The following is a 57,671-nucleotide window of genomic DNA, read 5'->3' on the forward strand; positions in this document are numbered from 1 at the left end:
CTCAATGGTTAGAGATGGTGTAATGTGGGAAGAAAAAGCGGCTTAATGTTTGAGTTGACACCATAGTCGTTTGTTAGGCGTACAACTGAACGTATGCGGCTTTGCCGCCAACGCTTGCCTACCAAACCGCTGAATTAAAATAATAAAATAACGATAAAACAACCTAGTACAGAAAGCTAGATGTAACTGCATAGTTGGATAAAAGCACGATCTGATAAGAGCGAGAAATTTGATTTTGTGACGGAGCTTAAAACGACCTAGCAAAACAACCTTTCTGCGAAATGCCACAAATGAAGCTTCTTTTTGATTCTGTAGGGAACAGCCGCATAACTTTTAAATAAGGGGCGATAACGCGTAGGGCATAATAGCGAAGCGGCCCTGCGTGTTAGCGTCCCAACGAGCGACAGCGAGTGACTTTATTTTTTTGTTATACACCAGATAGCCAACCATAAAACGCGATACCACCACACAGAAAACTGAACAAAAAATACGGCAACAAATTTACCCGCATGATTTGTGAAGATGGTTCGTTTCCAAAATACTCTTTGCGCTTGCCAAGCACTGGCCCTGCCATATAAAAAACGATGCTGACTAAGAACCAGCAATAAAACGCCCCTTGCGTAAGTGATACTGAACCGGACACTATGAGGAAAACCATAAGCAATGTTGCTAATACAGCGACAAGAGCAACACCAAGTTTATATCCGTTGCTTGGCTTTTTGTTGGTAATAAAATCCATATTATCTATCAATTACAGTGGTGTATAACTTTCCAATAACGGGCGCAGGTACGTGGGGCATAATGGCGAAGCCGCCCCGCGTGTATGCGTCCCAGCGAACGTAGTGAGTGTGTTGATTGGGTTGTTATACCCGTGCCTAATCATATATGCCAGGCGTTAAAACTTGCATTAACTTCTCAGGGTTTTCAACAGATGTAAAACCAAACTGCGAGTACAATCCGTGTGCGTCACTTGTTGCTAGCATAAACCTACGGAGACCTTGCAGATCTGGATGGGATGATATGTTTTCCATAAGTTGTTTACTTATCCCTTGACCACGATACTTTTCTATTACAAAAACGTCGCTTAGATATGCAAATGTAGCTTTGTCCGAAATAACTCTAGCAAAACCGACTTGGCGTCCATCGTTAGCATAGGCTCCAAATACAAGGGAATTGTCTATGGATTTTTGTAATGTTGAGAGCGGAATGTTTTTTGCCCAATAGGAGTTAGCCACGAAGGAGTGGATTAATTCGATGTCTAAGTCATCGTGGCTTGTACTTATATTAATTCCTTTCATGATAGCGATCCTTCAGAGGGTATAACTTTTAAATAAGGGGCGCATACGCGTGGGCTACAATGCGAAGCAGCCCACGTGTATGCGTCCCAGCGAACGAAGTGAGTGACTTAATTTTTTTGTTAGGTGCGTGCTTGTTCATAACACTCTAGCATGTAATATGCACTCTCTTGCTGTTCGTGACTTAACATTTCTGTTTCTGAAATAGAGCGAACCAAACAATATTCCTGCTCCTTTTTAATACTACCTCGATTTAAGACTTTCATGAATTCTCTGAAATTTTTGTTTTGAAATGAACTTAAAGACGGCAATCCGATAGACAGCAATTTCGAATCTAGAGCAGCTTGATCTGTTTTGCGCATATGAGATGAAATTTCTATCGCGTCATTTGCGGCTAGGCGAACTGACGTCAGAGAGCCCTTCATTAAACTCTCTTTAGATAGATAATCGAAAGCTTCATTAGTCTTAAAAACTAGCGCGACGAATTCAGCGAGAATTTCCTTTTCTGTTTTCATGAAGCACCTAACGCCCAAATAATGGGCTAAAAATAGTGGGCTAAAATGGAGCGAAGCGAACAGCCCGCTGTTTTTAGTCCTGTTAATTTGCTTGTTATACGGCGTTTACATCACAAGTTCGAACAAGGGAATTGAACCCTCCGTACACCATTCGCTTAGCATCAAAACCTGAATTAGATGAATTAATCAAATCAACCACCCTTGAATCTGAACTAACCTTCTCGTTTGCCAAATCACGTGTCTCACGAGAATCAAATACTACCCATCCAAATACGACGATTTCATTATCCGTTGCCGCTACGACATCAGTGAACGAGCGGGTACCTTCAAGGCTCATATCGTCACCGACATACTCGAAGTAATCAAGTGCACCATGTTCTTTCCAAATCTGTGCAACTGACTCAGCAAGCCGCTTGTATTCATTTAGATGATTTCGAGAAAGGGGAAACACGAATCCGTCAATGTAATTAGCCATACTTACTCCAATAGAGGTGACTGAACAGAGCTTCAGCCATATAACTTTCCAATAACGGGCGCAGACATGTGGGGCATAATGGCGAAGCCGCCCCGCGTGTATGCGTCCCAGCGAACGAAGTGAGTGCGTTAATTGGTTTGTTATAAGCCATTGCTAATGATTACCATCCGAGCCGGCACCACTGCTATCTCTGGGGCCACCTCCAAACTCAGAATGCTTTTTAATTGGGAGATCTTGGCTTTTGTGAAATTGCCAAAGAGCAATTGCAGCTATATAGGGAATTAACCATACAAGAAAGATTTGCGCAATTTTTTGCACATTATCTAAGTCATCCCTTTTCGCCAAGAAAACTGATACGGCTAGGCTTATTGCAATGTAAATTGCTAGTGCAGCGTATATCATAAAAAGAGAGCCCATCTCATCAATTCCTTTGGCTTATAACTTTAAGCTAAGGGGCGCTGGCACGTGGGGCATAATGGCGAAGCCGCCCCGCGTGTAAGCGTCCCAGTGACCGTAGGGAACGGCTTGAGCGTTTTGTTAGCTTTCATCTTTTACCATTTTACCGCGCTGTTGATAAGCGCTTTCTGTGATGCTGAAATAAAGGGAAGTATTCTTGATTTGCAGGGCCCGCCTTTTAGCTATCCACTCTCTAAAGTTGTGTTTTTCTTCAATTCTGGACCAACTTATGAAAATTGGTTTACGCCAAAAAAGGAAAAATGAACGTTTTACCAGTAAGCCTTCTTTGAAGCAGTGTATAGCCATGGAGTTCCAATAGTCTTTCTCGGTCGAATATTTATAAGAAGAGCAATTTTTCCAAAAAAAGACCATTTCTATTGAGTTGGGCTTACCGTGTGGTTTGGGTATATTTTCACTTACAGCGACATACTCGCTCCAAAGTGGGTGAGTATTTTCTCTATAGCTTAAATAGCTAAACAATAGTAACAGCGTTGAAATAATTAAGATGGCAAACATGATGAAAGCTAACGCCCACATAAGGGGCAGTAACACGTGGGCTAAAATCCGAGCGAAGCGACAGAGCCCACGTGTTACTGTCCCAGCGAGCCTGCGAGCGGCTTAATGTGATTGTTATGTTTTTACTCGTATTTGGCCATTTCATTTAGCAACTCTTCTTTTAGGTCTTGCGGCTCAATATACCAAAAGGTCCACTCTTGATTCGGAAAGACAGCAACTTTCATGTTATCTTGCTCAAATAGCGGAAGCCAATAATCAAGTAATTCTTCTAGGCTAATTTCTATTGCGGTGTGGCCCGGAAAATTCTCATCTGTGATTTTCTGGGCATACTCGTAATGTGGCCATAATGGAAAATATTCAAAGTCTTCAGGTGCGACTGGGACGAGCCAGCCTTCCTCACTTTTGACACCCCATAGTTGCTGCCAGTCCGCGACTTTACTGATGAAGTGAGCGTATCTATCAAAGCTATCTAATGCCAAAACAGCTTCATACTGCTTTTCATTCATCTTATAGGGCACTGAACTCTCCCTGTAAACATAACGCCCTAATAATAGGCAAAAAATTGTTGGCTAAAATGTTGAGGAACGAAAACAGCCAACTGTTTTTTGTCCTTATTAATTAGCTTGTTATAAGGTATTTTAATCCGGTCTGTATTCATAGTTTTTTCTTTCTTCAACGGATATTACATTCTTAACCATGTCTTTTTCGCAAGCGCCATACTTTAGGAAGTTTTCACGACCTTGTCGGATTGATAATCCGTGATTTGCTCCGGAAGGCTCATCCAATTCCCAGCCTGTGCCTTCATCTTCCCAGAAGCAAATTGGACAGATTAAGTAATTACCACTTTCAGCAATACTAATGTATTCACAACATTCACATTTCACCCGAGGCGTAGGATCTTCTGGCGAATACCATTTAGGCTTCGGTTTAAATAAATTACGGATTACTCGGAACATCCTTATGCCTTATAACTTTTAAATAAGGGGCGCAGGCACGCAGGGCATAATGGCGAAGCCGCCCCGCGTGTATGCGTCCCAGCCCGCGCAGCGGGCGAGCTTGATTTTTTTGTTATACACAAGGCTACTCCTTAATAAGTTTAAGCACTTCACTGTTTTCGGAGTCGAAGACAGATAGCGATGTGTCATTTAACTTGATTGTGACGAATACATATTTGTCTTTGTAGCCATTGTACATTTCCCCAACCCACTCAGCTTCTGTTGATTGAACAATATTTTTGATGATTGTGAGGCCAGAGTTTTGTTTATGAGTCTGGTGTTCTTTAACACTTGCTACACCAGTTGTTAAATTGAATTCGATTAGAGCTGGTTTTGTTGCATGCTTCCAAACGCCTTCTATTGTTGATGAAGCAAATGCACTTATCGTTACTAAATAGGTGCCTATGAAAACAGAAAATAGAAGAGACGTTTTGGTTTTATTCACTTTAATTTTCCTGATTTTGCGCATTGTGTATAACAATTTAATAGTGCGCAAATTGCGCGTTTTTCTTCCGAGCATGTGCTCGTTTTTATCCATAGTGCCATCATTCAGAGTTTACTGAAAGTCAAAGAGTACAGAGGTTACGCTTAATAAGGGCTAATTACGTAAAGGACAAAAACGCGCGATTGGGTCGTTTTCCTGAATATAGGGGAAAGGCAGCTACAACCGTATATGTAGACAGGCATCTAACTCTCAACAATGACAATATTTTGGGCAGAAACTAGCACATTGGGTCCATTAAGTAATAGATAACCAACTTCCGCTTTACATACATTGCGGTAGTCCCCTTAGCTTAGCCTTGCATGACCAGTTTTAGCGTAATGTAGCCCGAGGTATTTATTCGGCTTTGCCGCTGCAAATGCAAAAATTTAACGTTTAGATTGGAAGTGATACTCGTCCAGAATTTACTTTGCTATGTTCGAACTTATTTGTTAAGTATAAAGCTCCTCCAAAGCCATCACCGCGATTAGACTTTGGCTTCGTACTCACTAATAGGCCCGTAAAATGGATATAGCACCTATGAAAATGAGATTTTTGAAAAAAATTCTCTTATCGAATGAAAATAAAAAATCTGACGACCATCAGCCTCCCTACGCCAGCTCTACAAGCTGCTGACAGAGATTCTCACTTTGAATGACGATTGCCACGTGGGATGAGATAAGGCCCGCTAAAAAAGAGATTTACAGTACCCGTAGTTTTGGAAATAGAGTTACTAAGCAAGATGAATTGAGAGCGGCGCTAGCGACCCATGCTGAAATAGCCACCAAAAAACTACGCGCTCAACATTCTCTCGCTCATAGCGCCACCTTCTTTGCGGCAAATTCGCCTCATGATGATGGCAGATATGTAAAGCGGTCGGCGCTTTCCAGCTTTGCTGTGCCTACCAATGATACTCGACACGTTATTCACGCAGCGTCTGATACGCTAAATAAACTCTTTGTTCCAGGCGTGCGTTATTACAAAGTGGGGGTGGGTCTGTTGGACATTTGCGACGAGAAACATCGCCAAGGCGATTTGTTTACGCCCAGTACGGACAACTCGGCATTAATGGCAGTTCTTGACAATACGAACGCTAGGTATGGCAAAAACACGATGCATTTTGGCGCTAGGGGCTTTCAACAAAGCTTTGCCATGAAAAGAGACTTTTTGACGAAAAGAGCCACTACCCGATGGGAAGAGATCCCAAGAATTAAATGTTGAGACGTGGGATAGCTTCTGTTCCGTGTTTCTACAGTTGCTTGCTTTGCCTGCTGATAACTTAAGACTTTTGAGCAAAATACGCCATGATTTCAGCCTTGGTCATTTTTTTTGTTTTATTAGAAAAGCAATAGTAGTCTGGGCGTTGATCGCTGAAGTACTGCATATCCATTTCTAACCCATCTAGTGCTTGAAATATACCAACAGGAATATTGTACTCGCCGGTCTCATTGAGCCTATAAAACAGATGGGAACCACAGTTGCCACAAAAACCGCGAGAAGCCCAATCTGACGACCGGTGAATGCTTACGTTATTACCAGTAGAGGTTGTGTCTTCGAATTTAACCTGCGTACCGCATTGTAATGCGAACAGCGCCGAACCGCCCCACTGTCTGCAAGAATCACAATGGCAAACAGTGAATTTAGGATTAATATTCTCCGCCATTACGGTAATAGCCCCGCACAGGCAACTTCCTTGCGCACTTATCATTTACATACCACCTTATTTATTAAACGACGTAAAGTCCTCACCCAGTTTACGCATTTTTTATGACAATTTATGCAGGCTTTCGCCTAAACATTACATCGCCTTTTACGTGAGATAGGCTTAGCTCTCCCACCACATCATAGTTATCGTCGTTAAAAAAGGGCTTATGTTTAGCTACTGTAACAAACACTGCTACCCCTTCACTTTTAGCATCTTCTTCCACTACGCTGTCAATAGCACCTAATAGTGTATGTCCTAGTCCATGGTGTTGATAATCTGGGTGAACGGCAATGAAACTTAGCATATGAAAGTTAACTGCGGGGACCAATGCTCGCACTTTTTCTTCTTTTTCTAACATTTGCTTGGTGCCAAAAAGACCAGCGGTAAGTAGCATACGTAAACGCCAATGCCAATAACGGCCAGAACCAAAAGCAGCGTCTGGCGCAGTGAGGCATGCAACCGCGAGTAATCGCTCGCCATCGAACAACCCTACTATAGGCTGCTCTGCCACCCAAAAAGCGTTCAATTCTTCTCTGATAGCAGAGCGCAACCGACTCTCATAACCTTCTTTTTCGGCTTGAAATATGTCGCTAAAAAGTGGGTCGTCTACGTACGCATTAAATAAAATTGATGCAGCAACTTTCAAATCATCAACACCAAGGTAAATTGCTTTGATAGCCTTAAGAGATGGTACTAGTGACTCCACTACTTCATCTACTATGGCTTCGTTAGCCCCTTGTGCATTCGTCACTTGGCCTTCGGTTAGCGTATCGTTTGTCATGGGGCTACCCTCATTAATCTTCGGATTTATAGCCACAGAAAGCAAAAAGTGACCAATTTATGGTCACTTTACGGTAAAAACACTGAAATGTTAAATTAATGTTACCTTAATTTATTAGGTGATATGCGCTATCACCCCAGCCCACAAGGCCGCTATCTTTAAATACAATCGGGGTACATTCATCTTTTGTTGTTATACCATCACCCATGGTTCTTTGAGTACGGTAAAACAAAACACGATAGGTACCGTCTTGCTTTTCATAAAGCTCGTTGAAATCAGCTACACCCATTTTTCTTAATACGCTTTCATAGCTCATTCCTGTTTCAAGGTTCGAGATATGCTTGCGGTTATTGTACTCTCGATCTTCTACATCAGTACCGTAATGGCTATCACTTCCCCCACCTACAGATACCACGCAACCGGTAAGTAAAAATGATGATGCTAATGCGAGTGGTAAAATAATTGATTTCATGTGATTTCCTCTGATTTTTATCGTTTATAGTCTTTTATAGGCAAGAGTGTAATCAAGAATGAGACCAACTATTCAAGCAATTGATTTAAAAGTACTTATTTAAAATTAACGGTTATTAATTTTATAAAATGTGGTTTATTAAATTAATAAGTGGTCAGTTTGACACAAATTATTGGTTAAAAACCCTAGCGAAATCAGGCTGAAGTGGATAAGCTGAACGTCTTGTAATTTATTGGTCAATGAAATGTCACTGCAAAATAATAATAATCTGCAGAAATTAATGATTGTATGTCAGCAAATGGTGCAAAAAGGAACATCGCCTTCTGTTGCGCTGCTTAGAGCAAAAGCGCCTTTCAAAGCATCGGTAACAGAGGCTATTGAAGCTATTAAACAATTTAATGCTGCGAATGGCGCAAGTGACCCCGCATCTAACGGGAAGGAAGTGGAAACAATTGCATCGCTTTCAAAACGCGTTGCGGTACTTGAGCAGCAAATGACCGCGTTACAAAAACAGCTAGAAGCATCTATTGAGTAACCAATATAGCCACGTAATAGAGAATATGAAGTTACTTACCTTCAGCGCCTTCTCGTTGTCCACACCTTATATTGTCGTTTTTTTCAATGCACCAATACGCAAAGTTTAAGGCGAATTTCGTAAAGGATTACTCAGGCCGTAAGGTGGCAATAAATGCAGGAAGGTTTGGCGAAATGACTTTTTTAGGTGGCCTTCCAACTTGTTCTAACATCACTTCTCCAGTGCTATTTAACACACTTAGCACAAAATCATCTTCATCGGTTAATGCAAAAAAGAGTGTGGGCTCTTGTTTCAGTCTTTTTTTCATTAACAGGTGCCCAATTAAGTTTTGTTGAAGCCGCTCAAAGTCTTCTTCATTCCAAACTTGCAATAACTCACAAAGCCCATGCTCAGCAACTACCGGTAAATTATTACTGAAAAATTGAGTAAAGAACTGACAAAAATCAGCGTTAAGCGTAATGTCCAATGCCTCTTCAACATTCTTAAAACTTAGCGCGGAATGCTGACTGTCGCTCTGGCACTTGGGCTCCCACGGTACCAATTCTCCTTCATCTCCCTGCTTTAAATAGCAAGGTGAGGGCCATTGACTATCATAAGGTATAGTCAACAGACTACCACTGCGCTCGTAGTGGGAAGTGAAAGCACCGATAAGTTGGGTTAATTCATTACTAATTGTTAAGGCCATTATGGGGTTACACCAATATTTTTGAGGTACACTATAGGTATAAGGTGCCAAGTTCAAGTAAGACGGCACATCTAAAACGGTTAGAATATATAGGTAAATATGACTTCGAAGGTAAACGATAAAATTTCTATTTCTGCGCCCAACGATCTTTCATTGGGGAAGCAGGTTGAATATGAATTTCATTACAACCCCGACCTACTTCAGGGCGTACCCCGTAGCTTAAGCCGAGATACGTTATCGTTGGATGCTGAAGCCCTGCCCTTTACAGGTATTGATACATGGACCGGGTATGAACTGTCTTGGCTCAACAAAAAGGGAAAGCCTAACGTAGCCTTGCTTGAATGTAATGTACCTATCACCTCTACAAATCTCATAGAGTCGAAGTCATTTAAGCTGTATTTAAACAGCTTCAATCAAACCGCTTTTGAAAGCCCTGAAGACGTTCGCGCCACACTGGCATCTGACCTGTCAAAATGTGCGGGTGAACCCGTGATGGTCAGCTTAACGCTTCCAAATCAATTCAATACACTAACATTTAAAGAGTTTGAAGGTGTACTGCTTGATGAGCTTGATATCGCTGTGGAAACTTACGAACCGGACACATCGCTGTTAAAAGTAACGGACGAGAAAAAGGCTGAAACTTTGGTTTCCCACTTACTTAAATCGAATTGCCTTATTACCAGTCAGCCTGATTGGGCAAGTGTGCAAATTCGTTATGAAGGGAGACGCATAGATCACGAAGGCTTACTAAAATATTTAATTAGCTTCAGACAGCACAATGAATTTCATGAACAGTGTGTAGAGCGTATTTACTGTGACATTATGCAACACTGCCAACCTGAAAAGTTGACAGTATGCGCGCGTTACACAAGACGTGGAGGGCTCGACATAAACCCTTTCCGCTCTAATTTTGAAACGCCCTATGCAAATAAAAGGCAAGCTCGTCAGTAATTTAGCTAACAGGTTAATAACAAAATCACTAAATGTGCAGGATGACTTCACCTAAGGTTGAGTAAACAAAAATTATGGACGCCAAACAGCTTCAAACCTACAAGCAACACAATACGTTACTTTCACAATTTATCGTTCGCTTGTCTGCCTTTTATGAAGGTTTTTCCGACAAAATTGATAGTGAACTACAAATATTGAGAGGGCATTTGTCCGGCACGCCAAACTTTACGCTTGCCACGGTCAGCATCAATAAGCTTAATAGCGCGCTTCAACACCAAGAACTGACATTAAAAAAATACAGTATTGAAACCGTCGCCTTGTTAGAAAGTGCAACTAAGCGTCTTCAAAAAGTAGTGTTTGAAGATGAAGTGCTTCAAAAACGAGCCACACAGCAATTGATAACCCTGAATCAGCCGGTTGGGGATATTTTTAGTATTTACAAGTTGTTCCAGCAAGCTATTGAGTTGCATCATGCGGCGTTAGCAAGTAGCGCAGCAAGCGAGCCTGCTGTGGGAAATAGTAAAGACGAGGCAGCTGTAGCAGATGGCGCTAAAGACACCAAGATAAACCCTCTTTATAAGTCTATTTTAGAGGAACTAAATCAGCTTATCGCCAGCTATGCCCAGCGCCAACCTGACGATAGTCAGTTAGTTGATATACAGAAAAAGTTAACTGAAGGCATGTCGGAAGACCAGTTACTAAAGAGCTGCGTAGTTATTCTTCGAATGATAGTGCAAGACGCTATGGCAGAAGCCAGCTTAACCGGTAAGGTCATTCAAAGCCTGCATAACTCCCTAGGTAAAATGGGAGGAGATGTTCAGCTAAGCATGGAAAATAGCCGCACTCAGTTTGAGCAAAGACAGGTTGGTAATGCGCAGCTTCAGTCCCATATCGAGAGTATTGAAGAAGCGGTGTCACACAGCGAGTCTCTAGAATCACTTAAAGAACACACGCAATTCTGTGTCCAGAATATTGCCAGCACGTTAAATGAACAAGCGCAATTAGATTCTCAGGGCCAAGAGTCATTAATGGGGTTACTAGGCTCAATGCAAAGCAGAATTGAGCAGCTTCAAAAGCAAACGATAACCTACAAGAAGAAGCTGGCTGAACAAATGATGCTTAGTCAAACCGACCCCCTAACCCGCTTACCTAACCGCCAAGCGTACAATGAGAAGTTGTCGAAGGCGGTTCAGTCTTGGCAGGATAATGGCGATGATTTAGCGGTGGCCGTCATCGATATAGACCACTTTAAGTCAATAAACGACCGATTCGGTCATGCTGCCGGTGATAAAACACTTCAAGTGGTAGGAAAAAACCTAAAGCAACAGTTAACAGAAAACACCTTTATGGCGCGCTGGGGCGGTGAAGAATTTGTTTTGCTTCTACCCGGTATGAATAAGCAAAAAGTCACCAGCCTGCTGGAAACCATGAGAACTAAGCTGGCCTCTTTACCCTTCAAATTCAAACAAGAAAAAGTCACTATAACCGCATCTTTTGGCGCGTCATTTTTCAAAAAGGGGGACACCCCAGACGCCGTTTTTGAACGGGCTGATAACTTACTATACCAGGCCAAAAATAGCGGTCGAAATCGCGTTATCACTGACAGAGACGAATAAGTATGAAGAAAGTGCAGTTAAATCCTGTTGGTTGGATGAGTCAGTTATCGCAGATTGAAGTGGCTCAGTTGCAAGATACGACAAATAGCGCACTTTACGGCATGTTTCGAAACTGTTGTTTAGCGGTACTAAATAGTGGTGTTGATGAAGATGATTACGAAGTGCTTTTTGAGCCTTACGAAAATTTCGATATCAAGCTGGTTCGTAGAGAGCGTGGCGTCAAAATTGAATTAGTGAACCCACCCGAAGTGGCTTTTGTAGATGACACCTTGGTTACCGGAGTGCATGAGCATATTTTTGCAGTACTTCGCGACCTGCTTTATATGGGCAACAAGTATGCGTTTACCCACAAAAGTGCGCCAGTCGATAGTGTAAACATTACCGATATGGTGTTTGACATGTTGCGCCATGCAAAGGCACTTGAAGGAAACGACGGCCTTAATACCGTGGTGTGCTGGGGTGGTCACTCTATTAATCAAACTGAGTATAAATATACAAAGGAAGTGGGATACCAGCTAGGGCTTAGAGAAATGAATATTTGCACAGGCTGTGGACCAGGTGCAATGAAGGGGCCCATGAAAGGGGCTACCATTGGGCATGCTAAACAACGGTATAAAGCAGGCCGTTATATTGGCATTTCTGAGCCTAGTATTATCGCAGCGGAGCCTCCCAACGCGATTGTTAATGAACTAATCATCATGCCTGATATTGAGAAACGCCTTGAAGCCTTTGTTCGCCTAGCTCATGGTATTGTGATTTTTCCAGGCGGAGTGGGCACTGCCGAAGAGTTGCTTTATTTGCTTGGTATATTAATGAATGAACGAAATGCCCAGCAGCCCTTCCCTGTGATCCTTACCGGTCCAGCTGGATCTGAGGCGTACTTTGAGGCCATTGATGAATTCATCGGTGCAACGATAGGGAAAGAAGCACAGAGTAAATACCAGATTATCGTTGACGATCCTGAAGAGGTTGCTCGTGTGATGCGCACGGGACTCGGGAGAGTTAAAAAGTACCGAGAAGCAATGGGCGATGCCTATAGCTTCAACTGGTCACTAAAAATAGAAGAAGATTTTCAACGTCCGTTTATTCCCACACATCAAACTATGTCAGACTTAGCATTGCATCATGATCAGGATAATGCCTCACTAGCTATAGCGCTAAGGCAAGCATTCTCGGGTATTGTGGCGGGCAACGTAAAGGCTGAAGGTATAAGACACATTAAACAGCACGGACCATTTAGACTGACAGGTGATGCCAAGTTAATGGAGCGGGTCGATACACTATTAGAATCTTTTGTTTCTCAGCAAAGAATGAAGCTTCCTGGCACTGCATACACGCCTTGCTACACAATTGAGAAATAACTAGACGCATTTCCTTACGTTTAACACTTACCGTCGATGAACTTTTTACGGTACACTGTAGACTTAAGTAGTTATTCAAACAAAGGAACTGCGATATTACAGTTTGTAACCTGTACACATGTTGTAAATTGTTTATTTTAGCGCAGAAAAACGAAAAGTTAGGGTTATGAACTCCAAGGTAATTCGACTCATTTTTGCTGGCATCGCATTGTATGCGGCTTTTGTATTTCTAGTGATTTCAGTTTATCCCGATAAACCTGAAAATATGGACTGGAAAGACCGCGAAGAGTATAACCGCGTACAAATTACCAAATTAAAGTTGGGTAGCACGCGAGAAGAGGTGTTGGCCTTGCTTGGTTCGCCTGATATTACCGAAGCCAAACGACAGAATGATAATGCTATTCAAGTGATGTTTTACCGCACCCAGCACGTTCGTGCTGATGGTTTAACCACACAAGATGAATGTACGCCATTATTGTTTGAAAACGAGAAGCTCATTGCGTGGGGCGACGGGGCGTATTCAAGTTACCAGCAAAGCTAACCAAATGGAGCTCAATGATGCTTCTGAGCTTTCGGACGTCCTGCTTTCTCTACCTGCACTTTCCTCGACGCCTCAAGATATCGTTAATACCTGTCTTCATCGAGCTAAGCTTACCCTTTCATTTGTCCAAGCTCACCCCGCCATTCCTTTAGCACTTCAAACATGCACGAGTGATATCGACACCCTCACGCGTCATATGTTGAACCTAGCACTGTATGGCAAACTTAATAACTATAACGACCATTTTTTACAACATATTATTGCGGCCCACTTAGCTACGTATTATTTGGCAGCTTCTAATCTGGCTTCTTCTAATTTGGCCAAGGCATCAAAAAATGAGTCAATCAGTCAAAAAAAAGCGCTGCTTACGTTCATCAACGAGCATCACCTCACGCTGTGGCGACAAATTATTGCGTTGCAAAAAGTGCTTTTCACCTCACAGTCAATAAAGCATGTTGGTGAAGTTAAATTAACGTCACTTCAACGCCTATGCCTTGTAGCAAGTGTGTTTTCTTACTGCACTGAAAGTCACTCAAGGTCAAGTCTTCTGGCGTTTATCGCTCAGCGTATACCCATGATGCAGCGGACTTTCTTACACCCTATCGCATCACTTATTTCAATACCTTTGCCTGGGGCTAGCGTTTACGTAAAAGCCCACCCCGCTATTGTGATTGATATACAAAAACATCACGCGCTTGTGCATTCACCCAGTAGAAAAGAGGATGAGAAAATACTATGGGTTAAGCGCAATACACTTTTGGCGCCTAAAAACCTTTATCTGAGTTTTGAAGATTTCACTGGTCAATATCAAGCATGTGAGAATGCCCGAAGCGTGAAAGGAGAGCAGTCTTTTTTACCCGCAACCTTCCCTGTTCAACGTCCACCTTCAGCCCTTCTAGAGATTATTGATGAATTGCAAAAAGCGGATGTGGATGTACCTAATTTATGTCAAAAGGTAGAAAAGGTGCCCAGCTTCCAGCAGTTCTTGCTTTTTACTGCTAGCCTAGACAATCGCCTTAAACTCCCCGTAACGAGCCTCAAACAAGCGATACTAACTTATGGTTTGGAAAGAGTGGGCGATATGCTGGTACAACATGCACTTATAGAGCGCTTAACCCAACATCAATATCCACTGCTTGCCATAAGCAAACAATTTACCTCCCTGGCGTGTGGCATTGCTGCGCAGTTAACATCAATAACAAAAACGAAGTTTACTCCTCAATCTGCCGCCCTAGTGACCACCTTTTTGTGTGCCCCCTTATTCACGCTACCTGGATTAAAAGTGGCGACTAAACTACCTGTTAGCCAAAAAGACTACTTTCAGATAGGTAAAGCCTTCAAGGTTAAAGGCGTTTCTTCATGGCATGCTATTTCAGGAGAACTGGCGGAAAATTGGCACCAGAGTGCGACATGGCGAGCGATAATTCACCAATCAGGTCGGCGGCACGCAGAGGTGGCTGCTTCTTTGCAAAAGGAACATGCCATTTTACAACTGTCTTTTGGCCTCGCCAGAGAGTACTTATTCCCGTTGAATGCGCGAGATGCAGCCACTGACAATACCTTCGATACCTTAGTAAAGAGCGTAGCATTAAAAAATGAAGATATTCGCTGCGTAATGGAAAGACTAGGCGAATATCTGTTTTGCCCACTTAATTTGCACGAGTAAAATTAATCTTTACGAATGGCTATAACTTAGCCCCGCTATCGTATAAAATACGCCGCTTAGCGCCGCTTCAAATAACTACCCCTAATTTTCAAAATAATAATAAGATGAGGCGGTCATCTTTGGCGCGTTTCGCTCGCTAAGCTAAAATGTAGTAAACCTAACGATTTTGACAATAGAATTATCAGAGGATCCTTCCACATGACTCAGCAACACATTACAGTCATTCGCGGTGACGGCATTGGCCCAGACATTATTGATGCAACCACTAAAATTTTAGATAAAGTTGGCTGTGATTTTGCCTATGACTACGCAGATGCAGGCTTAGTTGCCCTTGAAGAGCATGGTGAACTTCTGCCACAAGCAACACTTGACCTTATCGCTAAAAATAAAGTGGCACTTAAAGGCCCACTAACTACACCAGTTGGCGAAGGTTTCACATCCATTAACGTTAGCTTACGTAAGCAATTCAAACTTTACGCAAACTTACGCCCTGTGATCTCCTTCAAAGGCACTAAAGCTCGTTACGAAGATATCGATATCATTACCGTGCGCGAGAATACTCAAGGTATGTATTCAGGCCTTGGTCAAGTGGTTTCAGAAGACGGTAACGAAGCTGAAGCGATGAGTAAAATTACTCGTGACGGCGCTGAAAAAATCGTTACCTTCGCTTACGAATTGGCGCGTCGCGAAGGCCGCAAGAAGGTTACCGCAGTACACAAAGCTAATATTTTGAAGTCGACTTCAGGTTTGTTTTTGAAAGTGGCTCGTGAAGTGGGTGAACGTTACCCAGATATCGAGTCTACAGAAATGATCGTTGATAACACCTGTATGCAGTTAGTCATGAACCCACATCAGTTCGACGTGATTGTTACGACTAACCTATTCGGTGATATCCTTTCTGACCTATGTGCTGGACTTGTTGGCGGTCTTGGTATGGCTCCTGGCGCTAACATCGGTGAAGACTGTGCTATTTTCGAAGCTGTTCACGGCTCCGCTCCTGATATTGCAGGTAAAAACTTAGCTAACCCAACATCAGTTATTCTTGCTGCGGCTCAAATGCTTGAATACTTGAATATGGGTGATAAAGCTGAAAAAATTCGTAGCGCATTAAAAGACGTTATTGAAACTGGTGACCGCACTACTCGCGACCTTGGTGGTGAAGCCGGCACTAATGAATTTACTCAAGCGTTGATTGACCGCCTTTAAGGTTAAAAATACGTCATTAATAAAGCGGGCTTCAAGCCCGCTTTTTTGTATCTGTCTCTTACTGCATACATTCTTCCCTCTCCCCCTCCCCGCACAAAAAAAGAAAAAACGCCCTAATTTACTGTTGGCCGTTTAACAAAACTGTCCTAAAACTGGTCTTTTCATATTTCACCCTGTGGGTAACATCAACACGGTACAAATGGTGTACACCCCAAACAAGGAATGACAATGAAAAAACAATTAACAAGCTTACTGGTTCTATCTGCGCTATATATTTACACACCAGCCATATCGGCCGCCCCCCTTGATAATGATGCTTCATCATCAATGGTAAGTGTTGGTATCGCGACAAAAATCGACCTTAATGACGCGAGTATTGAAGAGCTTCAAACTTTGCCTGGCGTGGGTATCTCTAAGGCAAAAGCTATTATTGCTTATCGACAAGATGTTGGGCCATTTTTAGAAGTAGCCCAAATAACCGAAGTAAAAGGGATTGGTGAAAAGATGCTCTCTAAACTGCAAGGCTATGTTGTGGTAAAAGACTGAATAGGACACTCGGTGTTACTCAGTTTGAAAGACACGTACAAAAAAGCGCGCCATAAGCGCGCTTTTAAATAGCCATAATCTTAGAGATTAAGGCTAGAGATATACTCTTTAAATTCTTGACCTAACCCTGGGTGTCTAAGCGCGTACTCTACGTTAGCTTTCATGTAACCTAGTTTACTACCACAGTCATGGCTCTTACCTTTCATGTAGTAAGCATCAACCTGTTCAACCTTCATTAATGCATCAATAGCATCAGTAAGTTGAATTTCATCGCCGGCACCAGGAGGAGTGAATTCAAGCAAGTCCCAAATCTTCTCAGATAGTACGTAGCGACCTACAACAGCTAAATCGGACGGTGCTTCATCAAGCGACGGCTTTTCTACCATTTTGTGTATTTTAGCAGACTCACCCGGCTCTATCGCTGCGCCATCAAGGTCTGCAATACCAAATTTGGTCACATCTTCTTGTGGAACTTGTTCTACCATTACTTGGCTGACACGAGTGGTATTAAACTTAGCAACCATGTCTGCAAGGTTATCTTTTTTCGGATCGCTTGCCGCATCATCAATGATCACATCAGGTAATACTACCGCAAAAGGTGCATCGCCAATTATAGGACGAGCACACAATACAGCGTGTCCTAGACCGTTCGCAACACCTTGACGGATATGCATGATAGTGACATCTTTCGGACAAATTGACTGTACTTCTTCAAGTATCTGACGCTTAACACGCTTTTCCAATGTGGCTTCAAGCTCAAAAGATGTATCAAAATGGTTTTCGATACTGTTCTTACTCGCGTGGGTTACCAAAATGATTTCTTTTATTCCTGCTGCGACACATTCCTTCACGACATATTGAATAAGAGGCTTATCTACCACTGGAAGCATTTCCTTAGGAATTGCTTTTGTAGCAGGAAGCATTCGGGTACCTAGGCCCGCTACTGGAATAACGGCTTTCTTTACTTGACTCATAATTTAATGTCCTTGTACTGATAATCCTCAACCTAAAATGAAGTATGCAATCCACATTCCATACTCACAACTTCATTTTGGCTCGAAACGGTTACGCGTTTATAAAACTTAAAGTTCACTTCATAATGATTTCTATTATAAAAAATAAAAAGCTTCATCATGAAGCACATATTTCAATTCATATCACATATAACTGGTGCTAATCAGCGCAACATCATTGAAAAATAATGTTTTTGAAATAAAAGGATTTGGCTAATCAACGCCCCTTTTTAATTCAGCGTTATGCACCAAAAAATATCACCTGCACATCTTTAGTGAAACCTTACATTCATTAAGCAGTGCTTTTAAAATTCCAACTAAAACCATTGCATAAACAACGTAAAGCCTACTTTATACTAGGCTCTTGAATCTTTCCTTTCTTCGCACTAATACCGTCGGCCAGCCCTTTCAGTAAATAATGCCCACGCTTTTTACCATCTGGAAAGTAGAATCGATTGACAATATAACGTAGCGGTATTGCGGGAAGATGACGGCACTTCCAATAAAGTGGTACATATCCCCTTCGCGCTAAGAGTAATACGTTCCTCATTTGATAGTAAAGTCGAATAGGTGCGCCTTGCTTGAATGTTAGGCCTAGCACCTTTACACGATCATCGCCCTGACGGTGCGGCATGCATACTGATAAAGACTGAAATATAGAAAAACCGAGATTATTGGCGCGCCAGCACCACTCATGATCCACACCGTCTATGAATAAGCCTGTTTCTTTATTTCCGACTGTAGAAAATGCTGAAGAAGATAGCATCATACCTGAAGCAATAATTTGTTTTACTTCTCTAACCTTGCTATCGATTTGACGTCCCTTTTGAACTCGGCCTACGGCAAGCTTACCGGTAAATTGACAATGTATGGAAGGGCCAAGTGCCGCTATTTTATGGGAACGCTCAAGCTCGTGGTACTGAGCTAATAAGTCTACTGCCATATTTACCGTAAATAGACTATCTTGATCTAGCACTACCGCATGTGAAAGACCATTTTTAAATAGATAATTGAGGCCTACATTCTGAGCCTCGGCAATGCCTACGTTTTCAGGATAATGGAAGTACTGGCAGTGAGAAGAAAGCGATAAGACAGTTTTTTCAGGAGAATTGTCGACTAATACAATGGGCCATTCACAGTGCATGAACCCATCGATAAGTGATTGCACATGTTGAATATCAGGGTGATAAAGTACAACGACAATTCCACAGTTCAATGTTTACCAAACCTATCCAATAAATGACGATCGAGTTTATACGCTAATTTAACGACTTTTCCAGGCATCAATCGAAGCGTGAGAACCCCGCACGCATATGCGGCATTGTAAGGCGTTAGCTTTTTCAGTTTAAGCATGGCATTGAACCTTGCTCTAAATTCATTGAGTGATTTACTAAAACCTCTGCGCTTATAAAAGTTGTTTACGCGCCTGAATTTCAATAAACGATCTTTAAGATTTCTAAACACGAAACCGTTAGAAGCCAGGGTTACCCAAAGAAAATAGTCTTGGGTGTTCATTAGGTTGCTGTCGTATCTATAACCTTGCTCAAACACCGTGTAACGTATTACTACGGTAGGATGATTCAGTGAGCACCGTCGTGGCAAAATACTGACAATTTGCTTGTGAGACGAAGGCATGACCCGCGCTCCCACTTTCTCACCGTGCTCGTTTATTTCAGTCAACGCTGACCCCAACACTGATATATAGGCATGCTTTCGCAAATAACTTATTTGCCGAGCGAGTCGAGTAGAAATCGAGATGTCATCCGCATCCATTCTCACGAAGTAAGAAGGGTTCAACGATAGTCCCCATTCGGCCGCCTTGTTCATGCAGCTAGCCAAACCAGGTTTAGTCGCGTTTTGGGCAAGTACAACCCGAAGGTCAGAAAAGGCTTTATCTTTGAGTTTATTCATCATCTTAACGGTAATTTCCCCGTCAATTACAATGATAAAAACAAAATCTCGATAGGTCTGATTGAGGATGCTATCAATTGCTTGTTCTACCCACTCGACCTTGTCCCCCCCATAAACCGCCATAGCGACTAAGGTTTCAACACGTTTTTTCTTATAGTTGTTGTGAAGAATAGAAAGGTTCGAGTCCAAACAGAATTACCAATTTTAAAGCGTTGATACATGGAAAAGTAAAAGAAAAGCGCTTTCTAATCTTATTACACCGGCGTTAGAAATTTGTTTTTAGCATTCAATTTATCAACGCATTAGAAATATTACTCTAACGCTTTTTGATAAAGCGAAGTACGCTCCAAATGTTCTGAATGACGATACTATACAAGACCAGTAGACAAATAAAACCCCAAAACATGGTGTATTCTGGCACTAGGTATATTTCACCCAGGATCCCAATTATGCAATAACAGGCTCCCATGCATAGTATCGCGATGAGAGATTGGCGACTTGATAACCCAGCACGCATGAAAATGTTATGTAAGTGCTGGCGGTCGGGGCGCAGCATAGACTGCCCTTTGCGTGCACGGCGGTACATTATTGCTGCCATATCCATCAATGGCAATCCAACCAACCACACGGCGGTAATCGGTCTAAATGCAGCACTAACACCTTGGGTATGGTCGACTAATAACCATACTATCGTAAGGCCCACGAACATACTGCCCGCATCACCCATAAATATTTTATTTCCTTTAAAGCCCTTCCAACTCAAGTTAAAGGCTAAAAACGGTACGATGGCAGCTACAATAATTAGAGGCTCCATAATGGCAGCGCCATTGCCAGTAGCAATCAGAAAACCCGCTAAAGTAAGCAGAATAACCAGGCTCATGCCCCCTGCAAGTCCGTCAATACCATCAATCATATTAAAAGCATTGATAACACCCACCACGCACACAACAGTAAAAAAATATCCGCCAATATCGAGCGCAATATCGCCACCACCAAAAATATTACCTAAAGACGTGACATAGTTTTGAGCACTCCACGCCATTATTGAAGCTACACCAAATTGACACATTAAACGCCCTTTAGCGCTTAAGTCGAAACGATCATCAAGCATACCGAGAAGTACAACAAAGGCAGAAGCAGTAAAGAATAAAGGATTGTTTTTCATCCAAACATCAGTCGCAACACTCGCGACCAATACCGCCATAAAGATGGCGACGCCGCCAGTTAATGGAATGATGCCCGCATGGCGTTTTCTCGCGCTTGGTTGATCAACCAAGCCAAATTGATGTGCTAGCGGTGTCATCACCACTAACAGAATAAGTGCTACAAAAAACGCAGTAAAAAGAGGAACAAACTGCAAGTACGCTAACATATTAAACAAAACCTCGTGCCACCGCGGCTCATACCACCAGACATCAGTACTTCACTGATTGGTGTTCTTCCAAAGTGTGACATGTGAACCAAATTGGTATCCATATTAATACAACGTCCTTTAACGACCTACCGAGGGCTTCATTCTTTTATTTGAAAAGGATAGGAAAAACCCCCTTATCATAATAAACATTCTGTGTTGTAACCACCCTTAGTGGCAAAAACTTTTGTAACAGGAATAATAATGACTAATTAGCACCAATATTTCGTATAAATTTAAAACAACACGCCTTGAGCGCGCAACATTTTGAACAAATAAACATCCATCGACATGCAATTCGCAATGTAACGCATGACGAAAGCATGTTTTTTTTTGTTCTTATGGTATCCTAGCGCCAAATTGCTATATGGATATGACAGTCAATGTTAAATACGCATAAAGGGGCTTGCTTACTCGTTGCGCTAACCAGCTTACTAGCGGCGTGCAGTAACGTGCCTAAATCGACAACCGCCGATATTCCACTAGTACACGCTTCGCTAGCATACTCTTTGTCTGCCGAAGAAGATGTAGCAATAAGCATTCCAAATTTAAATTCTTCGTTTAGTCAGGGGCAGAGCATTCAAATTATGCTTGAAGGCATTGATTACGAGGCGACTAAATTGTATACCTCGGCAACCGGTAACGACTGCATTCGCTTTCAAGCTACACTTTCTGGCACCCAGTCCAAAAATGAATATACCAAAGACAAGGTTACCGTTTGTAAACGCGACGGGGCGTGGTCCATTTTGAGCCCACTGGTTGCTTCGGCACAAGTAGAAGTAGAAGGAGAATAAGTTGAAGTCGTTACATTTGGTTTCTTTAACTGCCGCAGTCGCACTTTCAATCAGTTTATTTTCTCAAGCAGTTTACGCGCAGAGTGCGGAACAAATAGAACAGTTAAGACAACGCGCCCAACAAACAGGCTCGTCATCAAGCTCTAGTACTGCAGCTGGCGTGTCCCCTCTCAGCGTTCAGAGTCAACGTACACTGCCCGGCGCAGGTAGCGCACAAAGTACAATGGGGCAATTTAGCACTCAGCCAAGAGATGGCCTTTCTCTTCCGGGTGAGCCAACTATTGAAAGTGTTTTCCCCCAACAAAAAGCAATGGCTAACCCACCGTTTGCTGCCAACCTATTTCTTGGCGGCTTCGAGTCAGAAAGAACCACAGGCTTAAACGATAACTACCTGGTTGCCCCTGGGGATAAAATTTCTATATGGCTTTGGGGTGCAATCAATTATTCAGATGTTTCTACTGTTGATAACCAAGGCAACATATTTATACCCAATATTGGCCCAATTCGGGTTGCTAACACGCCAGCGGGTTCAGTAAACCAGACAGTCAGTAGTAAAATTCGTCAGGTTTATACCAACGATGTAAATGTATACGTCAACCTACTTACTTCAACACCTGTGGCAGTCTATGTTTCTGGTCCAATTTTACGTCCTGGGCAATATGCGGGCTTAGCATCTGATAGTGTTCTGTATTACTTGAAACGGGCGGGAGGTATCGATTTTCAACGAGGTAGCTTCCGTAAAATAGATGTTATTCGCAACAACGAAGTTATTGCAACCGCTGATTTATATGCATTTTTCAGGAACGGCAAGCTTCCAAAAGTGTCCTTTAAAGACGGTGACACTATTTTAGTTCGCCCTATCGGCAATACTATTGTGGTAGAAACGGGTGCCCGAAATAGCTTTACCTTTGAGTTTTCAGATGAAGAGCTTACCGGCGAGGTAGTAAACTACTTTGCACGACCGGGTGAATTTGCTTCTCATGCTTCTGTTGCTGGCGTAAGAGAAAATAAACAGTTTGCACGTTACTTAAGCTTATCGGATTTTGAAGCCTTGCCTTTAAAAGCCGGCGATACGGTAGAGTACGTGGCTGATAACGAAGCACAAATCTATCGTATTAATGTAGCTGGCGCATTTTCAGGTGCATCACAATTGATGGTAGACAAAGGCACACGCTTGCTTGATGTGCTTGATCATATTGAAGCTGATACAACCTTGTCAGATACGCAAAATATCTACCTTCTGCGAGAAAGTGTTGCTATAAAGCAAAAAGAAATTATCGAGCAAGGGTTAGAGCGATTAGAGCGCAGTATGTATACTGCTCCTATCAGTTCTACCGGTGAAGGCGCTATTCGCGCACAGGAAGCTCAACTTGTAGCTGATTTTATTGCCAGAGCACGCCAAGTTGAACCCCAGGGTCGTGTGGTTGTGTCTGAAAATGGCGACACTGCGAACATTCTTTTAGAACCTAATGATACGATTGTGATCCCAGAAATTACGGATCTTATTCATATTGGTGGCGAAGTTTTACTCCCTCAATCGGTTGTATTTAACCCTGACGCAGATACTGAAGATTATATTGCATGGGCTGGCGGTTTTACCGAACGGGCTGAAGATGAGCGTATCTTGATTGTGCGCAAAAATGGCAACGTTGCGTTTGCTAATATTGATAATGGTATTTTAACGGCTAACGGCAGTGGCGCTAAATTATTACCTGGCGATCAAATCATTGTGCTGCCGGCTATTGATACCAAGGTGCTTCAGGCAGTAAAAGATATTACGCAAATTGTCTATCAAATCGCCATTGCTGCGAACGTAGCCACAGACTAATTATGGTAACGTTCAAAGAACAAGTTTACGCTTGGAGAAGTGTGATTTTCGCACTTTTCCTGCGTGAGTTTCAAAGTAAGTTCAATGATAAATTTGGGCTAAGCTGGGCCTTTATAGAACCATTTATTTTCATTGCTGCCCTTTCGTTTATAAGAGGCTTGATCAGCGGCGACGATGTTCACTCTATACCATTATTCATATTTATGATGATTGGGCTCGTTGGTCTGCAAACCCTAACCACCAACCTTCAATCAGTGTCCACGTCTATTCGCCGCAATAAACCTTTGTATGCATTTAGGCAGGTTCAACCGCTTGCCGCTGTAGTGACTGCGGGCTTTGTAGAATTATCGATAAAAACCGGAGTGATTGCACTCCTTGCGTTGTCACTTTATCTTTTGGGTGATGGCTTTGAGATTCATGACCCACTGCTGTTGATCACCCTTTACATCCTACTTTGGTTATTCTCTGTTTCAATTGGTTTGGTGTTTGGTATTGCGCTTGCTTTCGTCCCTGAAGTAGACAAAATAAAATCAATGCTTACACGCCCCCTTATGTTTATTTCCTGTGTATTTTTCAGCCTTCAAGATTTGCCCGAATACCTCTGGCCGTATTTCACTTGGAATCCACTAGTCCACTTTAACGAGCTTGCTCGATATGCTTGTTTTGAGTCTTACGGACATAAAGGGGTATCGTTTAGCTTTGTGGTAGAAATTACCATTGTATTCTTATTCTTGAGTCTTTCTCTGTATCACATTACGTGGAAAAAGGTATTGTCACGATGATCAAACTAGAGAACGTGACAAAAAGCTACCCGAGTAAAATGGGGCCCCAATATATATTTAAAAATCTTAACTTTGATTTTCCAACCGAGAACAACGTAGCCATATTAGGTAAAAACGGTGCGGGTAAATCCACCCTGTTTCGCATGTTGGCAAAAAGCGAATACCCCGATAAAGGGCGCGTGCTTACTAATAAAGCGATGTCTTGGCCAGTCGCACTGCAAACAGGCGTGCATCCCCAAATGACAGGCCGTGAGAACACACGTTTCATCGGTCGTATCAATAACGTGGCGTCGTTACCGGAATACGAAGAGAAGGTTCAAGCTTTTGCTGAACTAGATAACCGTTTCGATTTACCCGTGCGGACGTACTCATCAGGTATGCGGGCTAAGTTTGTATTTGCTTGTTGTATGAATATTGACTTTGATATTTATCTTATTGACGAAGCCACTTCCGTAGGCGACCCACTTTTTAGAAAAAAAGCCAGGGCGTCACTTAAAGAAAAAAGTGAAACTGCCGGCGTTATCATGGTCAGTCATGAACTCGATCAAATTCGAGAATTCTGTACCTCTACCGTTATTATCGATGACGGAAAATTATCGTATTACGCTGATCTCGAAGAAGGCATTGACGTGTACACGCAAGATGCAGCTAACAAAAAATCGTTAAAATAGGTTTATTAAACGTGGAAAAAACTCTTACTAAGCTGAATGAACTGATGAAACAGCATAAAACGCTTTTGCTTGTGCTGCCTTGGTTTTTATATGCCTTCTATCTCATTGTATGGGCTGCACCTCAATACGAAAGCCAAAGTCAGTTAATCGTAAAATCAAGTGATGGCGGTAGCAGTTTCGACCCTTCATCTATACTTATGTCGGCAGGCATGGGGTCAAGTGGGTTTAGCAACGAGAGTCAGTTGGTAGAAGCCTATATCAAGTCTGCAGATATGATTAAGTACTTAGACGAAACCATTAACTTAAGAGAACATTACATGTCTGACGAGGCCGATTTTTTTAGCGGCTTATCAAGTTCTCATAAGCAGGAAAGCTTCTATCAGTTTTACTTAGACCACGTTGAAGTGAGTGTAGATTCAGCTTCTTCTGTTATTTCACTTCGTACCCGTGCTTTTAACCCCGAATTCGCGCAAGTTATAAATCAAGCTATTGTGGTAAAAGCGGAAGAATTTATAAACAATATCAACAATAACCTAGCCAAATCAAAGCTTACATTTGCTAAGGGTGAGCACGAGATTGTTGAGCAAAAACTTCAACAAGCTAAAACAGAAATTTTAGGCTTTCAGTCAAAATATAATGTGCTTGACCCTACCGCAGAAGGCGCAGCTTTCCAGCAAATTGCATTTTCGTTAGAAGCCACCTTGGCACAAAAGAAAGCGGAGTTGAGTACCATTTCAACCATGATGTCTGATGCTGCTCCTGAGGTGATTAACATCAAGCGAGAAATTGGTGCACTGCAGAGTGAAATTAATAAGCGCAAAGAGCAGATCAGTACCACTGATCCAGATAGCTCTGATACTGACCTTTCCGTAGGTGAACTTATGGCACAATACAGCAACCTACAGGTTCAGTTACAGTTAGCTATACAAGCATTTTCTTCTTCACTGATTACCCTTGAAAATGCCCGAGTAGAAACCTATCAGAAATTACAGCACTTGGTAACTATCGAGACGCCTACGCTGCCCGATGACAATAAGTATCCCACGGTTGTTTACAACCTAGTCTTATTTGGCGTAATACTTTTATTGCTTTATGGCATCATTCGAATTGTATTAGCTACAATTAGAGAGCTATAACGGACAATACCTTGAAACCTGATTTGTATCGTACTTCGCTGCTATATTCTTAATAGCATTCGTTGTAATACATTCGTTGTAAAAAAGAGTGCGATACAAATTTTCAAGTAAACGACAAGCAGTAGGCGATTCCCCCATATTTTTAGCGCCAGCCCGCGAAAATCATAAAGAGTAACCGAAGCGACAACGCTCAATTTTCAAACAAAACGTGCTTTTGACAGGCTTAAAAGTAGAGTTTATCGCCCAAATCTTGTGTCTTCACTCGAGCTTTAGTATAACGGCTTATCCTTTATTGGACCTATATCAAAAGAGTGTATGCATTAAGCACTCTACTATAACAACCATAATTAATATGGAATGATAACGTGACTATAAAAAAATCTAACGACACCAGCTTTTTCGGCCATCCAGGGGGCCTTCGAACGCTGTTTTTCACAGAAATGTGGGAACGCATGAGTTATTACGGTATGCGTGCCCTTCTTGTTTTATTTATGACAGCCAGCCTACAAACTCAAGGGCTTGGTTTTACGGTAGCCACCGCAGGGGCAATTTACGGCCTTTATACCGGTGCAGTTTACTTTTTAGGTTTACCAGGAGGTTGGTTATCTGACCGTCTCATTGGTGGTAAAAAAGCCGTATGGTACGGTGGTATTATCATCTTCTTAGGCCATGTAGTACTTGCTATCGACTTACAGAACTTATTTTTTGTAGGTTTAATCCTTGTAGCGACAGGTACTGGTCTATTAAAACCCAATATCTCAGCTATGGTAGGGCAGCAGTATGGCGATGAAGATGCTCGCCGAGACAGTGGTTACGCCCTTTATTATATGGGTATCAACATCGGCTCTCTTATTGCCTATTTGGTAACGGGTTATCTACAGGAAAACTGGGGCTGGGATTATGCCTTTGGTGCGGCAGCGATTGGTATGGCTATTGGTCTTATTCAATACTACTTTACCAACTCATCGCTAGCGTCAGACTCAACAGCTCCAACTAACCCTTACACGGGCAGCGCTAAGAAAACCGCGTGGACAGCCGTTATTGCAACCGTAGCCTTAGCTGTCGTTGTTATTGTTCTTGCTCACATGGGGACAATTGTTATTGACCCTCTTGCACTCGCTCAGCAAGTGGCTGTATTTTTCACTGTGGTATTTTTTGCTTATTTTGGTTTTATCTATTTCAAAGGCGCATTAAGCGACAATGAAAAAAGACGCATGTGGGCATTATTTTTAGTTTGTATTGCCTCGGCGTGTTTCTGGTCAGGCTTTGAGCAAGCCGGTTCATCTTTAAACTTGTTCGCTCAAAACTATACCGACAGAGCTTTATCCGCTGGTTCAATTTTCACGTCATGGTTCGGGCTTTCTACCATTCCAACCGTATGGTTCCAGCTTTCTAACTCGCTATTTATTATTATCCTTTCGCCTTTCTTCGCTGCGCTTTGGATTAACCTTGCTAAGCGTATGATTGACCCTTCGTATACCCTTAAGTGTGCAATTGGTCTTGTGATTATGGCAACAGGCTTCTTGGTAATGTTTATGGCCTCTCAGTACGCTGCTCAAGGTTTAAAAGTAGCCCCAATGTGGTTGGTCACTACTTACTTCTTACATACTGTTGGTGAGTTATGTTTAAGCCCCGTTGCACTTAGTGCGGTAAGTAAACTATCGCCTAAGCGTTTTGCTGGTCAAATGATGGGGGTTTTCGTTCTAACCTACTCTATCGGTAACATTATTGCCGGCCTATTGTCAGGTAATTTCGATCCTGAAAATGTAGCCGAAATGCCTAACCTTTACCTACAAATCGCGTTGTTTAGTATTGCTATCGGTATTGTGATCGCACTGCTGAGTCTCAAATCACGTTTTTGGGAAAAAGCTGGCGTTGAGTCCCAAGCCTAAGTTGATTAATAGAAAATAGGAACAGGTGATTAAATTTTGCTGAAAAGAGCTCATTAGACCAATTACGGTTTGAACCTTTCCTGCAATCACCTACAATAACCGCCGTTACACAATATGTGTCGGCGGTTTTTATTTGAGTACGCTATGAAATTTTATTTTTCCACCCGAAATATTCCTCAGCTAAAAGGTCTCCCTCTTACTGAACGCGTTAAGCGTTTAGACAGAGCAGCTTCACGAATGACCGTTCCAGAAAAAACACTCATGAACGTGCTCAAGCTACTGGTTTTCATACCCGCTTTTGTGCTTATATTACAAACCGCATCGAACTGGACATCACTGTTGTGGGCGGGACTCGTATTTCTTCTGTACCCGCTTTTAGTTAAGCCTATACAACATTCTATCTGTGCTAAATATTTGGCACCTAATTCAGACAAGGAGCATGCATGAAAACCATCTTGGTTACCGGTGGCGCAGGATACATTGGAAGTCATACTGTACTTCAACTACTCGAACAAGATTACAGCGTTGTTGTCTTGGACAACTTGGCGAACTCGAGCGCAGAGTCACTGAGACGTGTTGAGGCTATCTCAGGAAAATCCGTCACTTTCGTTCAAGGTGATATTCGCGACACTGCCGTGCTTGATGGTATATTTAGCGAGCATACGATTTATGCGGTGATCCACTTTGCGGGCCTAAAAGCCGTAGGAGAATCGGTTCAGCAGCCCCTGTCTTACTATGAAAATAACGTTTATGGCACGCTTACCCTGTGTAAATCAATGCAAAAGCACAATGTTAAGAATATTGTGTTTAGCTCCTCTGCTACAGTATATGGCGATCCTGCAGCCCTTCCATTGCGCGAGGACATGGCTACTGGACACCCAACCAACCCTTACGGCATGTCTAAGTTAATGGTAGAGCATGTGTTGGCTGATTTGTTTGTGTCAGACAGTGAATGGAACATTGTGCTACTTCGTTACTTTAATCCTGTAGGCGCACACGCATCAGGTAGCATTGGAGAAGATCCAAACGGTATACCAAACAACCTAATGCCTTATATTTCACAAGTCGCTACGGGAAAATTAGAAAAACTCAGCGTATTTGGTGACGATTATGATACCCATGATGGTACTGGTGTACGTGATTATATTCACGTAGAAGACTTGGCAAATGGGCACTTAAAAGCGATTGATAGAATTGCTTTAAATATGGGCCTTGATAAATATAACTTGGGAACTGGTCAAGGTTACTCAGTGTTAGATATGATCAAAGCGTTTGAAAAGGCATCGGGTAAAACAATCCCTTATGCTATAGCACCGCGCCGTGGAGGCGATGTAGCTGCATGTTACGCAGACCCAACTAAGGCAGCTACTGAACTTAATTGGCACGCAGAGAAAGGCTTAGAGGCCATGTGTGCAGACACATGGAATTGGCAATCACAAAACCCTCAGGGCTATCCTAAAGCTTAATCAGCCTATCGCATATTTAGTAAGATAGCTCGCAATAGTGCGCTAAGCAGGATTTGAAAAAGCCCCTCAACGAACTGTCGTTAAGGGGCTTTTTTGTTTTATTTTGCTTTGTTAGCTGTAAACTAGTAGTACCATAGAGCTATGAATTAATTACCTTCAGGGCCATCATCTTCTGGCTCTTCTTTTGAATCGTCAGCTTCAACATCCGTTTCTTCATACTCCAGCATGGCTTCGAACTCGGCAAAATCATCAAGCTGTTCTTCTTCTAACGCTTTATCACCGCTTTTGCCATCGGTAACTTTAAACGCTAGGTTTTCGAAATAAGCATTTTTCACAAACGCATAGTCGTCGACTGATTGTTCAAGTTGTTGCTCTTGGTCAATTAATGAAGCACGCCCCTCTAATAGGGAAACCAAGTACCGAGCAATAGCAAACTGCCCATCGATAATCGCCATAGGATATACCATGCCGTCAACAACACTACCCGTAAAGCTTCTAGGATCGTTAGGCCCTAACGCAGGCAGCATTAAATAGGGGCCGGTATTTACACCCCACACGCCCATAGTTTCGCCAAATTCTTCTTCTTTTTCGACTATTCCAATGTGCGAAGCAACATCAATAGTACCAAACAGACCCACAGTCGAATTAAGTACGAAACGCGCTAAGCTATCCATTCCATCATCAACTTTGCCTTGGAACATATTGTTCATAAAATTTGCCGGTTCTTGCAAGTTTTCAGCGGCATTAAGTAAACCGGTACGGGCAAACTGCGGCATCACGGTAACGTAACCAACCGTGATAGGCCTTAAAACGTAAGCATCTAATACTTCCCAGTTGAAATCCCACATCACGCGGTTCACAGGCTCGAGGGGATCTCTAGGGTCGCCAGCATCTTGAACGGATGTGTTATTTTGCTCAACTTGTTGAGACGCTTGCTGACTTGCGCACCCGCCTAACAAACTCGCTAATAAAAGCGCACTTACCGAGACCCATTTTGAAAATTTAATCACAATAATTCCTTCTCTATCATCACGTTGATGTCTTTCACGTTTTGAGGTGCCACCTCGGTAACTTGACTACCTTCCCATTCCCCAGGCGATACAGATACATCGCCATCAGCAGATACTCGAGCGGTAAGCGTAACTTTGCTGAGTGAGTCCAATGTGTATTGCGGCATCATTGCATTATCCGTATCTAATGCAATAGTGACAGGAAAATCTTGTAACGGGATCTTAACCACGGCCGCCGGCATTCTGTTTTCGGAGTTCGCATCTTGCGCAAACACAATAAGAAAGCCGGATTGTGGTAACGCTGAACGGGCTTCATCAGATACATTAACGGTAATATTAAAACCTGTTTTCGTACTAGTAGTCTTTTCATTCGCGGGCGCTTGCGTACCAGATGATTCATCTATGGGACTATTATCTTGTACAAGCACTTGCCCTTCTAGCGCTTGAAGTTCTTTCTCTCGCATGGCAAGTCGCTGACCAATATCATTACCCGCAGGCAACTTATCTTTAACTTGCCCATAATAACGGGATAGGTTTTCTAAGTCGCCTAACTGGGCAGAAACCACCGCCATCATTAGCGCTAAATTATCATTTTCTGGCGTACTGCGTAATAACCCCTTAAGCACACCTTGTGCGCGATTGAGGTTATTCACATCACCCGTAGTCATCAAAGCTTGTGCTAGCGTAATTTGGTGGGACGTATTCCCAGGCTTTATCGCAACGGCCTTATCTATGGCCTCAATGGCCTGCACTTCTTGGCCTAGGCTTGACATAAGCCGCCCCACATATAGCCAGCCCGTATCATCTTCAGGGGTTTCTCGTAGGCGTTGACGAATGGCCAATGCCAAATTAGCCACATCTTCAGGCCCTAAATCACTTCCATTGCCACTGGCTAATTGTGCGCTTAATTCTGGTAACGCTACAATAGCATCAGAGGCACGCTGCACTTGGCTAAATTGATTCACCGAAGCGTATACCACTACACCGGCAACGACGGCGACTAGACCACCAATAAGTAAAGGAAGACCTGCCTTGCCAGTACGTGTTGATTCAAAACTACTTTCATCAACCAGTGCGACTTTTAGTTCATCAACAGCCACTCGCATATCGTGCTCGGTGATTAAGCCTTCTTGCACTTCTCTTTCAAGCTCTTGCAATCGCTGCTTTACAATTTGCGTGTTGCTTAGGTTATCAGCTTTAGCGTGATTTTTTCTACGAAGCCAAGGGAATGCCAACAGCATAAGTACTAAGGTAATTAACCCTGAAACAACAATATAAAACTCAGTCCAACTCATTCTTTTTCCTGCTCAAGCAATGCATCTGCCTTAGCCAGCTTGGCTTTGATATCCTGCGGAGCCGTCGAAGATTTCCGGCGTACTACAAAAAAAAGCGCGAAAACGACAAACAACACAGGTGCAGCCCACAGCCACATGGTGGCAATGGTTACCGGTGGTTGGTAATGCACAAAATCCCCGTAACGGGCTTTCATGAAATCGATAACTTCTTGCTCAGACTTGCCTTCTTTCAACAACGCATAAACTTTACGGCGCATATCGTGGGCAATCATGGCATCACTGTCGGCAATATTCTGGTTCTGGCACATAGGGCAACGTAGTTCGGCGGTTAAACTCAAAAATTGAGCACGTTGCGCAGGCGTATCAAACGCAAAGTTATCTTCAGCGCTACAAGCAGAAAAGGCGATAAATAAAGTGATAACGAATAGTAAACGTTTCATTCGCCGACTCTCTTATAGTTCTTTGCTTCCTTTTTACCATCAGCCTCGGCCACCAACTGTTGATAAAGCGGCCCCACTTTGTTTTGCCATACACGTTCATTGATATCACCAATATGATGCATGCGAATAACCCCGTTAGCATCCAGTACGAAGTGTTCTGGGGCGCCAGTAACCCCTAAATCCAAAGACGTATCGCGATATACATCAAAAATATTAAATGCATAAGGGTTACCGTACCGCCTTAGCATACTAGTAACTTCTTGTTGTACTCGGGTGAGTGTTTTTGTCCCAAAGTCAGGGTCAAGATCTTGGTCAAAGTACAAACCCACAAACTTTACTCCTAGCTCATTTTTAAGCTGGGTTAAATACGGCATTTCTACCGCACAGGTTAAGCACCACACTCCCCATACATTCACAATAGTCACCTCACCTTTCAGTGAATCTGGCGTGTAGGTGGTATCGGGTTGCATTAAATCGGGTAATGAAAATTCAGGCAGTGGCTTGCCTTTCACTTGTGAATCTAGCTCTCGTGGGTCTGAAAACAATCCTTGGAATAAGAAAATCACCAGCATGAAAAAAAGAATCAATGGAATGACAACTAAAGGCGCCTTTTTCATTGTGTAACCTCCTGACTGCCGGCATCACTTGTATTTTTCGTATCTGCTTCAGGGGCGTGTGCCTTTCCTGTTATGCGGTTAATAGCTTCCGATACTTTTTTCACTTTGGCCATGCGATAGCGCTTATCGCTAATAGAGAAAATACCGCCAATCGCCATGACAACCGCGCCTGCCCACAACCATGCTACAAACGGTTTTATGTAAATACGAACTGCCCAGGCGCCATCATCAAGGGGCTCGCCCATGGCAATAAATAAATCCCGCGATACCGTAGAGTGAATTGCTGCTTCTGTCATTGGCATACGCTGAACTGTATACATACGCTTTTCTGGTTCTAAATGCACAACCAATTCATCCTCTCTGTTCACATCAAATACACCCACATCAGCGGTGTAATTTGGGCCTTGGAATGGCTTAACATCGGTAAAAGTAAAAGCATAACCGCCAAGCTCTACAGTTTCGCCCACTTCCATTCGCACATCCCGCTCTAACTCGTAGTTAGACACTAAAGTAATGCCGATAATACTGATGGCAAAGCCGATATGGCCTAATACCATGCCCCAATGACTTGATGTGAGCTTGCGTAGCTTTGTAAAGGTACTGGTATTACTTGGGTTAGCGTTAACACGCTGAAGCACTTCTTGCACGGTAGTAACTAAAATCCAAAACACGAGTATCATGCCCAGTACACCCATATACTGTGGAGTGTCGTAACTAAAATTGACCAAAAGCGCTGCACTTATTGCAATTCCACCAGCGACAAGCAACTGATTTTTGAGTGCACCTGCAGTCTGGTGTTTCCAGCGAGTTAAAGGACCAAGACCTAAGAACAACACAAACGGCACAATCAACAGGGTAAACATTTGATTAAAAAATGGCGCCCCCACTGAAATACTGCCTAGCCCTAGTTCTTTATGAACCAGTGGCAATAAGGTACCAAGTAACACCACTAACGTAGCGGCACACAAAAATACGTTATTACCCATGAGCAATACTTCACGAGAAAACGCTTGGTATCGACCGGGGCTCTTTAAAGCTGAAGCGCGCATGGCATATAGCAACAAACCAAAGCCACTCAACACGATAAGAATACCGAGTATGAATAGCCCACGTGTTGGGTCGCTTGCAAAAGAGTGAACGGAAACAATCACTCCTGAGCGAACTAAGAAGGTTCCCAACAAACTCAACGAAAACGCAGCAATAGCGAGTAATACCGTCCACGACTTAAAGGCTTTTCGTTTTTCCGTTACCGCCAAAGAGTGCATCAAGGCGGTTCCCACCAACCAAGGCATAAAGGATGCGTTTTCTACGGGATCCCAGAACCACCAGCCACCCCAGCCAAGCTCGTAGTAAGCCCACCAGCTACCAAGGGCGATACCTACAGTAAGAAACGCCCAGGCAGCAATGACCCACGGACGAGCCCAACGCGCCCATGTGGAATCGAGTTGACCTGAAATCAATGCAGAAATAGCAAAAGCGAATGCCACTGAGAAGCCTACATACCCCATGTATAACATTGGTGGGTGAATGATCATGCCAAAATCTTGCAGCAGCGGGTTTAAATCTCGGCCATCGACAGGGAAAAACGGCAACATGCTATTGAAGGGATTTGAGGTAAGCAGCATAAACAAATAAAAGCCAATACCAACCATACCTAAAACCGATAGCACCCTTGCAACCATGGTAAGAGGAATACCTCGGCTAAATATGGCGACTGCTACCGTCCAAATTGACAGCATTAAAACCCACAGCAAAAACGAACCTTCATGTCCGCCCCAAACTGCAGTAATTTTATAGACAAGTGGAAGCTGGCTGTTGGAATGCTGCGCCACATACTCAACGCTAAAATCGTCGGTAACAAAGGCATAGGTTAAACACAGGTAAGCAATAAGGGTGAACAAAAACAGTCCAATAGCCAAGGGCTTTGCGGTAGCCATTAACGTGTCGTGCTGACGGTGAGCCCCCCAAAGCGGGTAAACTGCAAGTAAAATAGATAATACTAAGGCGAGTGTTAACGCGATATTCCCAATCTCAGGTACCATGACTACTGGCCTCCTGGTTTAGACTTTGATCCTAGCTCTGATACCGTCTCTGACTCTAATTCTGGACTCGCTTCATACTGATAAGAAGATGAAGCATCGGTGACGGGCATATTGGCAGGTTTTTCATGTTTAATACCCTTCATTTTTTCTGCCAGCTCTGGTGGCATATATTCTTCATCATGCTTAGCCAGAACTTCTTGCGCAGTAATTTCTGTTGCCGAAGTAAGCACACCGGTAGCCACAATCCCTTGGCCTTCACGAAACAAGTCAGGCAGTATCCCCGTGTAGGTCACCGTAACGATGGGGCCCGTATCTATTAAATCAAAGGACACCGCTAAGCTTTTGCTGTCTCGACTCACACTACCAGGCACAACCATGCCGCCAATACGAAGCCGCTGACCAACATGGGGCATTTGCCCTTGCTTACCTTCAATAATTTCACTTGGCGTATAAAATAAATCGATACTGTCGTTCAATGCATAAAGCATTAAACCAATAGCGCTGACAATTAGCAGCCCAACGATGCCCACTACCGCCAAACGCTGCTTTCTTCTAGGATTCATGCAACTATCTCACTTTAAAAACTACTGACTACAACTTTACCGTGCTGATGAAGCGTGTGATTTCTCTCTCGCTTCTTTAATTCGCACCTGACGCTGTTGTTCTTTTAAAACCGATTTCAGTAACCCTTTATGTTGGTGAAAGCTTAATACTACTAGCAGTATCATTGCTCCAAAGGTCACACCAAAAGATAACCATACATAGAAGGCATAGCCTCCCATGTCTAAAAATGCTGAGAATGAATCAAACTGCATTAGCTATTCTCACTTGTTGCTTGCGCCAACTTTTGCACCCAAGGGCGATGCATTTCACGACGCACAATTTCGCTGCGTAACCTTACCGTAGTGACTGCCCCAATAAAAAAAGCAAAACCGAATAAGCTAATTAATAAAGGCCACAACATTTCAGGCGCAATGGAAGGCTGATCAAATTTGCTGATGGTGGCCCCTTGATGCAAGGTATTCCACCATTCTACGGAGTAATGAATAATAGGAATATTTACTACGCCGACTAAAGCCATCACGCCTGCTGCTTTACCGGCTTGTTGTTTATCTTCAAACGCACCGTAGAGCGCAATAACACCGATATACAAAAATAACAAAATAAGTTCTGAGGTAAGGCGTGCATCCCAAACCCACCAAGCACCCCACATAGGTTTACCCCAGGCTGCACCGGTAAATAACGCAATAAAAGTCATGACGGCACCCACTGGCGCCATGGCTATCATGCTCATATAGGCCGTTCGCCACTGCCACACCATTCCCACCAACGCGGCAATGGCCATAGCCACATAAGTGCCCATAGACAACATGGCGCTTGGCACATGAATATAGATAATACGAAACGAATCACCTTGTTGATAATCTTGAGGTGCAAATGCCAGCCCCCATACCGTACCTACGGCCAAGCATAACAATGCCCCCAACCACAACCAAGGTTGTAAGGTTACGCACAATTGGTAAGCATTTTCTGTTTTAGCGTAAGGATGTAACCACTTCCACATCAGTTTTGACTCACTTTCAAAGAATAAGCTATGGCAAACGGCGCAGCGGCAGCAGCCAATAACAGCATGGCGCCAATAATAGCAAGTTGAGGATGATAAGGTAATTGCAGTGCGGCAGAATCTACAGCAGATGTGGCAAAAATCAGTAACGGAATAAAAACGGGGATTAAAAGCAATGCTAAAAGCAGTCCACCCCGTGCTAGTCCCACCGTTAACCCCACTGCAATCGCACCAATTAGCGACAACAACGGTGTGCCAATTAACAAGGTAAGCATTAATGCTATAAACATGTCCACGCTTAGGTTTAAAAACATCGCGAGCAACGGCGACAAAATCAATAAGGGCACAAAACTCACTAGCCAATGTGCCAGTACTTTAACCGTAGCAACGGCCGGCAATGACATGCCACTTAACGTATATTGTTCTAAAGAACCATCGATAAAATCATCACGAAAAAGCCGCTCCATTCCTAACAAGGATGACAATATAGCCGCGATCCAAATAACGCCCGGGCCAATACGTTGCAGTGTTTCTGGAGAAGGGCTTACGCCCAAGGGAAATAGGGTAACCACCATCAATAAAAACATGAGGGGTTGAACCAGCTCAGCTTTTTGCTGAAACGCAATCTGCATATCACGTTTGAAGATACCGAGTAGTAAGGGATTCAAAACCGGTACTCCAAATCGACACAGCGGTGCGTACCCGCTTCAGGAGACAGCGCTTGGTGGGAAGTAGTAATAATCATGCCGCCGTCTGCCACATGCTGCTTCATTTTACGCTCAAGTAATATTACGCCTGCAGTATCAAGGGCAGTAAAAGGCTCATCTAATACCCATACCGTTGCAGTCTTAAGCCAAAGCCGACTCAGTGCCACACGACGTTGTTGTCCAGCAGATAAGAACCTGACGGGCACATCTTCAAGGCCAACTAACCCTAAGTGTTCAAGCACTTGATAAATAGTGCTATCAATATCAGAAATTTGTTTGAGAGTTTTATTTTGAATGCCGTGCTGCGCTAGCCAAAAGCGTAAATTATCAATGGCGGACAAAGCACCATTTAGTGCGCTTTTGTGGCCTAAATAAATAAGGGCTTGATAATATAATGAAGGATTGCTGCTAATGTTCACGCCGTTAAAAGTCACGTCGCCGCGTTCTGGCGAACTTAAGCCAGTAAGAATACGCAAAAGGCTGGTTTTGCCTGCACCATTCGGTCCACGCAAATATACTAATTCCCCTGCATTAAGATTAAACGAAAAATCGTCAAACAAAACACGATCGCGTTTTATGCAAGTTAGTCCAGATGCATATAAACCGGACACGCACGCTCCTTTACTATTCACTGTTCAAAACCGGCGTAGTTTATCACAGTAAGTTTCTTTCGCAGTCGCGAATTATGATTAAATATGATTTACTTCAATCACAAACGCGGTGATATGCCTCGCTTATTACCTATACTTTATACTTACCGATTAAACTCGCCGCTCACCTGGCCGATAAGCTCGTTATGACATCACAGTTAAGCGCACTGCTTTCAAACATTACTCAGGATACTTCAGGGTCGAAATCGTCGGCATCATCCGTGCTGAACAATTTATCCCAAGCTGCGGCACTCGATACCGCCGCGAAGGTAACTGTGGCGCGATTGCCTGAACAGGTACTTGCTATTCAGATTAAAGGACAGCCGGCAATACAGGTCTCACTTCCTAAAAGTGCAAATCTCCTGCCGCCACAGCGCCCTCAATTAACCTCTTTCAGTCAAGGTGGACCAACACAAGCTGCCCTTATTAGCACTGAAACAGGAATGAGTACCAGTCAAGTTACGGCGATGCAGCTTAAAACCCTTTCACTTTCTTTAGCGACAATGCTGGCTTCTATGCCGACACCACAACAGAACATGCGCATTCACGTGCAGGCAACTGTTACGCAATTAACAAGTAATCAACTGAGTCTAACGCTAGCAGATGGTCAGCAATTAAATTTATCACTAAAGCCTGACGCCGCAGCGCAATTGAGCGCCGATATCAAAAACAATGGCAAGCTGGTTTCACTCTCACTTAATCAAGTGCCTGGTGATACCGGTAAATTGACTGTTTCAGTAACCTCAGGGAAACAAGCGAACTTAGCGAGTCAAGGTACTCAATCAGCAGCATCCAATTTACTAGCCGCCCCTCTATCAGTGACCGACAGCAAAGTTACGGCGGTGCTCACCAATGCATTGCGTTCCCAAGGTGTCGCCTTCGGGCATGGAAACCCTGTTAACGGAAATGTGCCTGATGCCATCGCTAAGCTACTCCCTAATATTCAAACACAAAATACCTTACAGCAAGTATCCATGCTCAGCCTTAAGGGCAATACATTAACATCGTATACCGCGGCCAGTCAGGCAGTATTGACGTTCCCTACACCTGAAGGCGGCGCTGCCATTCCAAGGGCTTCAGATCAACTTGCCGTTAAACTCAGTGCTTTAACCGTACCATCTGGAACTAGCGCTGATGCCCAGAGAGCCCCTATCGCTGCAGACAGTAAAAGTACTAGTGAGAATGTGGATAAAAGCGTTAAAAGCGATGCCACTAATCAAACAGGAAATTCAGCACAAAAAAAATCGTTAACCCCAATCTCGATGGTACAAGACAGTAAAGGGGTTTCCATACAAGGGACTGATGTTCACAAAGCAATCATTACTTTATCTCGCGCACTGCTTAGCCAAACAGGCTCTACCCAACAGGCGCTAACACAGTTAACGGCAATACTTAATGGGACTGTGGAAGGCAGCGATAAAACCACTGCCGTATTAAGTCAAATAGCAAAGCAAATTACGGGAATAAACAGCAACGCAATACCCAGTACTAGACCGCTGTTGACACCCCAAGCACCTAGTACAACTGCCACACCTGCCTCATCTAATGTGGGCCAGGGGAGTATTGCTTCTACCAATGACAATAACGCTGCTATAAGAAATGGCGTTTCAGATATAAATACAGAGAACGCTGATATTAGCTTACGAAAAGGTATTTCTCAGCTTATCGCTTTGCTAGGAGGTTCTGGGAATAATAATCGGGGGAATGCTACTCAAGGAAGTGCTTCGCTGGGTATTAACAACATTGTGACACCTCCAAATACAAACCCTTCGAGTGATAAAAATGCAACTCAAGTAGCTGGTTCACAGGATGCAGAAAAGAGTGGTGTAGAGGCAAAACCCTCAACACTAAGCCCCCAACAAAACACACTAGCGACGCAGAACAACGCCGATGCATCTATAGCGTCGCGTCTTCATGCTTTAATCAACGCCCCCGCTATCGCGGTAACGCCGTTAACCTTAACATCTCCGATTGCCGCTTCTAATTTTGTGCAAGGTTTAGTGGCATTGTTACAACTATCTTTAGCGGGTAGAGCGCTATCGAGACAACCTTCTCTCAAAGCACAAATTGATTCACCGGAGAGTATTATTAGTAAAACGATAACTAATACGTCTGGTACATCCCCTTCTAGCAGAGTTGCGCAAGATATTGCCAACCTCGACAGTCGCACAAATTTATTGGCTAATTTAAAAACCTTATTAGCGAATCATCAACACAGTAAAGTAACTCAAGCCGAAACTCGGGTTCAGGGGCAAGATAGTTTTTTCTATGCGTTACCTTCCGTGTCTCAACATTACGCACCAGCAGAACTTTTAGTGCAAAGAGAGCCTGACCGACACCAAGGAAAAGAAGGTAAAGAAGGAGGGCGACGTTTATGGAATGTTACAATGAAATTGGAGATTGGTGATGCGGGCCAGCTCCTTGCTAAATCCAAGATAGACACCGATACCATAACTATCGACCTTTATACTTCCAATGAAATCGTACTGGCTCGGGTTGCTGATACCCTCCCTTTTTTAGAGCGGCGATTAGCTGATTTAGGGCTGAATGTTGAAAAAATGAGTTTTCAACGAGGCCATATACCTGACACACTGAATAAACGTCCACATCAAATTTTTGAGACCAGAGTATGAGCGAGAAAGCGAAGCGTGCTATTGGCCTCAAATATGATGGAGGCGACAAAAAAACAGCGCCGAAAGTAGTGGCAAAAGGCTACGGAGACCTTGCAGAAGCGATTATCGCCATGGCTGAAGAGTCAGGTATTCTTATTCATGAAGATCCGTATCTTAGCGAAGTGCTTAGTTCATTAGATTTAGGGCAGGATATTCCCGAATCTTTATATTTTGTTATCGCAGAACTGCTAGCATATTCCTATGTTCTGCAAGGCAAAATACCGCCTGATTGGGAAGGTGTGGTGAAGTATATAAATTATGAGGTATAGGCGATTATAAAGCTGTTCATCACTTTCGTTTACTTGATTTCAGACTTATTTCGCGTGAAGTCTTGGTAGCATTCAGATGAATATCGCAGTAAAAAAATTCAGCTAGAGCTTTTTTAAAAAGCTTTTAGCCCACTCACTTTCGAATAAATTTCCTTAGCCTTGTTCAACAAAGTAGGATCAAATTCCAACGCTAAGTCGTTTTGTGTTTTTATTATTTCACCAGCAGAAATATTCAATGAAGGGTCACCGTGACCAGCACTCCCAGTCTTCTTGAATTTCTTATATGAGCTGGTTAATTCAGTGCCAAGACCCAGCCAATTTCTAATTTCACTCAATGTTTCAGTGGTTGAATCAACAATATTATCAGAATCGATTATCAGAACGTCTTCATATTCTTGAGCAATTTGGTATAAGTAATTAAGTCGATTCGTGTAGTATTTAAGCATGGCATCAACATCTAGGTATCCCTTATCCCCAGTAACATCTCCCATTGCAACAATACTTTTTACCGTCGCCTCAGGTTCGCGTACTAAGATTATAATGTACACATTCTTTCTTTTTAAAATATCATGTGAAACAACAAAACTGTTATGTAGCAACTTATCGAGAAAAAAGCCTTTCGTTGTTGATTGCCCAGTGTCTTTTAGCAATTCCACATGCATTTTTATAAGCGAACTTTTTTTAGGGTAGTCATAATGAAGTTCACCATATCCACACACTTCATCATGACTGCCAAGTACATGCGACAACAGGGAAGACCGACTGCGCATATGACTCAAAATTAGAATGTAACTTTGTTTTTCTAACAATACACTCGGGTGTTTAAGAATTAACAGCGCCTTATCTATTTTACTTTTAATTGACACTAGCTTGATATCCTATCAGCAATACAATTACATCATGGTTTAAAATTCATACTGACTTAAAACACAATGAAGTTCAAGATAAGGCTAAGGCACTATAAAGTTTATCTAAAAAGTACCTTTTCTTTATTAAACCAAAATACGCAAAACGCAATGAGTGCGACGGCGATGGCGGCAGTAGAGGTAAATATGCCAAACAAGGCAAAGTAATCCATAGTGCCTTTAAATAGCTCCTTCATCGCTAATGCAACATTGGTAAGTGGCACCCAAATCCAACCACCTTCTAATTTGACCCCTGGCATCATGGCAATTAACACAGGGAAAACTACTACCATAACAAGTGCCCCCATATAACTTTGGGCTTCTTTAAATGATCGAGCATAAATAGAAAGAGACAATAAGACCGCGGCAAATATTGCCACTACCGGTATTAGCATTAAAAAGATAAGCACAAAATCAATGATGCCAATCATCGCCATCACCTCTGCTACAAATTCAATTGCCAACCCTTGAGACAAAACAATGCCCCATATGGCCATGGAAGATACGGTGATAAGTGCTGTAATTAGGCCCGCGACACCGATGGTAAAGAATTTTCCCAATACCAGTTTATAACGCTCCATCGGCGATATTAATAGTGTCTCTAGCGTACCTCGCTCTTTTTCACCCGCACCTAAGTCTGATGCTGGTGCCATAGCACCTTGTAGGCATAAAATGAAAATGAAATAAGGTAATAACCCGCCCAAGCGTTCACCCCAAACTTCACGATCATCAGCTATATTTTCTTTTTCAATGACAATAGGCGCGAGTAACGCTTGTTGCTGTGACTCATTCAGTCCTAAGTTTGCAAAGGCCGTTTTTTGAAATTCATCAGTGTAAACATCGACTATTTCAGACACTCTTCCTAAAACTTTATTTAAGCCTGCGTCATTTAAATACAATTGCAGCTTATGCTGACCAGAAGTGAGCACCTCGTTGTTAAAGGTTTCTGGGATAACTAAAACGAAGTCTAGTGTTTCATCTTTAATGAGCTTGGCATAGTCAGCGTCACCTTGGATATCCACCATCGTAAATTTGTCAGTTTCATTTGCGAATTGTTGCGACATCTCTGGCGCATATTGCTCGCCTACAATTGCATATTTCAATACTACGTTTTCGGCCTTTTCAGCGGCGGAATTCATGAAAAACATGGCTACACCGAAAATTAATGGGAAAAGCAGTAAAGGCAACACAATCATGAAAATAATAGTTTTGCGGTCGCGTAATAACTCTTTAAATTCCTTTTTAAAAATTAACCACATTGCCCTACCTCCGCTGTATTCATTTTTAAAGTGTGCAAAAAGCTTTTATGCATTTGCCCGTCAGATAGCGCACTAAAAGCGGCAAGGGAATCGTTAAATACACTTTCGCCTTGATTAATCACCGTTACACGGTCGCAAAGCATTTGAACTTCATCCAAATGATGGGTAGAAAAAATAACTGGCGTTCCTTTATCTTTAAGGCGCTGGATAAAGTCCATCACTGTTGATGTGGCCATAATATCTAAGCCTGTAGTAGGCTCATCAAGCACTACTAAGGAGGGTTCATGAATAACAGCGCGGGCAATGGCTGTTTTTTGTTTCATACCAGAAGAGAAGTTTTCTGCGCGTCTGTCTAAAAAGCTCTGCATGTCGAGTAAGTCAGCCATTTCTTCAATACGTGCAGAAATTATCGATTTAGTAATGCCGTGTAATTCGCCAAAATATGCAATATTTTCTCGCCCAGTCAGTCTGCCATATAAACCAGTTGAGCTAGACAGAAACCCTATTTTTTTACGCGCAATTATGGGGTTGGCTAGTACGTCTTCACCATCAATTACCACGGTGCCGCTATCTGGCTTAAGTGCGGTTGAAAGCATGCGTAATGTAGTGGTTTTTCCTGCTCCGTTAGGGCCAAGCAAACCAAGTACTTCTCCCTGCCCACATGAAAACGATACATCTTTCACTGATTGAAAGTAGCGCCCTTTTAATCGTGGATCCTTTTTCTCTTGCTCACTTAGCTTTTTGGGGTTCTCCACCTCAAAGCGTTTAGCAAGGCTAGATATTTCAATCATTATCCCTTCCCTTTTTTATTATTTAATATCGAATGCTTACAGTACTAGTCTTTGCCTTTCTATTTTTATTACAGCGTTACTGTTTTTTTATTTTAATTCAATCCAAGATATAGAATTAAAGTGTTAGCAAGTATGTTTTTTGAACACAAAAAAGCCCACCATTGGGTGGGCTTTTAAATAACACAAATGCGCTATTTTATAGTGAGTTTAGTAGCTACTGCTGAGCATCATCTTCTGCAGCAGGTGCTTCTTCTACTTTCACTGTTTTAGGTAAAAGTAGCTCTGCGCGAATTTGTTTTTCAATCTCATCGGCAATAGCTGGGTTTTCTTTTAAGAACTTCATTACGTTCGCTTTACCCTGACCGATACGATCACCTTTGTAGCTGTACCAAGCACCGGCCTTATCAACCAATTTCTGCTTAACACCTAAGTCGATAAGCTCAGCTTCTTTACTAATACCTTCGCCGTAGCGAATCATGAATTCAGCTTGCTTAAATGGCGGTGCTACTTTATTTTTCACTACTTTAACGCGAGTTTCGTTACCTACTACCTCATCGCCTTCTTTGACCGCACCGATACGGCGGATATCTAAACGTACTGAAGAGTAGAACTTAAGTGCGTTACCACCGGTTGTTGTTTCTGGGCTTCCGAACATTACACCAATTTTCATACGAATTTGGTTAATGAAGATACACAAGGTATTTGAACGCTTGATGTTACCGGTAAGTTTACGCAATGCTTGCGACATTAATCGCGCTTGCAAACCAACGTGTGAGTCACCCATGTCGCCTTCAATTTCCGCTTTTGGCGTAAGGGCAGCAACTGAGTCAACAATAACGACATCAACACCGCCAGAACGAACCAGCATGTCACAAATTTCAAGCGCTTGTTCACCCGTATCAGGCTGAGAAACTAAAAGCTCATCGATGTTTACACCTAGCTTCGACGCGTAAATTGGATCAAGTGCGTGCTCAGCATCTACGAAGGCACAAGTTTTACCATTCTTTTGAGCCTCTGCAATTACCTGCAAGGTAAGTGTAGTTTTACCCGAGGCTTCAGGTCCGTAAATTTCTACCACACGACCACATGGCAAACCGCCTATGCCCAAAGCGATATCAATGGTGAGTGAACCAGTAGAGATAGCCTCAATGTCCATCGCTTGGTTGTCGCCTAAACGCATAATAGCGCCTTTACCGAACTGCTTTTCAATTTGCCCAAGTGCGGCACTTAAAGCTTTAGATCTATTACTGTCCACGTCAATATCCTCTAGGATTAGCGGTTAAATTCTTTAGTTGGTGATGTCTTTGTTGAAGCTGCCTTTGCTATTTATACTAACTATCTTTACTAACAGTATTACTCATCCATACAGCTAGCATTCATTGCATCAACATTTGCTTACCGACACCTTACCAAGTGTTGCGTGCATTCTATACTGTACAAGCATACAGTTTCAACCTGAGTTTTCATTTTATTTTGCTTGTTGGGTTCTTATTAGTAGCATCTTAGATGATCGTCTGTTCAATCAGCCAACATCGCCAATAGGTGGGTAATCGCAAATTCTATTGCATGCAGACGAACAGTCTCGCGGTCTCCAGCAAAAACCTGCTTAATCGTTTCTGATTTAGCACCACAGATAAACCCAAACCAAACAGTACCCACAGGCTTTTCTTCGCTGCCGCCACCTGGGCCTGCAATACCGCTTACGGTTACCACGACATTCGCGTCGCTCTTGTGCTTAACGCCCGCCGCCATCTCTTCAACGGTCTGCATCGACACCGCACCATGCGCATTTAGAGTTTCTGGCTTTACAGCTAATTCACGTATTTTTGCGTCGTTTGAATACGTCACCCAACTTTGATTAAACCAATCCGAACTGCCAGCAATACTGGTAAAAGCGAACGCAACGCCGCCTCCGGTGCAAGATTCTGCGCTTGAAACTGTCCAGCCTTTACGGCGAAGCGCATTACCCAGCGCCGTCACCATCTCTGTTATATTGTCAGATACCATGAATGTCCTTTATCGCTATCGGCGCTATTATCAACTTCGGCCGTTGAAGCATTAATTTGAAGCATTAATTTGAAGCATTAGGCTGTGCCGATGTACTCATTGATGAGAGCCATCAATCTACTAAAGAGTTCAGGAAATGGTTGAAAATTCCATACTCGTATCAATAATACACAGCAAATACGAAAAGCGATTATTTTAGCACCCCTGCTCTTTTAATCACTCTTCTGTTAATAATTCTTCTGTTAATATAACAAATTGAGTTATCCCAAGTAGCAGCAATAAAAAAGCACGAGGCATTTTTTGGAATCACACACTCCTATGATGCGCCAGTATTTAACGATAAAGGCGCAGCACCCTAACATTCTTATGTTTTACCGTATGGGCGACTTTTACGAGTTGTTTTTCGATGATGCCAAGAAAGCCGCAGAACTACTTGATATATCATTAACCGCACGGGGCAAGTCCGGTGGCGATCCTATTCCTATGGCTGGCGTTCCTTACCACGCGGTTGAAAGCTATTTAGCCCGGTTGGTGAAAATGGGCGAGTCGGTGGCGATTTGCGAACAAGTTGGCGACCCAGCTACAAGCAAAGGCCCTGTAGAGCGCCAAGTTCAGCGCATTGTTACCCCAGGTACGGTTACCGATGAAGCCTTATTAGAAGAACGCCGCGATAATGTACTTGCAGCAGTATGCGGCCATTGTATGCATTACGGCGTGGCCACATTAGATGTAACCAGTGGCCGGTTTGTAGTGGTTGAGTGCGACACCGATGATGCCTTGTTAGGTGAACTACAACGGATTAATCCTGCTGAACTACTCTATCCTGAAGGCTTTGAAAGTTTACCCTTGATTGAGCAGCGAAAAGGCTTGCGTCGTCGCCCCGAGTGGGAATTCGATATTGATACCGCCACCGAACAATTAACCGCTCAGTTTCAAACGAAAGAGCTGGCGGGTTTTGGCGTGTCAGATTTAACCAAAGGCATTGGCGCCGCCGGTTGTGTGCTTCAATATGTGAAAGATACGCAACGTACTGCCCTTCCCCATATTCGCCGGATACAAAAAGAACAGCAAGACAGTCGCGTACAATTAGATGCTGCTACCCGCAGAAACCTAGAACTTACTCATAATTTGGCCGGTGGCATTGAAAATACCCTGTTTAGCGTGATGGATACTACCACTACCGCCATGGGTAGCCGGTTACTACAACGCTATATTCACTCGCCAATTACCGATCAACACGAATTACATAACCGTCAAGATGCCATTGAAGCACTTATCGACAATGAGCCAGATGCTATTCGCGGTCATTTAAAAACGATTGGCGATATTGAACGCATAATGGCACGTTTGGCATTACGTTCAGCAAGACCCAGAGATTTCGCAAGGCTTAAAAACGCGTTGAACACTCTGCCCGACCTTCAAGAAGCGTTAGGGGCGTATAACGTTGCACAGCTAAATGAATTAAAATTGGCCATCAGTACTTACCCAGAGCTACAAGCTTTATTAAATAACGCTATTATCGATAACCCGCCTGTGGTTATTCGCGATGGCGGGGTTATTGCTGAAGGCTTTAACAGCGAATTAGATGAACTTCGAAAATTGTCGCAAGGTGCTACTGATTATCTTGATGCCATGGAGCAACGCGAACGTGAACGCACGGGCATTTCAACCCTAAAAGTAGGCTACAACCGGGTTCATGGCTTCTTTATCGAAATTAGTCGTGCCAATAGCGACAAAGCGCCCGCCGAATATATTCGCAGGCAAACCCTTAAGAATACTGAACGCTTTATTACCCCAGAACTTAAAGAGCACGAAGATAAAGTACTTACCAGTCAAGGCCGTGCGCTAGCCCTCGAAAAACAGCTTTATGAAGCGCTTTTCGATGAAGTCGCGCCAAGCTTAAATGCACTGATTGAAACTGCCGCAGCACTGGCTAAACTCGACGTATTGTGCTGTTTCGCCGAGCGCGCGTTAAGTCTTGATTGGTATCGCCCAACGTTAAGTATGGAAAGTGCGCTAACCTACGAAGAAGGTCGGCATCCTGTGGTGGAACAGGTTATGAAAGACCCTTTCATTGCCAATCCGCTAACACTTAACGATAGCCAGCGCATGCTTATTATTACTGGCCCTAACATGGGCGGTAAATCAACCTACATGCGCCAAACCGCGTTGATTGCGCTGCTCGCGTATATTGGCAGCTATGTGCCCGCACAAAACGCCCATATTGGAAAAATTGATAGAATATTTACCCGTATTGGCGCATCGGACGATTTAGCATCTGGTCGTTCAACCTTCATGGTAGAGATGACAGAAACTGCCAATATTCTGCACAATGCTACCGAGCATTCGTTAGTTTTAATGGATGAGATTGGTCGCGGCACCAGTACCTACGATGGTTTATCACTTGCTTGGGCGTGCGCCAGCTATCTCGCCCAAAAGCTGAATGCTTACACCCTATTTGCAACCCATTATTTTGAGCTTACCGAACTGCCCGATACCGAGAAAAGTGTGGTTAACGTGCATTTAGATGCAGTAGAGCACGACGATACCATCCGGTTTATGCATAGTGTACAAAACGGCGCGGCCAGTAAAAGCTTCGGCTTACAGGTTGCGCAACTTGCAGGTGTGCCTAAGCCGGTTATTAAAGCGGCGCAACAAAAACTCGCTATTTTGGAAAACGCGCATCTTATTTCTGAAACTGAATCTAGTGCTGATGATAAAACTGATAAATCATCTAACACTACGGATGAAACTGGCAAGCAACACGCTAAACAAAGCAATAGAAAGGCAGCGTCAACTGCACCTGCTCAGTCTCAGCTGTTGTTCCCCGATAAACCTCATCCGGTTGTAGAAGCGTTGGAAAATTTATCCCCAGATGAACTTTCACCACGCCAAGCACTAGACCTCATTTATACGTTAAAGCGTTTAAGTCAGTCATAAAAAGGAGCGCTTGCCGCAAAAGCGGCGCCCAAATAGCTAAAAGACGCGATTGTGTGGGCAAACAGATTGTTTGCTCACACTAACTTGCGTATACTATTAACCCGTCCAAAGTATGGCTAGTTTAGCTCCTAAACTACACTCATATTTACCCAATACAACTCAACGTTCTAGGTTTCGCATGACAAATTATATTTTCGTCACCGGTGGTGTAGTTTCATCGCTAGGTAAAGGTATTGCCGCTGCGTCTTTAGCCGCAATTCTTGAAGCTCGCGGGCTCACCGTCACCATGTTAAAGCTCGACCCCTATATTAATGTCGACCCAGGCACCATGAGCCCTATTCAACATGGCGAAGTATTTGTTACCGATGATGGCGCAGAAACCGATCTTGATCTTGGTCACTACGAGCGTTTTATTCGCACCCGTATGACTAAGCGTAACAACTTCACTACCGGGCGGGTATACGAAGAAGTACTAAAACGTGAACGTCGAGGCGACTACTTAGGCGCCACTATTCAGGTTATTCCACACATTACCAACGAAATTAAGCGCCGTGTGGTTGAAGGCGCTGAAGGTCACGATGTGGCTATTGTTGAGATTGGTGGAACGGTTGGTGATATCGAATCACAACCTTTCTTAGAAGCAATTCGTCAGCTAGGTACTGAGCTTGGCCGCGAAAAAGCCATGTATATGCACTTAACCTTAGTGCCTTACATGCCAGCATCTGGTGAAGTAAAAACGAAACCAACACAGCACTCGGTTAAAGAACTTCGCTCTATTGGTATTCAGCCAGACATTTTAGTTTGCCGCTCTGTTGGCGCGCTTCCCTCTACCGAGCGTTCTAAAATTGCGTTGTTTACTAACGTAAACGACAAAGCAGTTATCTCGCTTAAAGACGTAGATAGCATCTATCGCATACCAGCAGCACTTAAAGCGCAAGGCATGGATCAACTTGTGGTAGACCGCTTTGGTTTAGACTGCAAAGAAGCCGACCTTTCAGAATGGGAACAGGTACTTTACGCAGAGTCTAACCCTACAGCCGAAGTTAACATCGGTATGATTGGTAAGTACGTTGAACTGCCGGATGCTTATAAGTCAGTTAACGAAGCGCTTAAACACGCTGGGTTGAAAAATCGCCTAACCGTAAACATTCACCATATCGACTCGCAAGATGTTGAAAGCAAAGGTCCACAAATTCTAGAACAGCTAGATGCTATATTAGTGCCTGGCGGTTTTGGTGAGCGCGGCATTGAAGGCAAAATTGCAGCAGCACGCTATGCGCGTGAAAATAAAGTCCCTTACTTAGGTATTTGTCTGGGTATGCAAGTTGCACTCATTGAATTTGCACGCAATGTGGCGGGTATGGAAGATGCGAATAGCTCAGAGTTCGACCCTGAAACACCTTACCCCGTTGTTGGCTTAATTACAGAATGGCTTGATGAAGCGGGTACAACAGAAGTACGTACCGAAAATTCAGACTTAGGCGGCACTATGCGTTTGGGTAGCCAGCTTTGCCATTTAATTGAAGGTACTAAGGTACATGAGATGTATGGCAGCGCTGAAATTTATGAACGTCACCGTCATCGCTACGAGGTGAACAACAACCTTCGTGAACAAATTGAAGCCGCAGGGTTAAAGGTAAGTGGTTTGTCCACTGACAAACGACTTGTAGAAGTAATAGAAATACCTGACCATCCTTGGTTTATTGCGGGTCAATTCCACCCTGAATTCACGTCAACCCCTCGTGATGGGCACCCATTATTTAAAGGGTTTGTCGCTGCCGCTGGACAGTATCAAAAAGAGAATCATTAATTTCTAATAAGGGAACACTTTCTCCCGTTGTGTTCCCAAACAATTGTTAAGGAAAAAACATGGCGAAAATTAGTCGCATTATTGGTCGCGAAATTCTGGACTCACGCGGTAATCCTACCGTTGAAGCAGACGTGTATTTAGAATCAGGCGTTATGGGTCGTGCTGCTGCACCATCTGGCGCTTCAACCGGTAGCCGCGAAGCACTAGAACTTCGTGACGGTGACAAGTCTCGTTATTTAGGTAAAGGCGTAGTAAAAGCTGTAGCCGCTATTAATGATGCCATTGCACCTGCGCTTTTAGGTAAAGATGCACTAGCACAAGCTGATATCGACGCTGTCATGATTGACCTAGACGGCACAGAAAATAAAGAAACTCTTGGTGCAAACGCAATTCTAGCGGTATCGCTAGCAGTTGCTAAAGCAGCGGCTCTAGAGAAAGGCGTTGCCCTTTACGAGCACATTGCTGATCTTAACGGTACTTCTGGTGAATACTCAATGCCGGTTCCAATGATGAACATCATCAACGGTGGCGAGCACGCAGACAACAACGTTGATATTCAGGAGTTCATGGTACAACCAGTAGGCGCAAAGAGCTTCAAAGAAGCCCTGCGCATGGGTGCTGAAATTTTCCATTCATTGAAGAAAGTACTTTCTGCTAAAGGCCTAAATACGGCCGTTGGCGACGAAGGTGGCTTCGCACCAAACCTTAGCTCTAACGCTGAAGCGCTAGCGGTTATCGTAGAAGCGGTAGAAAACGCTGGCTACAAAATGAATGAAGATATTACGCTTGCACTAGATTGTGCGGCATCTGAATTCTACAAAGATGGCCAATACGTATTATCTGGTGAAGACAAGAGTTTCGACTCTGAAGCCTTCGGCGATTACTTAGCTGACCTTTCTGACAAGTACCCTATTGTGTCTATTGAAGATGGCCTAGACGAAAGCGATTGGGACGGTTGGGCAAGCTTAACCAATAAAATTGGTGAAAAAGTACAACTTGTTGGCGACGACTTGTTTGTAACTAACACCAAGATTCTTAAGCGTGGTATTGATAACGGTATTGGCAATTCAATCCTTATCAAGTTCAACCAAATTGGTTCACTCACTGAAACTTTGAACGCAATTAAAATGGCGAAAGATGCTGGCTTCACTGCTGTTATCTCTCACCGTTCTGGTGAAACTGAAGACGCTACTATTGCTGATTTAGCAGTAGGCACTGCGGCTGGCCAAATTAAGACTGGTTCACTATGTCGTTCAGACCGCGTTGCTAAATACAACCAACTTCTTCGCATTGAAGAAGCCTTGGGTGATGCTGCAACTTATAAAGGTCGCTCTGAAATTAAAGGTCAGTAACACTATTGGCAGTGCGCTTGATGTAAAAGCGCATTGGTTACTTACCTGTTTAAAAGCTGCGTAAAGGCCCCTATATGTGGGTAACCTTTACGCAGTTTTTTGTGCCTGCTTTATACCCTTTTAGCAAATATCTATTGCACGTACCTTTTGACGCTAGCCCCTTGTATCCATCCAATTAAACATATTTCGTTGAAGACTCATCTGTACAACCCTTTAACCCCCATCCAAATCGAATGACGATTATCAAACACTAGCGAACTTAATTTAAAAAAAAAAAAAAACCCAGCTAGTGCTGGGGTTTTTCAATTTAGTGTTATTAGTGAAGCTAGTCGCAGATTAGAAGCGGTAGTTAGCACCTAAAGTAACTCTGCGGTCAGTAAGACCTTGGAAGCACAACAGTGCACCTTCATTAATACAAGACTGCTCAACTTCTGATTCAGTAATGTTTACCGCCTCAATACCTATGTTCAAGTCTTCGTTCACGTCGTAGTTGATGCTAGCGTTAAGCTGGCCACGGTCTTCCTGAACTACTGGAAAACCCCAAGGGAAGCTAGATGTGCTTCCGAAGTCGTCTGAGCGGTACGCTTCACGCCATGTGTAACGCATACGGGCTGACAAACCAAACTTTTCGTAGTACAAGGTAAAGTTATAGGCATTTTCAGATAAGTTGAGTAAGCCTTGAATTGCTGACACTTCAATATCATCGATACCCGTAGAGGCTGCAAATACATTTGCCGCACGACTAGTGGCCGTATTTTCTGAATCACCACCATCGAACTCTTGAATCGTGTAGTTAGCAAGCACACCGAAACCTGAAGCCCAACCTAACTCTTTCTCAAATCCAGAAAGGTCATATTGAACGGCAATTTCGATACCTTTTTGCGTTGTTTCGCCAGCGTCGTTAATCTTCGTTTCTGTGCCCACACAAATACCTGTGCCTAGTTCAGGTCCAAAAACGTTAATATCAGCGATGGGATTAAACACACCGCCACCTTCACAAGGGTCGGTAAGGTCACGATAACCTGTTACTGGATCTTCAAATGGGCTCACAATTTGGTCTACGTGCAGCGCTTTACGTGTTTTGTGGAATATACCAACACTTAACACACTCGCTTCAGCAAAATACCATTCTGCCGCTAAGTCGAAAGATGTTACTTCTTCAGGCTCTAAACCAGGGTTACCGATAGCCACATTTGGGTTAGGGCTTGTGCTAAATGTTACTGAAGTAGATAAGTCGTCAAAGTTAGGGCGGCGAATATCTTTACCTGCACCAAAGCGAAGGACAACATCATCAGTCACATCAGCAACAATATTGATACGTGGCAGAATGAAATCGTAATCTCCCGTATTAGTTACTTGCGATACCAATTCATTTCCATCACCGTCAACAGTAATTGAGTTACCCACTGAGGTAACGTCAGTTTGCAAATAACGCAAACCAAAATTACCGCGAAACATCTCATACTCAAAGTTTGCTTGCGCATAAAGTGCATGTGTTTCTTCTTCGATGTCGAAGAAACCTGATGAACTTGATGTTGGCGCATTCAATGTAGCCGTCGAACCATGTGCGTCCATAGCTTGTTGTAGTGAAGCTAATACGCCATCCGGATCTGAAGCCACTAATTCAGGGTTAATGATTAAGAAATCTCTAACGTAAAGTTCGCGACCATCCGCATCGTTGAAGTTATTAGGCCCAGCGACTAGTAATTCAGAGAACAAATCACCTCGAGGACTGTCTTCCATACTTCTTAAACCAACACTGGTGTTAACATCGTCACGGGTGCTCGCTGATTTATTGTAGCGATAACCAAAGTCAACTGACGTGATCATCGAGTCTACGTAATAAGAAAAATCAAAACGGATCGCATCTTCTGAGTTTTCAGTGGTATCTCTACCTATATTCACATCACGTAAAACAACGTTAGCAGGGTCTAAAAGCTGTTCTACTGTTGGTGCGTATTCTGCACCAGAAGCAATTCCGAACGCTAATGAACCGCCAGATAAGTCATATTCAAACGGAACACTGTTGTCGTTACCACCACCAGCATCTAGCGGTGCATTGGGGTTGATAAAGTTAAGGGTAGTATTAAAGCTAGGAGTGGTAGTATCTGAAGATGAAGAGGCAACTTCAGCACTTACAAACCATTTCTCGCCTTGCCACTCACCACCTAATCTAAAGATTTGGCTCTCTGTAATACGAGAGTTTGTATCGGTAGACAAACGAAGATTAGGATCGTCGTCATCGTTATCAAGATTGACTGGAATGACACCGCGAAGAGCAGCCTGCATTGAACCTAAATCAGTGCCACCTAAAGAACCGAAATTAATCGTTTCAAATGCATCGGGTACTGAAATATCGTTAAGTGCACTTACGCCTGAAGCCTGAACACGTGAGCTTTCTTGTAAACGTTCTTGGTCATTGATGATTGCGTCGAAGAAAAACTTAGTGTCGTCGTTTGGCTGCCATTCAAAGGTACCTACAAAGTTTTTCGTTTCATACTCGTAGTTGTCATAATCTTGTACGAAAAACTGGATGGGTAGGAAGTCGAAGGATTGCGCGCTGGCCACGCCGCTATCTGATGCAATTAAGTTATCTCGGTCAGCACGGGGCCTGAATGCAGATACATCTTGCTCTGAATAGCTGCCACTTACTACGATACCAAATTTACCGTGATCGTTTTCCCAGTTATCACCGAAAGTCGCTGAAAGACGAGGCTGGAAACCACTGTCTGTAGACAAACTACTGTTTTCACCTTGAACACGAATCGACGTCAGTCTCTCGGTTAATTGAAGAGGACGAATTGTTTTAAGATTGATGGTACCACCAACAGAACCTTCAATCGTTTTAGCGTCTGGCGATTTGGTTACTTCCAACCCCGCAATAATTGCTGCTGAAACGTCTTCAAAATCGATACCGCTTCGGCCTGCGCCTGAACCTACCGTTGACACACCGTTAATCTCTGTACGGTTTGCGTCCGTACCACGGATTTGAACCCCCGTACCAACACCTGCTTCACGAGTAATTTGTATACCCGTGATGTTTTCTAACACTTCCGCTAAGTTTTGGTCAGGCAATTTACCAATGTCTTCAGCTTCAATGACTTCTACTAAATTATTTGTAAAACGTTTTTCATTCAGTGCACTGGCAAGCGAGGCGCGAATACCAGAAACCTGTATAACTTCTACGTCTTTTTCGGCTTCTTGTTGAGCATCTTGAGCAAGCGTGGAAGTGGCAAAACTTAGCGAAGTTGCAGATAACATCGCTAAGGTAATTTTAGATAATTTGTGTCCCATGTGTGTTTCCTCTTGCAGCGTTTTGGTTTAAGCCCTCAAGGCTTCCAAACAGCATTGCTAAGTTATTGGTTACATCCTGCACTTTAAAGATACACTTCATTTACAAGATGATTACAAAGCTAGACGAAAATCATACAATGGTCAACCTTTGATCGCCTCAACAAACAGATTAACTAACGCAAATTGTAATGCCAATTAACAACAACAAAGCTAACCAATAAAAACCAAAACAAGTAAAAACACACAATAACATTTAATTATCAATTACTTAAATAATTAAAGCCGTGTTTTTAGTTATTTTTATGAGTTAAAATTGTGAGGTATATTAAATAATTATTCTTTAGCATCGTTTCTCAAAATGTAGCAAAAATCAAAAGTGGTAATACTATTTCTTATACAAATATATTGGGAACAACCATATTGGTAATGTATCAATAGTCATTCTCAGCGTTGGCCAGCTAAATTCTTTTAGCCTTTGAGGAGGTTTCAAGATATCTTGTCGCCTAGCACTATATAATGCTGGTGACGTGCTAGTGCCCTCTAGGCTGCGCCTATTAAGGCAGATGCTTTATATTAGTGAGGTGATATCACTGGGTTTCTGGATACCCAGCATAAATCCTGCTAACGTAGGTTTATTGCGTCTTTTTTATTGTCTTACCAGTATTATGACATCCGACGGACATACGTCTTCCACACAATCAGGCTTTTTTAGCAATTCAGGCGAACTTGGTGGTGCGCAACCGCAGTTCACTGAAATTTGTACTGCGTTATATGAAAGAGAGCTTTTGCTTATCGCGCATAAAGGCCCATCCAATGTGTCGATACTGCGTCGAAGATTAGCCGGCCTGCCTCACCATATTCGAAGTGTTGCGCGATACCTTATAGACAATCCCTCACCGCTAGATATTGATCCGCACAATGGAAGTTGGTTTATTAAGCAACCGGGAAAATGTCCTGGGATCAGCCAACCTACTGATAAAAAATATCAGTGGTATAGGCAATATGCAGATTACGGTTTAGTTTTGCCTATATGCATAACCACGTTAGAAGGTATACATATAGAGCTCGACTCTATAGATAGCGTGAACCACACCACACATACGCTTCATACCAATAAACATGGCTGGTTTTCTTTTGATGGCGAGGTAGCACACAGCGAGATAGAGAAAAATCAGCTCAACGCAGAACACGATACGTCTCGCTTTACCGATGCAAATGCGGTATTGAAGCGACAACTTCTGAAACCCACGACGGCAATTATGGCGTCTGCGTGCAGCGGGCACATGTGGCGACATAAATCGAAAGGGGCACCTCGAGCACTTTCATTGCGAGAAATGCGTCTGTCCACTCACATTAACTGGAAAAACTTCACCTTGAAAGGTCAGGCCTAATTCTTATTTTAGGCACAGCCAAACCGCGATGATTACGTTAAATCAATACCCGAGATCCGCGTCGACATCTAATCCAACGCTTCTTCGTAGCGTTTTATAAAGCGCGAGAACGCTTCTATGTGTGGTAAGTGTCCTAAACCATCAAGCTCTTTCACCGTAATGGCATTGTTGCGGGCTTTAACTTCAGTACCGAGTTTATCGTAACGCCCCAATTCCCTTGTTACCCCTTCTTTTTTCCAACCTCGTCCAGGCCCAGTTCTATCTCGTGTGCCTAAAATTAACGTGACCGGTACTTGGAATTTATCAAACTCTTCAATAACAGGTTGAGTAAATATCATGTCGTAAGTTAGCGCGCTTACTTTAGCTAGCTGGGCCCAATCATCACCTTCAATCCATCCCATTAAATGGCTAGCGTGATAAGCATAGGTATCATTCCAATCACCGTCGTAATAGTTTGATTTCTGATAGCTAACAATATTTTCTGGCTGCTTTTTCAACTCGTTCTGGTAAAAAAACTCGATATCTTTATATTCTACATACTGAAGGTAATTTTCTAACCCGATAGGATTAATCAACACGAGTTTGCTGGTGTATTCTGGATAATTCAGAGCAAATCGCGATGCCACCATGCCGCCCATCGAATGCCCAGTAACAATAACCTCATCAAGTTCAAGCAATGAAAGAAGCAGCTTAGTGTTCTTAGCTAACGCAGCAAAGCTGTATTGATAGTTCACCGGTTTATCTGACTTACCAAAGCCAACCTGATCTGGAATAACCACACCATAACCCTGCTCATGTAACCAAGTAGCTGTAGTTTTCCAGTAGCTACTGGCAAAGTTCTTACCGTGCAGTAACAACACCGTAGGCTTTCCTTCTTTCGCTGGCAGTTGCATATATGCCATTTGAAGCGCTTGCCCCTGAGATTCAAATGCCATGGCTTGAGCCGTAAAAGGG

Annotated in this window: 57 protein-coding genes (1 of these 57 running past the window's edge); 23 read left to right on the top strand and 34 right to left on the bottom strand. The window is 43.1% G+C overall.

What is annotated here, in order from left to right; genetic code table 11:
• Positions 1–427 precede the first annotated feature (427 nt).
• The 9 genes from JKP82_RS04965 to JKP82_RS05005 all read right to left on the bottom strand — a co-directional run bounded on the left by JKP82_RS04965 (position 428) and on the right by JKP82_RS05005 (position 4,697).
• The gene (locus tag JKP82_RS04965; protein WP_159531456.1) at positions 428–739 is read right to left on the bottom strand and encodes a hypothetical protein; all 312 of its coding nucleotides are present in this window, start codon (positions 737–739) and stop codon (positions 428–430) included.
• A gap of 136 nt (positions 740–875) precedes the next feature.
• Complete coding sequence (locus JKP82_RS04970) at positions 876–1,298, bottom strand: GNAT family N-acetyltransferase (protein WP_126874040.1); 423 nt, start codon at positions 1,296–1,298, stop codon at positions 876–878.
• Positions 1,299–1,417: 119 nt separating this feature from the next.
• The gene (locus JKP82_RS04975) at positions 1,418–1,810 is read right to left on the bottom strand and encodes a hypothetical protein (protein ID WP_159531470.1); all 393 of its coding nucleotides are present in this window, start codon (positions 1,808–1,810) and stop codon (positions 1,418–1,420) included.
• A gap of 94 nt (positions 1,811–1,904) precedes the next feature.
• Complete coding sequence (locus JKP82_RS04980) at positions 1,905–2,285, bottom strand: DUF1428 domain-containing protein (RefSeq protein WP_218396082.1); 381 nt, start codon at positions 2,283–2,285, stop codon at positions 1,905–1,907.
• 153 nt (positions 2,286–2,438) lie between these two features.
• Positions 2,439–2,702 carry a hypothetical protein gene (locus tag JKP82_RS04985; RefSeq protein WP_218396084.1) on the bottom strand — a complete coding sequence of 88 codons (264 nt, stop codon included), beginning with the start codon at positions 2,700–2,702 and terminating at the stop codon, positions 2,439–2,441.
• Positions 2,703–2,822: 120 nt separating this feature from the next.
• On the bottom strand, positions 2,823–3,257 hold the full coding sequence (locus JKP82_RS04990; RefSeq protein ID WP_218396293.1) for a hypothetical protein: 435 nt from the start codon (positions 3,255–3,257) through the stop codon (positions 2,823–2,825).
• A 122-nt stretch (positions 3,258–3,379) separates the two neighbouring features.
• Complete coding sequence (locus JKP82_RS04995; RefSeq protein ID WP_218396086.1) at positions 3,380–3,775, bottom strand: DUF2750 domain-containing protein; 396 nt, start codon at positions 3,773–3,775, stop codon at positions 3,380–3,382.
• A 120-nt stretch (positions 3,776–3,895) separates the two neighbouring features.
• On the bottom strand, positions 3,896–4,213 hold the full coding sequence (locus tag JKP82_RS05000) for a CPCC family cysteine-rich protein (RefSeq protein ID WP_218396087.1): 318 nt from the start codon (positions 4,211–4,213) through the stop codon (positions 3,896–3,898).
• A 124-nt stretch (positions 4,214–4,337) separates the two neighbouring features.
• Positions 4,338–4,697, bottom strand: a complete 360-nt coding sequence (locus JKP82_RS05005; protein ID WP_138579868.1) for a DUF2147 domain-containing protein — start codon at positions 4,695–4,697, stop codon at positions 4,338–4,340.
• 690 nt (positions 4,698–5,387) lie between these two features.
• Here JKP82_RS05005 and JKP82_RS05010 point away from each other — a divergent pair.
• A complete protein-coding gene (locus JKP82_RS05010) occupies positions 5,388–5,954 on the top strand; it encodes a DinB/UmuC family translesion DNA polymerase (protein ID WP_218396089.1) in 567 nt (188 codons plus the stop codon).
• 58 nt (positions 5,955–6,012) lie between these two features.
• Here JKP82_RS05010 and JKP82_RS05015 read toward each other — a convergent pair whose 3' ends face one another.
• The 3 genes from JKP82_RS05015 to JKP82_RS05025 form a co-directional block, all read right to left on the bottom strand.
• Positions 6,013–6,441 carry a GFA family protein gene (locus JKP82_RS05015; protein WP_159529204.1) on the bottom strand — a complete coding sequence of 143 codons (429 nt, stop codon included), beginning with the start codon at positions 6,439–6,441 and terminating at the stop codon, positions 6,013–6,015.
• A gap of 67 nt (positions 6,442–6,508) precedes the next feature.
• Positions 6,509–7,219: a GNAT family N-acetyltransferase gene (locus tag JKP82_RS05020; protein WP_220099855.1), complete on the bottom strand. Its 711-nt coding sequence runs from the start codon at positions 7,217–7,219 to the stop codon at positions 6,509–6,511.
• 106 nt (positions 7,220–7,325) lie between these two features.
• Positions 7,326–7,691, bottom strand: a complete 366-nt coding sequence (locus JKP82_RS05025) for a DUF3192 domain-containing protein (RefSeq protein WP_159529202.1) — start codon at positions 7,689–7,691, stop codon at positions 7,326–7,328.
• A 244-nt stretch (positions 7,692–7,935) separates the two neighbouring features.
• On the opposite strand from JKP82_RS05025, the gene JKP82_RS05030 reads away from it, so the two are divergent.
• Entirely contained in the window at positions 7,936–8,226 is a 291-nt protein-coding gene (locus JKP82_RS05030; RefSeq protein WP_159529200.1) for a hypothetical protein, read from the top strand.
• Positions 8,227–8,353: 127 nt separating this feature from the next.
• On the opposite strand, the gene syd is transcribed toward JKP82_RS05030, so the two are convergent.
• Positions 8,354–8,911: a SecY-interacting protein gene (gene syd / locus JKP82_RS05035; protein ID WP_218396091.1), complete on the bottom strand. Its 558-nt coding sequence runs from the start codon at positions 8,909–8,911 to the stop codon at positions 8,354–8,356.
• Positions 8,912–9,010: 99 nt separating this feature from the next.
• On the opposite strand from syd, the gene queF reads away from it, so the two are divergent.
• The 7 genes from queF (at position 9,011) to JKP82_RS05070 (ending at position 16,798) form a co-directional block, all read left to right on the top strand.
• On the top strand, positions 9,011–9,862 hold the full coding sequence (gene queF, locus JKP82_RS05040) for an NADPH-dependent 7-cyano-7-deazaguanine reductase QueF (protein ID WP_159529196.1): 852 nt from the start codon (positions 9,011–9,013) through the stop codon (positions 9,860–9,862).
• A gap of 74 nt (positions 9,863–9,936) precedes the next feature.
• The gene (locus tag JKP82_RS05045; protein WP_159529194.1) at positions 9,937–11,478 is read left to right on the top strand and encodes a GGDEF domain-containing protein; all 1,542 of its coding nucleotides are present in this window, start codon (positions 9,937–9,939) and stop codon (positions 11,476–11,478) included.
• 2 nt (positions 11,479–11,480) lie between these two features.
• On the top strand, positions 11,481–12,839 hold the full coding sequence (gene ppnN / locus JKP82_RS05050) for a nucleotide 5'-monophosphate nucleosidase PpnN (RefSeq protein WP_159529184.1): 1,359 nt from the start codon (positions 11,481–11,483) through the stop codon (positions 12,837–12,839).
• A gap of 166 nt (positions 12,840–13,005) precedes the next feature.
• On the top strand, positions 13,006–13,380 hold the full coding sequence (locus JKP82_RS05055) for a DUF3192 domain-containing protein (RefSeq protein ID WP_129736873.1): 375 nt from the start codon (positions 13,006–13,008) through the stop codon (positions 13,378–13,380).
• Positions 13,337–15,046 carry a histidine kinase gene (locus JKP82_RS05060; RefSeq protein WP_218396093.1) on the top strand — a complete coding sequence of 570 codons (1,710 nt, stop codon included), beginning with the start codon at positions 13,337–13,339 and terminating at the stop codon, positions 15,044–15,046. The genes JKP82_RS05055 and JKP82_RS05060 overlap by 44 nt, the downstream gene beginning before the upstream one ends.
• 198 nt (positions 15,047–15,244) lie before the next feature.
• Positions 15,245–16,252 (top strand): isocitrate dehydrogenase, encoded by a 1,008-nt coding sequence (locus JKP82_RS05065; RefSeq protein WP_013785212.1) that lies wholly within the window; start codon positions 15,245–15,247, stop codon positions 16,250–16,252.
• Positions 16,253–16,480: 228 nt separating this feature from the next.
• The gene (locus JKP82_RS05070) at positions 16,481–16,798 is read left to right on the top strand and encodes a ComEA family DNA-binding protein (RefSeq protein ID WP_159529180.1); all 318 of its coding nucleotides are present in this window, start codon (positions 16,481–16,483) and stop codon (positions 16,796–16,798) included.
• An 80-nt stretch (positions 16,799–16,878) separates the two neighbouring features.
• Here the strand turns inward: JKP82_RS05070 and galU are convergent, their stop codons facing one another.
• The 4 genes from galU to wecA all read right to left on the bottom strand — a co-directional run bounded on the left by galU (position 16,879) and on the right by wecA (position 21,094).
• Complete coding sequence (gene galU, locus JKP82_RS05075) at positions 16,879–17,772, bottom strand: UTP--glucose-1-phosphate uridylyltransferase GalU (protein ID WP_159529178.1); 894 nt, start codon at positions 17,770–17,772, stop codon at positions 16,879–16,881.
• 385 nt (positions 17,773–18,157) lie between these two features.
• Positions 18,158–19,027: a glycosyltransferase family 2 protein gene (locus JKP82_RS05080; protein ID WP_159529176.1), complete on the bottom strand. Its 870-nt coding sequence runs from the start codon at positions 19,025–19,027 to the stop codon at positions 18,158–18,160.
• Positions 19,024–19,911, bottom strand: a complete 888-nt coding sequence (locus tag JKP82_RS05085) for a glycosyltransferase (RefSeq protein ID WP_159529174.1) — start codon at positions 19,909–19,911, stop codon at positions 19,024–19,026. Before JKP82_RS05085 ends, JKP82_RS05080 begins: the two co-directional genes overlap by 4 nt.
• A gap of 127 nt (positions 19,912–20,038) precedes the next feature.
• The gene (gene wecA / locus JKP82_RS05090; protein WP_159529172.1) at positions 20,039–21,094 is read right to left on the bottom strand and encodes a UDP-N-acetylglucosamine--undecaprenyl-phosphate N-acetylglucosaminephosphotransferase; all 1,056 of its coding nucleotides are present in this window, start codon (positions 21,092–21,094) and stop codon (positions 20,039–20,041) included.
• A gap of 422 nt (positions 21,095–21,516) precedes the next feature.
• Between wecA and JKP82_RS05095 the strand changes: the two genes are divergently transcribed.
• The 8 genes from JKP82_RS05095 (at position 21,517) to galE (ending at position 29,702) form a co-directional block, all read left to right on the top strand.
• Positions 21,517–21,927, top strand: a complete 411-nt coding sequence (locus tag JKP82_RS05095) for a hypothetical protein (RefSeq protein WP_218396094.1) — start codon at positions 21,517–21,519, stop codon at positions 21,925–21,927.
• Between the two features lie 16 nt (positions 21,928–21,943).
• Positions 21,944–23,755: a polysaccharide biosynthesis/export family protein gene (locus JKP82_RS05100; RefSeq protein ID WP_246604279.1), complete on the top strand. Its 1,812-nt coding sequence runs from the start codon at positions 21,944–21,946 to the stop codon at positions 23,753–23,755.
• Positions 23,756–23,757: 2 nt separating this feature from the next.
• Positions 23,758–24,537 carry an ABC transporter permease gene (locus JKP82_RS05105; protein ID WP_159529166.1) on the top strand — a complete coding sequence of 260 codons (780 nt, stop codon included), beginning with the start codon at positions 23,758–23,760 and terminating at the stop codon, positions 24,535–24,537.
• The gene (locus tag JKP82_RS05110; protein ID WP_159529164.1) at positions 24,534–25,208 is read left to right on the top strand and encodes an ABC transporter ATP-binding protein; all 675 of its coding nucleotides are present in this window, start codon (positions 24,534–24,536) and stop codon (positions 25,206–25,208) included. The genes JKP82_RS05105 and JKP82_RS05110 overlap by 4 nt, the downstream gene beginning before the upstream one ends.
• An 11-nt stretch (positions 25,209–25,219) precedes the next feature.
• The gene (locus JKP82_RS05115) at positions 25,220–26,344 is read left to right on the top strand and encodes a KpsE/RkpR family capsule polysaccharide export protein (RefSeq protein ID WP_218396098.1); all 1,125 of its coding nucleotides are present in this window, start codon (positions 25,220–25,222) and stop codon (positions 26,342–26,344) included.
• Between the two features lie 371 nt (positions 26,345–26,715).
• On the top strand, positions 26,716–28,236 hold the full coding sequence (locus JKP82_RS05120) for a peptide MFS transporter (RefSeq protein WP_218396278.1): 1,521 nt from the start codon (positions 26,716–26,718) through the stop codon (positions 28,234–28,236).
• A 144-nt stretch (positions 28,237–28,380) separates the two neighbouring features.
• Complete coding sequence (locus tag JKP82_RS05125; protein WP_057796321.1) at positions 28,381–28,683, top strand: DUF6170 family protein; 303 nt, start codon at positions 28,381–28,383, stop codon at positions 28,681–28,683.
• Complete coding sequence (gene galE / locus JKP82_RS05130; protein WP_013785225.1) at positions 28,680–29,702, top strand: UDP-glucose 4-epimerase GalE; 1,023 nt, start codon at positions 28,680–28,682, stop codon at positions 29,700–29,702. The genes JKP82_RS05125 and galE overlap by 4 nt, the downstream gene beginning before the upstream one ends.
• A gap of 146 nt (positions 29,703–29,848) precedes the next feature.
• Here the strand turns inward: galE and JKP82_RS05135 are convergent, their stop codons facing one another.
• Genes JKP82_RS05135 through ccmA form a run of 10 tightly spaced genes read right to left on the bottom strand, consistent with a single transcriptional unit; the run spans position 29,849 to position 37,988 of the window.
• Positions 29,849–30,709 carry an MlaA family lipoprotein gene (locus tag JKP82_RS05135; protein ID WP_309475319.1) on the bottom strand — a complete coding sequence of 287 codons (861 nt, stop codon included), beginning with the start codon at positions 30,707–30,709 and terminating at the stop codon, positions 29,849–29,851.
• Positions 30,709–32,007: a c-type cytochrome biogenesis protein CcmI gene (gene ccmI, locus JKP82_RS05140; RefSeq protein ID WP_218396101.1), complete on the bottom strand. Its 1,299-nt coding sequence runs from the start codon at positions 32,005–32,007 to the stop codon at positions 30,709–30,711. Before ccmI ends, JKP82_RS05135 begins: the two co-directional genes overlap by 1 nt.
• Positions 32,004–32,447 (bottom strand): cytochrome c-type biogenesis protein, encoded by a 444-nt coding sequence (locus JKP82_RS05145; protein WP_013785228.1) that lies wholly within the window; start codon positions 32,445–32,447, stop codon positions 32,004–32,006. The genes ccmI and JKP82_RS05145 overlap by 4 nt, the downstream gene beginning before the upstream one ends.
• Positions 32,444–33,064 (bottom strand): redoxin family protein, encoded by a 621-nt coding sequence (locus JKP82_RS05150; RefSeq protein WP_218396103.1) that lies wholly within the window; start codon positions 33,062–33,064, stop codon positions 32,444–32,446. The genes JKP82_RS05145 and JKP82_RS05150 overlap by 4 nt, the downstream gene beginning before the upstream one ends.
• Positions 33,061–35,106, bottom strand: a complete 2,046-nt coding sequence (locus JKP82_RS05155; RefSeq protein WP_218396105.1) for a heme lyase CcmF/NrfE family subunit — start codon at positions 35,104–35,106, stop codon at positions 33,061–33,063. The genes JKP82_RS05150 and JKP82_RS05155 overlap by 4 nt, the downstream gene beginning before the upstream one ends.
• 2 nt (positions 35,107–35,108) lie before the next feature.
• Positions 35,109–35,669 carry a cytochrome c maturation protein CcmE gene (gene ccmE / locus JKP82_RS05160; protein WP_159529150.1) on the bottom strand — a complete coding sequence of 187 codons (561 nt, stop codon included), beginning with the start codon at positions 35,667–35,669 and terminating at the stop codon, positions 35,109–35,111.
• Between the two features lie 36 nt (positions 35,670–35,705).
• Positions 35,706–35,921 carry a heme exporter protein CcmD gene (gene ccmD, locus JKP82_RS05165; protein ID WP_159529139.1) on the bottom strand — a complete coding sequence of 72 codons (216 nt, stop codon included), beginning with the start codon at positions 35,919–35,921 and terminating at the stop codon, positions 35,706–35,708.
• Entirely contained in the window at positions 35,921–36,670 is a 750-nt protein-coding gene (locus tag JKP82_RS05170) for a heme ABC transporter permease (RefSeq protein ID WP_159529137.1), read from the bottom strand. The genes ccmD and JKP82_RS05170 overlap by 1 nt, the downstream gene beginning before the upstream one ends.
• Positions 36,670–37,338, bottom strand: a complete 669-nt coding sequence (ccmB, locus tag JKP82_RS05175; RefSeq protein ID WP_159529135.1) for a heme exporter protein CcmB — start codon at positions 37,336–37,338, stop codon at positions 36,670–36,672. Before ccmB ends, JKP82_RS05170 begins: the two co-directional genes overlap by 1 nt.
• The gene (ccmA, locus tag JKP82_RS05180) at positions 37,335–37,988 is read right to left on the bottom strand and encodes a cytochrome c biogenesis heme-transporting ATPase CcmA (protein WP_159529133.1); all 654 of its coding nucleotides are present in this window, start codon (positions 37,986–37,988) and stop codon (positions 37,335–37,337) included. Before ccmA ends, ccmB begins: the two co-directional genes overlap by 4 nt.
• Positions 37,989–38,173: 185 nt before the next feature.
• Here ccmA and JKP82_RS05185 point away from each other — a divergent pair, with 185 nt between their 5' ends.
• Positions 38,174–40,660, top strand: a complete 2,487-nt coding sequence (locus JKP82_RS05185; RefSeq protein ID WP_218396106.1) for a flagellar hook-length control protein FliK — start codon at positions 38,174–38,176, stop codon at positions 40,658–40,660.
• A complete protein-coding gene (locus JKP82_RS05190; RefSeq protein ID WP_218396108.1) occupies positions 40,657–40,968 on the top strand; it encodes an EscU/YscU/HrcU family type III secretion system export apparatus switch protein in 312 nt (103 codons plus the stop codon). The genes JKP82_RS05185 and JKP82_RS05190 overlap by 4 nt, the downstream gene beginning before the upstream one ends.
• 113 nt (positions 40,969–41,081) lie before the next feature.
• Here JKP82_RS05190 and JKP82_RS05195 read toward each other — a convergent pair whose 3' ends face one another.
• From JKP82_RS05195 to JKP82_RS05215, 5 genes are all read right to left on the bottom strand, one after another.
• The gene (locus tag JKP82_RS05195; RefSeq protein ID WP_159529127.1) at positions 41,082–41,834 is read right to left on the bottom strand and encodes a sulfotransferase family protein; all 753 of its coding nucleotides are present in this window, start codon (positions 41,832–41,834) and stop codon (positions 41,082–41,084) included.
• A gap of 101 nt (positions 41,835–41,935) precedes the next feature.
• The gene (locus JKP82_RS05200; RefSeq protein WP_159529125.1) at positions 41,936–43,132 is read right to left on the bottom strand and encodes an ABC transporter permease; all 1,197 of its coding nucleotides are present in this window, start codon (positions 43,130–43,132) and stop codon (positions 41,936–41,938) included.
• On the bottom strand, positions 43,123–43,923 hold the full coding sequence (locus JKP82_RS05205; RefSeq protein ID WP_159529123.1) for an ABC transporter ATP-binding protein: 801 nt from the start codon (positions 43,921–43,923) through the stop codon (positions 43,123–43,125). Before JKP82_RS05205 ends, JKP82_RS05200 begins: the two co-directional genes overlap by 10 nt.
• Positions 43,924–44,137: 214 nt before the next feature.
• The gene (recA, locus tag JKP82_RS05210; RefSeq protein ID WP_159529121.1) at positions 44,138–45,178 is read right to left on the bottom strand and encodes a recombinase RecA; all 1,041 of its coding nucleotides are present in this window, start codon (positions 45,176–45,178) and stop codon (positions 44,138–44,140) included.
• Between the two features lie 263 nt (positions 45,179–45,441).
• Positions 45,442–45,930: a CinA family protein gene (locus JKP82_RS05215; protein ID WP_126872050.1), complete on the bottom strand. Its 489-nt coding sequence runs from the start codon at positions 45,928–45,930 to the stop codon at positions 45,442–45,444.
• A gap of 318 nt (positions 45,931–46,248) precedes the next feature.
• Here JKP82_RS05215 and mutS point away from each other — a divergent pair, with 318 nt between their 5' ends.
• From mutS to eno, 3 genes are all read left to right on the top strand, one after another.
• On the top strand, positions 46,249–48,870 hold the full coding sequence (gene mutS, locus JKP82_RS05220; protein WP_159534385.1) for a DNA mismatch repair protein MutS: 2,622 nt from the start codon (positions 46,249–46,251) through the stop codon (positions 48,868–48,870).
• 178 nt (positions 48,871–49,048) lie between these two features.
• A complete protein-coding gene (pyrG, locus tag JKP82_RS05225; protein ID WP_218396109.1) occupies positions 49,049–50,680 on the top strand; it encodes a CTP synthase in 1,632 nt (543 codons plus the stop codon).
• 59 nt (positions 50,681–50,739) lie between these two features.
• Positions 50,740–52,032, top strand: a complete 1,293-nt coding sequence (eno, locus tag JKP82_RS05230) for a phosphopyruvate hydratase (protein WP_159529106.1) — start codon at positions 50,740–50,742, stop codon at positions 52,030–52,032.
• Positions 52,033–52,368: 336 nt separating this feature from the next.
• Here the strand turns inward: eno and JKP82_RS05235 are convergent, their stop codons facing one another.
• On the bottom strand, positions 52,369–55,326 hold the full coding sequence (locus JKP82_RS05235) for a TonB-dependent receptor (RefSeq protein WP_218396111.1): 2,958 nt from the start codon (positions 55,324–55,326) through the stop codon (positions 52,369–52,371).
• A 665-nt stretch (positions 55,327–55,991) separates the two neighbouring features.
• On the opposite strand from JKP82_RS05235, the gene JKP82_RS05240 reads away from it, so the two are divergent.
• Positions 55,992–56,717, top strand: a complete 726-nt coding sequence (locus JKP82_RS05240) for a hypothetical protein (RefSeq protein WP_218396113.1) — start codon at positions 55,992–55,994, stop codon at positions 56,715–56,717.
• A gap of 68 nt (positions 56,718–56,785) precedes the next feature.
• Here the strand turns inward: JKP82_RS05240 and JKP82_RS05245 are convergent, their stop codons facing one another.
• Positions 56,786–57,671: the 3' portion of an alpha/beta fold hydrolase gene (locus JKP82_RS05245; RefSeq protein WP_159529100.1), read on the bottom strand. The gene runs 104 nt beyond the window's last position; the window shows 886 of its 990 coding nt (coding positions 105–990); its start codon lies off the right edge, out of view — the gene reads right to left on this strand; it ends in the stop codon at positions 56,786–56,788.

This window comes from Alteromonas lipotrueae (assembly GCF_019249215.1).
Lineage (GTDB): Bacteria > Pseudomonadota > Gammaproteobacteria > Enterobacterales > Alteromonadaceae > Alteromonas > Alteromonas lipotrueae.

Bases quoted from the DNA above. Each gene is read 5' to 3' on its own strand.
- JKP82_RS04970 (WP_126874040.1), bottom strand. From the start codon at position 1,298: ATGAAAGGAATTAATATAAGTACAAGCCACGATGACTTAGACATCGAA.
- JKP82_RS05185 (WP_218396106.1), top strand. From the start codon at position 38,174: ATGACATCACAGTTAAGCGCACTGCTTTCAAACATTACTCAGGATACT.
- mutS (WP_159534385.1), top strand. From the start codon at position 46,249: ATGATGCGCCAGTATTTAACGATAAAGGCGCAGCACCCTAACATTCTT.
- JKP82_RS05070 (WP_159529180.1), top strand. From the start codon at position 16,481: ATGAAAAAACAATTAACAAGCTTACTGGTTCTATCTGCGCTATATATT.
- JKP82_RS05105 (WP_159529166.1), top strand. From the start codon at position 23,758: ATGGTAACGTTCAAAGAACAAGTTTACGCTTGGAGAAGTGTGATTTTC.
- JKP82_RS05095 (WP_218396094.1), top strand. From the start codon at position 21,517: ATGTTAAATACGCATAAAGGGGCTTGCTTACTCGTTGCGCTAACCAGC.
- JKP82_RS05200 (WP_159529125.1), bottom strand. From the start codon at position 43,132: ATGTGGTTAATTTTTAAAAAGGAATTTAAAGAGTTATTACGCGACCGC.
- syd (WP_218396091.1), bottom strand. From the start codon at position 8,911: ATGGCCTTAACAATTAGTAATGAATTAACCCAACTTATCGGTGCTTTC.
- JKP82_RS05125 (WP_057796321.1), top strand. From the start codon at position 28,381: ATGAAATTTTATTTTTCCACCCGAAATATTCCTCAGCTAAAAGGTCTC.
- JKP82_RS05020 (WP_220099855.1), bottom strand. From the start codon at position 7,219: ATGACAAACGATACGCTAACCGAAGGCCAAGTGACGAATGCACAAGGG.
- JKP82_RS04965 (WP_159531456.1), bottom strand. From the start codon at position 739: ATGGATTTTATTACCAACAAAAAGCCAAGCAACGGATATAAACTTGGT.
- JKP82_RS05010 (WP_218396089.1), top strand. From the start codon at position 5,388: ATGACGATTGCCACGTGGGATGAGATAAGGCCCGCTAAAAAAGAGATT.
- JKP82_RS05155 (WP_218396105.1), bottom strand. From the start codon at position 35,106: ATGGTACCTGAGATTGGGAATATCGCGTTAACACTCGCCTTAGTATTA.
- JKP82_RS05205 (WP_159529123.1), bottom strand. From the start codon at position 43,923: ATGATTGAAATATCTAGCCTTGCTAAACGCTTTGAGGTGGAGAACCCC.
- JKP82_RS05055 (WP_129736873.1), top strand. From the start codon at position 13,006: ATGAACTCCAAGGTAATTCGACTCATTTTTGCTGGCATCGCATTGTAT.
- queF (WP_159529196.1), top strand. From the start codon at position 9,011: ATGACTTCGAAGGTAAACGATAAAATTTCTATTTCTGCGCCCAACGAT.
- JKP82_RS05145 (WP_013785228.1), bottom strand. From the start codon at position 32,447: ATGAAACGTTTACTATTCGTTATCACTTTATTTATCGCCTTTTCTGCT.
- JKP82_RS04985 (WP_218396084.1), bottom strand. From the start codon at position 2,702: ATGGGCTCTCTTTTTATGATATACGCTGCACTAGCAATTTACATTGCA.
- ppnN (WP_159529184.1), top strand. From the start codon at position 11,481: ATGAAGAAAGTGCAGTTAAATCCTGTTGGTTGGATGAGTCAGTTATCG.
- JKP82_RS05215 (WP_126872050.1), bottom strand. From the start codon at position 45,930: ATGGTATCTGACAATATAACAGAGATGGTGACGGCGCTGGGTAATGCG.
- eno (WP_159529106.1), top strand. From the start codon at position 50,740: ATGGCGAAAATTAGTCGCATTATTGGTCGCGAAATTCTGGACTCACGC.
- JKP82_RS04980 (WP_218396082.1), bottom strand. From the start codon at position 2,285: ATGGCTAATTACATTGACGGATTCGTGTTTCCCCTTTCTCGAAATCAT.
- JKP82_RS05110 (WP_159529164.1), top strand. From the start codon at position 24,534: ATGATCAAACTAGAGAACGTGACAAAAAGCTACCCGAGTAAAATGGGG.
- JKP82_RS05025 (WP_159529202.1), bottom strand. From the start codon at position 7,691: ATGAAATCAATTATTTTACCACTCGCATTAGCATCATCATTTTTACTT.
- galE (WP_013785225.1), top strand. From the start codon at position 28,680: ATGAAAACCATCTTGGTTACCGGTGGCGCAGGATACATTGGAAGTCAT.
- ccmI (WP_218396101.1), bottom strand. From the start codon at position 32,007: ATGAGTTGGACTGAGTTTTATATTGTTGTTTCAGGGTTAATTACCTTA.
- JKP82_RS05015 (WP_159529204.1), bottom strand. From the start codon at position 6,441: ATGATAAGTGCGCAAGGAAGTTGCCTGTGCGGGGCTATTACCGTAATG.
- JKP82_RS05240 (WP_218396113.1), top strand. From the start codon at position 55,992: ATGACATCCGACGGACATACGTCTTCCACACAATCAGGCTTTTTTAGC.
- ccmE (WP_159529150.1), bottom strand. From the start codon at position 35,669: ATGAATCCTAGAAGAAAGCAGCGTTTGGCGGTAGTGGGCATCGTTGGG.
- JKP82_RS05065 (WP_013785212.1), top strand. From the start codon at position 15,245: ATGACTCAGCAACACATTACAGTCATTCGCGGTGACGGCATTGGCCCA.
- galU (WP_159529178.1), bottom strand. From the start codon at position 17,772: ATGAGTCAAGTAAAGAAAGCCGTTATTCCAGTAGCGGGCCTAGGTACC.
- JKP82_RS05030 (WP_159529200.1), top strand. From the start codon at position 7,936: ATGTCACTGCAAAATAATAATAATCTGCAGAAATTAATGATTGTATGT.
- JKP82_RS05150 (WP_218396103.1), bottom strand. From the start codon at position 33,064: ATGAAAAAGGCGCCTTTAGTTGTCATTCCATTGATTCTTTTTTTCATG.
- pyrG (WP_218396109.1), top strand. From the start codon at position 49,049: ATGACAAATTATATTTTCGTCACCGGTGGTGTAGTTTCATCGCTAGGT.
- wecA (WP_159529172.1), bottom strand. From the start codon at position 21,094: ATGTTAGCGTACTTGCAGTTTGTTCCTCTTTTTACTGCGTTTTTTGTA.
- JKP82_RS05170 (WP_159529137.1), bottom strand. From the start codon at position 36,670: ATGTGGAAGTGGTTACATCCTTACGCTAAAACAGAAAATGCTTACCAA.
- JKP82_RS04975 (WP_159531470.1), bottom strand. From the start codon at position 1,810: ATGAAAACAGAAAAGGAAATTCTCGCTGAATTCGTCGCGCTAGTTTTT.
- JKP82_RS05235 (WP_218396111.1), bottom strand. From the start codon at position 55,326: ATGGGACACAAATTATCTAAAATTACCTTAGCGATGTTATCTGCAACT.
- JKP82_RS05045 (WP_159529194.1), top strand. From the start codon at position 9,937: ATGGACGCCAAACAGCTTCAAACCTACAAGCAACACAATACGTTACTT.
- JKP82_RS04990 (WP_218396293.1), bottom strand. From the start codon at position 3,257: ATGTTTGCCATCTTAATTATTTCAACGCTGTTACTATTGTTTAGCTAT.
- ccmD (WP_159529139.1), bottom strand. From the start codon at position 35,921: ATGCAGTTTGATTCATTCTCAGCATTTTTAGACATGGGAGGCTATGCC.
- JKP82_RS05190 (WP_218396108.1), top strand. From the start codon at position 40,657: ATGAGCGAGAAAGCGAAGCGTGCTATTGGCCTCAAATATGATGGAGGC.
- JKP82_RS05000 (WP_218396087.1), bottom strand. From the start codon at position 4,213: ATGTTCCGAGTAATCCGTAATTTATTTAAACCGAAGCCTAAATGGTAT.